Consider the following 46,829-nt stretch of genomic DNA (forward strand, 5'->3'; position numbering starts at 1 on the left):
GGCAGGTCCAGCGCCCAGGCGACCAGGTGCGGGGCGCCCCGGCGCAGCGCGAGTTCGACGAGGTCGCGGCCCTGTTCCGGGGTGAGGGCGCGGTGGCCGAGGCGAGCCATCCGCTCCAGGTCGGCGTGTTCGGCGGCGAGGCCCTCGCCCGCCCAGGCGCCGAAGGAGACCGACAGGGCGGGCAGCCCCAGGGCGTGCCGGTGGTGGGCGAGCTGGTCGAGGAAGGCGTTGGCGGCGGCGTAGTTGGCCTGGCCCGCGTTGCCGACGACCCCGGCTGCGGAGGAGACCAGCAGGAACAGGTCGAGCTGTAGGTCGGCGGTGAGCCGGTGCAGGTGGGCGGCGCCGTCGGCCTTGGGGCGCAGCACCCGCGCGAGGCGTCCGGGGGTCAGCTCGGCGACCACCCCGTCGTCCAGGACGCCGGCGCAGTGCACGACGCCGCGCAGTTCACCGGCGACGGCACCGACGATGCCGGCCAGGGCCGCGGCATCGGCGACGTCGCACGCCGCCACCTCCACCTCGGCACCGAGCGCTGCCAGTTCGGCGGTGACCTCGGCCGCGCGCGGGTCGTCGGCGCCGCGCCGGGACGTCAGCAGCAGGCGGGGCACGCCCCGTTCGGCGAGGAGCCGGGCGATGTGGCGTCCGACGGCGCCGAGGCCTCCGGTGATCAGCACGGTGCCGTCGATGGGTATCCGCACGCCGTCCCGGTCCGCGCCACGGGCGCGCACGAGGCGCGGCACGAGCAAGGTGCCCGTACGCGAGGCGAGTTCGGGCTCGTCCCCGTGAGCGACGGCGGCGATCAGGGCGGCCGCGGGATCGGTGCCGTCGAGGTCGAGCAGCGTCAGCCCGAGGTCCGGATGCTCGGCACGGGCGCTGCGCGCCAGGCCCCACAGCACCGACTGGGCCAGGCCCGGCACCGTGTCCCGCTCCCCGGCCGCGACCGCGCCGCACGTCACCCAGACGGTCCGGGCGGGCGCCTTTTCCTGTGCGAGGAGTGTCTGCAGGTCAGCCAGCGCGGCTTCCGCCATCTCCCGTGCGGCGACGGCCGGTTCGGCGTCCTCGGCCGGTCGTGGCCAGAACCGTACGAGCACTTCACCGCCGGTGTCGCGGCACTGGATGCCCGCGGCTTCGAGGCCGCGCAGGGCCGCACCGACCTCCGGGTCGGACGAGCCGCCGACGACCCTCCAGTCACCGGCCGGTGCCTCGGCGGCCGGTTCGGGCGCCGCCGTCCAGGCCACCTCGTACAGGTGCCGCCCGTTGCCCGAACCGCCGGCGAGGTCCGCCGGGCTCGCGGCCCGCAGCCGTACCCCCTCCAGCCGGCCCGCGGGGAAGCCGTCACCGTCCCACAGCGTCACGTCCAGCGTGAGATCCGTGTCGGCGCCACCGGTGCGCCGCACGGACACGGTGAGCTCGTCGGCACCGGCGTGCGACAGCGCGGCGCGGCCCACGGAGACCGGCAGGAGCACCCGGGCGTCGGAGGCGGCACCTTCCAGGGCCGCGGCGACGTGCAGCGCGGCGTCCAGCAGCGCCGGGTGGACCGGGTAGGGGTCGGCCAGGTCGTGGGCCACGGACGGCAGCGACAGCCGGGCCAGCAGCTCGCCCGCGCCGGTCACCACCGCCTCCCGTACGCCCTGGAAGGCCGGACCGTAGCCGAGGCCGAGCCCGGTCAGCCGCTCGTAGGTGTCCGGGCTCCAGGCGGGCTCCGCCGCCTCCGGCCACACCGGCGTCTGCCCGGCCGCCTCGGTTGCCCCGGCCGCGGAGGCGGTGGCGTGCAGGGTCCAGCCGGTGGCCTCCTGGCCGCGCGGGCGGCTGTGCACGGTGATCTCCGGTGCCGGGCCGGCGGTGACGACCTCGACGGACACCTCGGTCGTGCCGGAGGCGGGCAGGACGAGGGGTGCGAGCAGCAGCAGGTCGGTCACGTCGGCCGGGTCGTCCGGGCGGGCCACGGCGAGGGCGGCGCGGCACAGCTCCAGCAGGGTCGTGCCGGACACCACGGTCCGGCCGAACACGGTGTGGTCGGACAGCCAGTCGGCGGTGGCCGAGGACCACTCGTTGCGAAAGGTCCAGCGGGTCTCGTCGGCCGACTGCAACTGGACGCCGAGCAACGGGTGCGCGGCGCGGTCGAACAGACCGGGGACGCCCGCGGCGGACTCGGGTTCGATCCAGTGGCGCCGGGTGTCCCAGGCGTAGGTCGGCAGGTCCGCCCAGGTGGCGCCGGGGACCAGGCGCCGCCAGTCCATCCGCCGTCCGTGGACGTGCAGTTCGGCGGCGGCGCGGTCCAGGCAGGCGGGTCCGTCCTCGTCGCGGCGCAGGGAGCCGACGGCGACCAGCTCGTGTCCGCGGTCCTCGCCGATCGTGTGCAGGGCGGTGAGCAGGGACGGGTGCGGGCTGAGTTCGACGAAGTGGCGGTAGCCGTCGGCCGCCATGCGCTCCACGGTGGGCGCGAAGCGGACGGGTTCACGCAGGTTGGTGTACCAGTAGTCGGCCTCCAGTTCCTCGGTGACCGGCTCACCGGTGACAGTGGAGTACCAGACGACCGACGTGGGGTACGTGGTCACGCCGTCGAGTTCGTCGAGGATCGTCGCACGGACCGGCTCGACCTGGGCGCTGTGGGAGGCGTAGTCGACGTCGAGGCGGCGGACGAAGACCTGTTCCCGGTCCAGGTCGGCGAGCAGGCCCTCCAGCGGCTCCACGTCACCGGCGATCACGGTCGCCCGGCCGCTGTTCACGGCGGCGACCGAGACCCGGCCACCGAGACCGTCGAGGCGGGTGACGACCTCGGTGTGCGGCAGGCCGACGACGGCCATGGCACCGGTGCCGGACAGCTCGGTCAGGGCGCGGCTGCGCAGGGCGACGACCGCGGCCGCGTCGTTGAGGCTGAGCGCGCCGGCGACGCAGGCCGCGGCCACTTCGCCCTGGCTGTGCACGATCACGGCGTCCGGCCGGACGCCACGGGCCCGCCACACGGCGGCCAGGGACACCATCACCGCGAAGAGCACCGGCTGGACGACGTCCACGCGGTCCAGGGACGGGGCTCCCGCCTCGCCGCGCAGGACCGCCGCCGCGGACCAGACGGTGAACGGTCGCAGGGCGGCGTCGCAGCGGTCGAGTTCGTCGGCGAACACGGCATCGCCTTCGAGCAGGTCCCGTGCCATGCCGGCCCACTGGGCGCCCTGTCCGGGGAAGACGAAGGCGACCTTGCCCGCGGGCAGCGTCCGCCGGGGGCCGGCGGTCAGGCCAGGGTCGGGCCGGCCTTCCGCAAGGGCCCGCAGCGCGGTCAGCAGTTCGTCCCGGTCGGCCGCCCGGACGACGGCACGGTGCTCGAAGTGAGTGCGGTGGTGGGCCAGCGTGGCGGCCACGGCGGGCAGCGCCAACTCCGAGTGCACGACAAGGCGTTCGTTCAGTCGAGCCGCTTGTGCCTGGAGCGCGGGAAGCGTGCGGGCGGAGAGCGGGAAGAGCGTCGGGCCGGGCAGCTCCGCCTCCGCCCCGGTCTGTGCGACGACGTCCTGCGGTGCCTCCTCCAGCACGACGTGGGCGTTGGTGCCGCTGATGCCGAACGCGCTCACCCCCGCCCGCCGCACTCGGTCGCCGCCGCGCGGCCACGGCCGGGCGCTGCCGTGCACGGCCAGCCCGCTGCCCGCCCAGTCGATGTGCTCGGTGAGGGTCTCGGCGTGCAGGGAAGCCGGTATGAGCCCGTGCCCGAGGGCGAGCACCGTCTTGATCACGCCGCCGATGCCCGCGGCGGCCTGGGTGTGACCAATGTTGGACTTCAGCGAGCCGACGCCGAGCGGCCGGTCGGCGGGGCGGCCCGGCCCGAACACGGCGGCCAGTGCGCGGCCCTCGATGGGGTCGCCGAGCCGGGTGCCGGTGCCGTGCGCCTCGACGTAGTCCACCTCGCCGGGTGCAAGTCCCGCGGCGTCGAGGGCAGCGCGCAACACCCGTTCCTGCGCCGGGCCGTTGGGGGCGCTCAGCCCCTGGCTGCGGCCGTCCTGGTTGATGGCCGAGCCCTTGACCACGGCGAGCACCCGGTCGCCGTCGCGTCGTGCGTCGGCGAGCCGCTTGAGCAGCACCACACCGCAGCCCTCGGCCCACACCACACCGTCCGCGTCGGCGGAGAAGGGGCTGCACCGCCCGGACGGCGACAGCCCGCGCAGCCTGCTGAACTCCACGTGCCCGCGCGGGGTCACCAGCAGGCTCGCGCCGCCCGCGAGCGCGAGGTCGCACTCACCTGCCGCCAGCGAGCGGGCCGCCAGGTGCAGGGCGACGAGGGAGGAGGAGCAGGCGGTGTCGACGGTGACCGCCGGGCCCTGCAGACCGAGGGTGTAGGCGATGCGCCCGGAGGCCACGCTCGGCGCCGAGCCCGTTCCGACGTGCCCGTCGAGCCGGGCCAGCGAGGCGGAGGCGAGGTATCCGCTGTCGTACAGGCCGATGTAGACGCCCGTGGAGCTGCCGTGCAGCGTCTCGGGGACGATCCCGGCCCGCTCGATCGCCTCCCAGCTGGTCTGCAGCAGCAGCCGCTGCTGCGGGTCCATGGCGTCGGCTTCGCGGGGCGAGATCCCGAAGAAGGGCGCGTCGAAGCGGTCGATGCCGTCGAGGAAGCCGCCGCGCAGCGTGTACGCCTTGCCGGTGGCCTCGGGATCGGGGTCGTACAGGCCCTGGGTGTCCCAACGGCCCGCCGGTACTTCGGAGATGGCATCCTCGCCGGTGGCAAGCAGCCGCCACAGCCCTTCGGGGTCGTCGGCACCGCCGGGGAAGCGGCAGGCCATGGAGACGATGGCGATGTCGTCCTCCGCCACCCGCGCCGGAGTCCCGGCCGAGGCGGGGTCGGCCTCCGGGGCGGCCGGCTCGCCGAGGACCGCGTCGGCCAGCGCGGCGATCGTGGGATGGTTGAAGACGAGCGACGGCTCCAGGGGCCGGCCGGTCCGTTCGGAGAGTTCGGCGGCCAGCGTCACCAGCTGCCGTGAACCGAGCCCGAATTCCGCGATCGGCCGGTCCGGGTCGACGGCGAGCGGGTCGAGTCCGGCCGCCTCGGCGACGGCCGACCCCAGCCAGGCCCGTACGTCCTCGGCGGTGGCGAGGGGCATGGTGGTGGACTGCTTCTGGTGCTCGTTCGCAGGCATGTGGGCAGGCGTCCTCAAGCAGCGGTGATGCGGGCGGATTCCGCACGACCGCATGCGGCAGCGGCGTACGGCTGGAATCGGGTGACGTACGGCCGCGGAGGGCGGGCGTACGGCCGGTGCGACGGCGGGCCGCCGCCGGCGCGGGCATGCGCCGGCGGCGCAGGGGTCAAGCCGTGACGGGCACGCCGACCACGGAGAGGGTGCCGTCGAGGTACGCCGCCCGGGAGGCGCGGCGCTGGATCTTCCCACTGGACGTCTTCGGGATGGTGCCGGGGTGGACCAGTACCACGTCCCTCACCGACAGGCCGTGAGCCTCGCCGATCGCGCTGCGCACCAGGTCGGTGATCTTCTCGGCCTCGCCGGCCGCCTCGGGCGCCACCTCGGCCACCACGACGACCTGTTCGCCCTCCACGCCGCCGGCGTCCACGGAGAACGCGGCGGTGCAGCCGGGCCGCAGTGCCGGGTGGGACAACTCCGCGGACAGCTCCAGGTCCTGCGGGTAGTGATTGCGCCCGTCGATGACGACGAGGTCCTTCAGGCGGCCGGTGACGAACAGTTCGCCGTCACGCAGGAAGCCGAGGTCGCCCGTGCGCAGGAAGTGGCCCTCGCGGCCGGTGAGCGTGGCGCGGAAGGTCTCGCGGGTGGCCAGGGTGTTGCGCCAGTAGCCCTTGGCCACGCTCGCGCCGGCGACCCAGATCTCACCGACCTCGCCCTCGGGCAGTTCCTCCTGCCGCTCGGGGTCGGCGATCACCACGGTGATCCCCGTCCCGGGCCGGCCGCAGCCCACCGCGGCCGCGCCCGCCTCACCGGCATGCGGGCCGCTTTCGGCGGCCGCCACCAGGGTGGGCGGGGCGTCCACCGCTCCGCCGGTGACCATCAAGGTGGCTTCGGCCAGGCCGTAGCAGGGGTAGAACGCCTCACGGCGGAAGCCGGCCGCGCGGAAGGTCTCGGTGAACCGTCGCAGCGTGGCCGCGCGCACGGGTTCGGCACCGTTGAAGGCGACCTTCCACGCGCTCAGGTCGAGGCTGTCGACCAGGTCGTCGGTGGCGTGCTTCAGGCACAGCTCGTAGGCGAAGTTGGGGCCGCCGCTGGTGTGCGGCCGGTAGCGGCTGATCGCGGTCAGCCAGCGGTCGGGGCGCTGCAGGAAGTGCAGCGGCGAGAAGAGCGTGGCCGTGGCGCCCAGGTACAGCGTGTTCAGGATCGGGCCCATGAGGCCCATGTCGTGGTAGACGGGGAGCCAGCTGAGGATCAGCTCCCCGCCGTGCTCCGCGAGGGCGTCCGGGGTGTGACCCATACGCTCGGTGATGATCCGCTCGTTGTCCAGCAGGTTGCCTTGGGTGACCACCACACCGCGCGGGGCGGAGGTGGACCCCGAGGTGTACTGCAGGAAGGCCACCGAGTCGGCGCTGAGGTCGGGAGCGTGCCAGGAGCCCGCAGCGTCGTCGGGGATGTCCTCCGTGGCGACGCAGGTGACCGCGTCCAGTTCGGGCAGGTGCTCGGTCCAGGTGCGCAGGGCGCCGATGACCTCCCGGCCGCCCAGGATCACCTTGGCGTCGGAATCGGCCATCAGACGCTTCATCCGGGTCAGGGCGCGGTGGTTCTGCGACCGTCCCTGCGGGGGCACGCCCGGCACGGCGACCACGCCGGCGGCGAGGCAGCCCAGAAAGGCGGAGACGAACTCCAGGCCCGGCGGATGGAGCAGCAGGGCGCGCGAGCCGGCCAGGCCGCGGTCCTGAAGCCAGGCGGCGACGGCCCGGGAGCGGTGGGCCAGTTGTCCGTAGGAGATCTCCTGGATGTCCCCGTCGCAGTCGCCGGTGAGGAGGTACCGGTAGGCGGTACGGTCGGGCTGTTGCTGGGCGTGTACGGTCAGTAATTCGACCAGGGAACGAGCCATGATGTCGAGTCCCACCTGTCCGGGTCAGCGGGTGAGGGAACTGGAGTTCGACGGCCGCGTCATGTGCACGCACAGAAGCCGTTTGACCCGGCCCCCTTGCCAGGTCATCCATCTCGCCACCCCCCGGCGGCGAGACGGGCACAGGTCTCCCCGTGTCCCCCCACTCAACTTGCTACCAATGAGTAACATGATAACAAGTCCCACGGGTCGACAGGTCGAACGCATGTAAACGCTGTGTGTCCAAAAGGAGTTGGCTGTCCGCCGGCTCCGCCGGGCCGGCTCGCCCGCCCACGCACCGACGCCCGCCCGACGACCGGAGCCGGCCGAGCACGTCCGCCGTGCCGTCGGCCGGCTGCAAGGCGTCCTGCACCGTGGCGTGGACCATGCCGCGCTTGCGCATCACGGCCCGATGGCCGGACCGGCACGGGAGCCCGACGGATCACTCCGTACAACTCGACCTTGGACTTCGGCCCCATCGGCACCACCACACAGCGGGGGGATGCCGCACCGGAGGGGTTGATGATGCGTGGGCCGCCGCACCGATCCGGTCATCGGGCCTGCCCACCACGTCCCGCGCGTCCAGCGCCACCGGATGGTCCTCACCCAGCCGCGCCCCGGCCCGGTCGGCGACGGAATGCGGGAGCACCATGGCCACGCCGCAGTCCGCTGTCTCGTGCACCTGCCGCACCAGCCGCACGCCAAGGGCCGCCGACAACTCCCCCGGTGCCGTCTCCAGCAGGCGCGAACCGTGCGGGGCCAGCAGGGCGAGCGGGCGGCGCACCAGGGGCGCCTGCGTGCCCCGCTCTGGCAGCGCCTCCTCCACCAGCCGTACGGCCACCTCACCGAGGACGCTGCGCTGCCCGTGGGAAGTGCCACGGCCGCCCATGCCGTGCACGACGTACATCGCGCCACCGTGGCCAGCCCCGGCCATGCTCAGCGCCTGGCAGAGTTCCGTCCGGTCGCGCAGCGGCCTGGGCGGGCGCCCGACAAGCGCAACACGGACGGAGTCGGGGGCGGTCGGCCTGGATCCGCCGACGTCTGAAAGATCCGACCCTGCTCCGACGCCGGCGCCCCCGTTCGCTCATCGCTCGGTGATGTGCTGGTCGCGTCCGGCTTGGTAGACCCGGCCGCTGCCGGAGACGTCGGCGTTCAGCCGGATATCGACCGAGGGTCGCTGGTCCGTGAGCTGCGGGGTCATCTCCGCCAACGGTCGTCGATCTCGGGCCCCATGACCGCCTCCTTGTCAAACAGCCGCCGATAGTGGTCCGAATCCGGCGTCTTCGGCTTGGCAGTGAAGACGCCGCGGACCTCGCGGTCCTCGCAGTCCTCGCGGCCCCCCCTGCTGCTCGTCACAGCGCCGCTGCGACGGCACGCGCGGCGGCGGTGGCGGCCAGGAGGTGCCGTACTCCGGCAACAGACCTCTTACACCTCAGGCGGGGTGCCTCATTGCGGGATTCGGGCGCGCCGGGGCGTCCGGGGGTACCAGGTGTCAGGACGTGGAGGCCGGTTTCTGCGGCTCCAGGGAGTTGCCCGCGGGTATGTGGCCGCAGTCGGACGGGGCCGTCCTGCCCGCGAACCGGTCACTCAGCCAGCCTAGTTCGCCGGACGCCCAGGCCACGGCTGTGGGGACGTGGCTGAGCAGGTTGTACTGCTGGTACTTGATCGACTCGTTGCCGGTGGAGCAGTACTGCCGGGCGAGCGCGCGGACGTCTCCGGCGACCATGACCCCGTCGCCGGATCCGATACCCGCAGGGTTGCTGAAGGTTCCCTCCGTGACGCCCTCGCCGCCCTGGGCGATGAACCCGGGCACGGTCGGGGTGGCGGCCGACCCGAGGTTCATCTTGTTCACCGCCTCGACGAAGGGGAGCACCGAGTTCGGGTCGGCGTACTGCGGCTTCATCATCTTCTTCCACGTCAGCCCGGGGTAGTGGCCCAGTGCGTCGAGGAGCGAACCGTGCTCCTCCAGCCTGTTGTACACCTCCAGGCCATAGCTGCTCAGGTACGGCTTGAGGTCGATCCTGTACGCCCGGCCGGCCCCGATGATCGCCATGGGGATGACACCGGACCACAGGAGGGAGCCGTCGACGTACGTGAGATTGTGGGCCGGGTCGACGAGCAGGCCGCCTTCGGCGAAGCCCACCAGCCGCTCGTTCACATCGGGCGCGTAGCTCGGCGCGAGCGCGGCCGCCCAACCAGTCGCGATGGAACCGCCTGAGTAGCCGAGCAGGCCGACCCGGGTGTCGGCATTCATGCCGGTGTCCGCGGACGACCGGGTCGCGGCCCGGATCGAGTCCAGCGTGTTGGCCGCGTACTCCGGCCCGGCCGCGAAGTCGGCGGTTTGCCCCTCGGTGTCGGGGATGACGACGTTGTAACCCTGCAACAGCAGCGGCACCAGGAAGAGGTTCTCGGAGTTGGCCATGACACCGCCCAGACTGACGTCACCGGCGACGGCCCGGGACGGCCCGTCCGCAGGGTCGAGGGAGTCGTAGTACGACTGATAGGACACAGCCATGCTGCTTTCGCCTCGCAGACTGCGCACCACCGTAGTCACGTTGGCAGTCGGCCGGCCCTGCGCGTCGGCCGTGCGGTAGAGCAGTTGGACCGCCTTCACCGGAGTGGGAATGCCCTCGATGTGGTACGTCAGTGTCCGCTTCTTCAGCACGGTGCCGGGCTCGTACGAGGACAGCGGCTTGCCGCCGTCGTAGGTGTAGAACGGGTCATCCGCCGCAACCTTCGACGGTACGGAAGGAGCGGCCACGGCCGCGGCGGCCGGAGTGGCGGTAACGGCCAGGGCGGCAACCACTGTGGTCGCCAGGTACCGAACGGTGCTCTCTCTCATGACTCCCCCGGGATCGTGAAACAGGCCACGCAGTTGATGCCGATTCAAGTTACCAACAGGTAACACCTCTGTATAGAGTCACGCGAAAGGAGCCCGTCGCTCGGCGCTCAGGTCAGTGCCCGTGGACGGGGTCGTCCGGTCATGACGCGAGGGCGAGGTTGTGCATGTGGGCAACGGCCTGGACCGCGTGATGGAGACCTCGCCACGCTGGCGGCAGTCGCGGAGGATCTTGTAGTTCTCCATCCGGCCGATGGCATGTTCCTGGCGGGCACGGGCCCGAAGTGCGGCTCGAGCCGGGCCCAGGTCCCACGCGCTCTGACTGTCGTGACCTGGTTGAGCGTTGGCTGACCGCTTTGCTTAGGGGTGGTACAGACCTGCTCGCTGAGATTCCCCACCCACCCGTCGCCGTCGCGCATCCCCTCATCCGGTCCTGACGTGCGGCACAATCGCGGTCGACTGGGCGGACAACGGTGAGGGTGGGAACGTGGGGCGTCTTGGCTCGCGAAGCAGGCGTAAGGGCATACCGAACGAGCCGGCGCTGCTGGCTGCGGCTGCCGAGAATCCCGGTGGCAGCGTCGCCGAGATCGACCCGACGTATATCGACGACCCGAACGGCTACGTACCTCCCGAGGCGATCCGCGGCGCGTGGTTGGTGGACAGCAGCGGGAAACTGACAGGTGAGTACCAGGAGAATCCCCGTCACGGGGTGCCACAGGACGACTTCAGCAAGCTCACTGATCCTGATCACTGGCTTGGCTGGCTCGGCGATGATCCCGCGACCGCCGTCCGCAAGGGCATCGAAGAGTCCTTGCGCGCCCAAGTGGCAGACGCAGTGCTTGAGTGGGTCAAGATCCTTGAAACGCCCCGGTTTCTCACGGGTGGGCGTCGACATTCTCAGGACGAACAAGTCATGTTGGTCACCCGAGCGGCACTCGCCGCGCCGTTTGCGTTGTCCGTGCGCACAACGCAGCACGGGCGTTCCATCCTCCTGGGAGTGTTCTCCTGGGCGGCGGTGAACCTCTCACCGCCCGGAGTCCGCAAGGATCGGCACTGGTTTGACCTGGGCGTCGGGCTGGACTGGGCCGGTGAACGGCTTCAAAAGCGGATCTACGAGATTGACGGTGAGGACGGCACCGCCGAGCGATAGAGCGGCAATGCCACGCCGTACCAGCGATCGGAGCGGACACATGACGCCGTAGGCGCCCTTGAGGGGAGGGGCCGTCCGAACCCTCAACTGGCGGGCGAATCCAGCCCATCCGTTCACCGCGCAACCAAGTGGGGAATGCAAGCAGCCCTGGGGATTTCTCTTCACGTTCACAAGGCGGATCACCGCCACGCCGTCGTGACGCGGGAGGTGGTCCCCGGGACCGCCTCGCCAAGGGCGGATGGCCGGCCGGCGACCTGACGGCCGACGCCCCGCCCGGTGCTCACCTCGGGCAGGCCCTCGCACAGATCCTGGCCGCGGCCATGGCCAGCGAGACCTCGGCATCGGCGAGCTCGCCCGGCCGACCCAGGCAAGCCACCCCACGGTCCGGGCAGTCCTTGGTGGAACCCGGCTGCCCGCCTCCCCCACAGTCCTCCTGCTCGGACTCGCGCTGGACCTTCCGCTGTACCCACCGGGCCCTTTCGAGCAGCTCCGGCCCACGGCCGGCAACTGACCGGGCAGCTGCAGCTTCCCCCTCCCGGCTTCATGGACCTGGAGTGAGGGAACGTACTGCCTCCCGGAGCCACCGGCCGCCTGGGCACGTACAGGCGCCGGTCCGCCCTCGGTCCTCGGCCTGAGGGCCGGCAGGTGGATCCCGCTGCGGCCCGCCCCCCTAGAAGGGTTCGGCGGCCCGCAGGAGATCTTGCGGAAGGTAGGGGGACTCGACGCGGATGGCCCAGCCGCGGCGGCGGGCGTGGCAGGCCAGGGCGAGGATGTCCAGGTTCACGGAAGCGGCCGGATCGTCGGCGCGGTCGGCGACTTGGTAGTAGTCGCGGTGGGCTTCGAGCGCGTCGGCCAGGGCCAGGTTGAAGCTTTCCTCGTCGCCCTCCACGAGTTGTGACAGCAGCACGGCCGGCGGCATGGCGAAGCCCCAGTCCGTGGCTTTCTCGGCCTGTTGCAGCGCCCGCTGCGCGGCCGGTTCGGGATCGGTGCCCTTCAGGTAGGCGTGGAGGGCTTCGCGGTACGCGCTGAAGGCGGAACCGTCCGGGCCGGCGAAGGTGGGGCCGGTGAGGACCAGCGGGGCGAGGTCCTCGCGTGCGCCGGTGATGAGGGCGAAGGCGGTGGCCGTCTGCCAGTTGCCGGCTCCGGCCTCCTCGTCCCGCTCGGCCGGGTAGCGCAGCGTGCGGCCGCCGACAGTCACCTCGGCCTCGGTGCCCGGCTCCGCGAGGGCGATACGGAAGAGAGCCGCCCCTGCCTGGGAGGCCAGCCGGAGGTTCTCGAGCAGGGCGTCTGTGACCGCGGAGTCTCCCGCACGCCACTTGAACAGACGCTCCTGATCACCCATGACGTCGCCGAGCCGCCAGACGGCGAGGGGTTCTCCGTCGGCGGCGGTGAACGCCTCCTGGACGTGTTCCTCGTACCTGGCCTCCATCTGCGGGCTTACCGTCCGTGCGCAGGCTGGCCGTTCCACGACCAGCGGGCCCGCGGCGAGCGCGGCGACCGCGTCCGGGCGCCGGTTCCGGCCGAACCCGCCGACCCGGGGGCCTCGGGTCTCGAAGCCGGTGATCAGCGCGTGCGGGAGGTAGTCGGTGCGGACGGCCGGGGCCCAGCCCAGGGTCCGGTACGCGAAAGCGGCGAGGGCGATGGGAACGAGCGGGAGGAGAGTGCTCGGGGAGGCCGCCGGGCCGTGCAGGGCGGAGTGCCTGGCCAGGAGGTCGGCCAGCGCGGCATCGAAGGCTTCCCGGTCCTCGGCGGTCAGGGCGCGCAGCGTGAGCAGCGCCGCACTGTCCGGTCGGTCCAGGAGCGGCTCGCCCGTCTCCTGGGATCGGGTTCGGACGCGGTCCAGGGCCGCGTCGACGGCGGTGAGCTTGGCCTGCGCGCTCGGCGGATACTCCTCGTCGTTGCCGGTGTCGTCCAGCACCACGGCCATCAATCCCGTAGCGAGCTCGCCGACGGGCGTCCCCTGCGCCTTCTCTGCGAACTTCTCCCGGGCGAAGTGGAAGGCCTCGCCATGCCACTTGGCTCTGTCCCTGAGGACCGTCAGGCAGAGCGCATCGATCCACTCCCCGGGCGTGACGCTCTCCTCGGGGGCATCCTCACCGGGGTCGTAGCTCATGCCGAAGTTCACGTAGTCCAGGAAGACCTGGAAGCTGCAGTGCGGGTGGTAGGCGGCGTAGGCGACGGCGCCGACCGCTGCTTCGGATGCGTCCTTGAGAGCGGCCTTGGCCTCCGGGGTGTCGAGGTCGGGTGTCTCGACGGAGAGGGCGCCCAGGTAGTCGAGGAACTCGTCCGCGATCGACTGCCATTCGTAGGTGGCCATCCGGCCGCCCCTCGACATGGACCGCACCTGCCCCCCGATGCGGTTCGTGAAGTCCTCGCGTGCTGCCGACACGACGGCCCCGCCCACCTGGTGACGCTCTATTCGCACTGCCCTGCTCCTTGGTAGATCTCTGCGAAAGCCAGCCTAGGTGGGAGATCTGACAGGCCAGCCACTGCTGTGACCGTGGCCCTGGCCGGACCGCGCCGGGGGGTTTCGTGGCAGGTGCGTCAGCGGCGGTGCGTGCCGTGCCGCCTCTGGAAGCCTCGCGAGCCCGGGGGTGGCCGGAGACTTCGCGCGCGCGTGTTCAGCCGAGGCCTGTACCCCCAGTGGCCGGACAACATCGAGCACCAGCATCACCTCCGGCACGGTGACGTGGACACCGCCCTCACCGACAGCCACCCTCCCGGTTCCGCGCGGTGAACCGAAAAGCCCTGCTCGCCTCGTGTGTGCTCGCTGCCGGTGAGGGCGGCGAAGTCGTAGTGCTCCAGGACGTGCTCAGAACCCGGTGGCCAGCCGGGGCGTGTACGGACGTTCCAGCACCGCGAGCTCGTCGGCGGTCAGCCGGACGTCCAGCGCGGCCGCCGCGTCGTCCAGGTGGCCCGGCGGGTCGCGCCGACGACCGGGCGGTGACCACCGGGTTGCCCAGCACCCAGCCGAGCGCGACCTGCGCCATCGACAGGCCCGGGCCCGCGCGAAGGACTGCACGGAGTCCACGATCGGCCGGTCGACGTCCGCGAAGAGCCGCCTGGCGACCGGATCCCCGGCCGAGCGGGCCATCGCCTGCCCGTACGGGCTGGCCAGCCGCCCGGAGGCGAGCGGGCACCACGTCAGGCTGCCCACCTCCTGGTCGGCGAGCAGCGGGAACATCTCCCTCTCCTCCTCGCGCTGCACCAGGCTGTACTGGTGCTGTATCGACACGAAGGCCGGGCCGCCGTCCCCGCGCCGCGGTGTGCTGCAGCTTGGCGAACTGCCAGGCCCACATCGAGGAGGCGCCGACGTACCGGACCTTCCCGGCCGCCACCACCTCCCGCAGGGCCGCCACGTGTCCTCGACCGGGGTCGCCGGGTCGAAGCGGTGCAGCCTGCAGAGGTCCGGGTAGTCGGTACCGACGCGGGTCAGCGAGCCGTCCACCTGCGCCAGGATTGCCTTGCGGGACAGCCCGGAGCCGCCCGGGCCGTCGCGCATCGGCAGGCCCACCTTCGTCGCGAGGACGACGTCTTCGCGCCGGGTGTTGCCGGACCGCGCGGCCGACCAGCTCCTCCGGGGCACCGTCGCCGTACACGTTGGCGGTGTCCCAGGAGGTGATGCCGAGTTCGACCGCCCGCCGGAAGACCGCCGCTGCGGCCTCCTCGTCAAGCGCCACGGGTTGTGCCCGCGGCCGCTGCCGCCGAAGCCCATGCAGCCGAGCGCGATCCGGCTCACCGCCGGGTCGGTGCCGCCGGGCTTGACGTACTCCGTCGTTCCCCCCACTCACGCCGGGTACGGTTCGGCGGCCCGCGCGTGCTTCAACGCGCCCGCCCACCAGGACAGTTGGTCGAGCATGGTCTTGGCGTAGCCGGACGCCTGCGGGTCGTCCGGGCGGCCGTCCGTCCAGGCGGTGAAGTAGTTCGGGAAGGCCAGGCCGTCCCGGATGGTCACCGCGTGCAGCTCGGTCAGCACGTTTTCCAGGTGCAGCACGGCGTGCCGGCCGCCGGCCGCGCCGCCGTAGCTCACGAAAGCGACCGGCTTGGCCGTCCACTGGGTGAAGTGCCAGTCGATGGCGGCCTTCAGCGAGGCGGGGTAGCTGTGGTTGTACTCCGGCGTGACAATCAGGAAAGCGTCCGCGCCCTCCAGGGCCTCGGTCAGCCCGACCATCCCGGCCGGGCGGGGGTAGTCGGCGCCCGCGAACTTCGGCGAGGCGGCGGGCAGGGCCAGCGGGAGGTCCACCTCGGCCAGGTCGACCACCTCCACCTCGAACCCGCCGTGCGCGACGGCCCGTTCGGCCACCCACGAGGACACCACCGGGCCGAACCGGCCCTCCCGGACGCTACCGACGAGGATCACCAGCTTGTGCGTGTTCTTCTCCATGGCCACCACCATCGGCCCGCCCGCCGGCCGCAACCAGACCGTGCCCAGGCTGGCCCCCGCAGGGCCACCCTCCGTGCTGCCGCCAACCGTTACGCTCGTCGCATGGGCACACCACTGGGGGACTTCATCCGCGCCAAGCGCGACAGCATCCAGCCCGAGACGCTCGGCCTGCCCGACCACGGCCGCCGCCGCTCGCCCGGGCTGCGCCGCTCCGACCTGGCCGTCCGCGCCGGCATCAGCGTCGAGTACCTGACCCGGCTGGAGCAGGGCCGCGACCGCAACCCCTCCCCCGCCGTGGTCCACGCGCTCGCCGACGCCCTCAGCCTCGACCCCGCCGAGCGCGGCCACCTGCGCTACCTCACGAAGATCACCGGCGGCGCCTGCGCCGGCCGCACCCGGCCCGCCCCGCCGCCCCGCGATGTCCGCCCGGCCGTCCACCAGACCCTGCGCCTGCTCGAACCGGGCGTCGCCGCCGTCACCAACCGCCTCGGCGACATCCTCGCCCACACCACCGGCTACGCCGCCGTCCTCGGCGCGGCCGGCCTGCTCGACGTCCCGGCTCCGAACCTCACTCGCTACGTCTTCACCGACCCCCGGTCCCGCACCCTCTTCCCCGACTGGGACGAGGTCGCGGACGAGCAGGCCTTCGATCTCTGGCTCGGCCCCTCGGCCGAGAACTCCGAATGGCTCAGCACCGAACTCGCCCCCGTGGCCGGTCCCGAGTTCACCCGCCGCCTGGGCAACCACCGCGTTCCCCGCCGCGGCCCGCTCCGCCTCCAGCACCCAGCCGGGCCCGAACTCCGCCTGCTGCGCGAGACCTTGGACCTCACCGCCGACGCCCAGCAGCTCCTCGTCCTGCTCCCCGCAGACGAGGACACCGCTGCCCACCTCGACCGGCTCACCCAGCCGACCCCGGCCCGCTTGCGGGCGATCTCCTGAGCATGGCGAATTCGACGATCCGGTCCGTCCAGGGACGGCGTCCAGCCTTGTGTGGTGTCCACGACCAGGCAGGGGACGTCCGGCGAAACCGGGACCCACGACTCGATCCGCTGTTCCCCCTCCGCGATGCGGTGCAGGAGATCGGCGTCCACGTGAACGGCGCGCCAAAGCATTTCGGCGGCTCGGCGGGTGATGCGCACGCCGGCGAGTTCGGGATCGACGGTCCTGGACAGCCGCCTCCGCCCCCACGCTCGTGGCCGACTTGGCCCTGTTCTCCCCCCGAAGCTGCCGCAAAGTGAAAAGTGACTCAGCGTGTCGTCAGGGCCTTGGCTTCTGTGTGAGGTTCAGGAACCTCGCTGCCGGTGAGGGCGGCGAAGCCGTGGTGCGCCTGGGCGACGGCTTCGGGGTACGTCTCGCGCTTGGCGTGCTCCGCGAGAGCCCGGTGAATGCCGGCGACGGAGGGATTCTGTCCCTTGCGCTTGCCAAGTGGGGATGATCAGGTCGGGCTGGATCTGTTCGACCGACTCCCCGTTCGGTCTCCGCCATCGCGGCGAACAATGCGAACAGCAGCTTCCCCGGCCCGGTGGGGTCGTAGATGCCAGGCAGGGGCCCCGGCCGGCATTTCCAGGACCAGGCCGCGGGCGGTGAGGTGGTCGGCGAGCGCGGTCAGTTCGGCGGCGTCGCGGCCGAGCCGCTTCAGCTCGCACACATGACCCGGCAGTGCGGGGTGTACGCCTTGACCTCCCGCGCCGTCCTCAGCGCCACGTCGAAGGCCGGCCGTACGCGGACGCGGGTGCTGATCTTCTTCGTTGAAGATTTTGTCCCTCGGGATGCCGTGCTTGCTGAGCGCGTCGAGTTGGGAGTCGAGTGCCTGCCCGAGGGTCGAGCAACGGGCGTAGCCGATGCGGATGTCCGCGCTGGCAGATCCGGGTCGATGGGTGCCGAGGGCGGGGTGCCGGGCCGCCAGGGGCCCAAGGGGCGCCCGGGGCTGCGGCCGGCCGGGGTTGGCATGCTGCGCCTTCTTCAGTCGGGGGACCATGGTGAAGCGGCGGGTTTGGTACGCGGAGGCGATCGCGCCGCCGCGCGAGGGGCAGGGTGAGCCGGGTGGTGCGTCACACTGCGGACAGGCGCTCTGCTCGACGTCGTCGGCGTCCGACCGCTCGGCCGTAGAGGGCTGCTGAGGGTCCGTCATAGGCCCGGATCTTCGCACCCTGCACGTCTCAGAATGGGGTCCGTCCCGCTTGCGAGTGAGAACGGTTTCTGAGAGTCGATCGAGGGTCGGACGTGGCCCGGCGGTCACTCCTTGATCTTGCTCGCACAAAGGACGGCACCGTTTGCGAGAGGCGTGCAAGGGGTCGCCGTTCCAGGTCGCGGGCGCCAGTCCCCACCGGGAGGCTCTTACTTCAGATCGGAGAGGAGGCCGTCCAGGGCCTCCTTGAGGGCTGCGGCGTTGGCCGGATCGAACCACGTGGTGCGGATCCGCTCGTTGTTCCCATTGGGCGTCTCGTGGTCGGCTGCAAGTTGATGCAGAGGGCGGCTCGCCTCATTCAGTGAGCGGCCGACGTTCTGGAAGAGGCCGCGCACATACTGTTCGGCGTCGTCGGGGGCGATGCCGTGGCCGGTGGCCCACGAGGTGAGCGTGGCGAGGTAGGCGTAGTGGGCGGTGAGGGTGCCGGTCAGTGCGGAGAAGACGTCGAAGGCGTTCTCGTCCGCGACGGAGAGCGCCCCGCCCAGCTCTTCGAAGAGAGCGTCCACCACCGGGTGCGAGGGGCAGGTCACGGTGACGGAGCGACGCTCGCGCACGGCCGGCAGCGGGATGGCGCGGACGATCGGGGCGCCGGTGGCGAGGGTTCGACGCAGGTCGTCGATGGCGACGCCGGCCATCAGGTTGACCACGGTCTTGTCGTCGTCCACCTTCAGCCCGGCGAGCGCCTCGTGGTGGCCCTGGCGGCGCACGGCAATGATCACCAATTCGGAGCGGTCCACCACCTCCTGGTTGTCGGCGCACACCTGGATGTCCTCGAAGCGCTCGGACAGTTCGGCGGCGACGCGGGCTCCCCGGGGAGAGAGGAAGATCTCCGGCGACGCACCGCCCCCGCTGCGCAGGCCCTCGACGAGGGCCTTGCCGATCTCGCCCACTCCTATGATGCCGATTCGCTGCACTGTGTCGTCCTCCATGGTGCGCGGTGGTCGTGGCTCGTGTGGTGCGGCTCTGTACGGTCGCGATGGTTGCGTACGGAGTCGAACGGAGCCGTCGTCACGCCGGTCGCCTTCTTCTCCACAGCGATGTGACCACGAGAACGCCCGCCAGACAGGGAATCGTCCCGGCCCGGCCCAGCTGGGCGGCAATCCGGTCGCGCCGGAGGTGTCCTTGGTCAGCAGCCCGGCCAGTCCGGCGCTGGCGGAGAGCACGAACATCACGGTCGCGACGGGGCAGGCCCACCGCTTGCCTGCCTTGACGGCCCAGGCCGCCGTGAGCCAGCCAAGGACGCCGAGTGCTCCGATGACGGACGACACGACCAGGTACGTGGTGACGGCCGAGTCGACCCGCGCCTGGGACTAGTCGGGATAGCCGGCCCGGATGTGATCGGCCGGCAGATGGGTGGTGCCGCAGTCGACGTACGTGGCGATCGTCGCGAGGACAGTGAGCGCCAGGCCCCACGCACATCGCTGCGAGCGGCCCTCGGGCGGGGTGATTGCGTCATCAGGATGCTTCTCTCGTCAGTCCTCTTCATGTCTCTTCATTGGTCGATCAGGGCGATGCCGTGGTCGCCGTATCGGGCCCCTTGGGCCCCGGTATCGGGGACGGCGGCGTCGATGTTGCCGAGGTCGGTGGCGGTCAGGTGCAGGTCGAGGGCGGCCAGGTTGTCGCGCAGGTGGGTGCGACGGGAGCTGCCGGGGATGGGGATGACGTCGCTGCCGCGGGTGAGGAGCCAGGCGAGGGCGATCTGGGCGGGGGTGGCGTTCTTGGCCTCGGCGAGGTGGGTGATGGCGTCGACGATGGCCAGGTTGGCCTTGAGGTCGTCGCCGTTGTAGCGGGGGGCGGTGGCGCGGAAGTCGCCGGGTTCGTACCGCGTGGTGCTGCCGACGGCCCCGGTGAGCAGGCCCCGCCCGAGAGGGCTGTAGGCGATCAGGGTGGCGCCGAGACTGCGGATCGTGGGCAGGATGTCGGTTTCGACATGGCGTTCCCACAGCGAGTACTCGGTCTGGACGGCGCTGATCGGATGGACGGCATGGGCGCGGCGGAGGGTAGCGGCCGAGACTTCGGACAGGCCGATGTGGCTCACCTTGCCCTGGGCGACCAGGTCGGCCAGGGCGCCCACGGACTCCTCGACGGGGACGGCGGGATCGATACGGGCGAGGTAGTACAGGTCGAGGTGATCGGTGCGCAGCCGGCGCAACGACGCTTCGCAGGCACGCCGCAGATCGTCGGGTGAGCCGGCGGGCACCAGGCCCTCGGCGGTGCGCCGGACTCCGGTCTTGGTGGCCAGCACGGCGCGGTCGCGGTGCGGTGCGAGGGTTCGGCCCAGGAGTTCCTCGTTTGCTCCGTCGCCGTAGAAGTCGCCGGTGTCGAACATGGTGACGCCGTAGTCGAGGGCCTCCAGCACAGTTGCCGCGGCCTCGTGCGGGTCAGTGGAGCCGTATATGCCGGTCATGCTCATGCAGCCGAGGCCAAGTCGGGAGACTGCCGGGCCCTCGGGTCCAAGGGTGCGGTGCACTATTCCTCCGTCACTTTGCCAGGGCCGCACGGAGGAACGCGAGGATCTCCGCCTGGGCGGCCTCGGCCTGTGGTTCCACGCCGGGCAGGGTGAGGAACGCGTGCTTTGCGCCCGGGTATTCGGAGAGCCGCACAGAGGTCCCTGCCTCGCGCAGCCGCTCGGCGTAGCGGCGGCCGTGGTCGGCGACCGCGTCCTGGGTGGGCACCACCACCAGCGCCGGGGCGAGCCCGCTCAGGTCGTCCGCATACAGGGGTGAGACGGCGCCGGCGTCGACTCCCGGCGGGACGGCGAGCCGCTGGAAGAGCCGCAGCAGCGGCAGAGCCCGGGTCGGGCTGTATGCGTACTCGGCGATCGAGGGGTACTCGAACATCGTCCCGGTCACGTCGACTGCGGGGTTGACCAGCACCTGCGCCTTGAGCTCCAGCCCGGCCTCCCTGGCCCGGATGGCCGTCAGCGCGCTGATCAGCGCGCCGCAGCTCTCACCGAAGACGGCCGCGTGCGCCGGGTCGACGCCCCACTGCGAGGCGTGTCGCACCACGTGCCGGAGCACGTCCCAGCCGTCGTCGGCGGCGTTCACGAGTGGGCTGCCGGGGGCGAGGAGGCGGTGCTCGACCGAGACGACGAGGGCGGGCAGCCGCGCGGCGAGGTGGCTGTTGGTCCAGTCGCACTGCACCGCCGTGCCCACGAAGCTGCCTCCGTGGACATGGACCACCAATGGCAGGTCGGTTCGGGCTGCGGCTTCGTCGTCTCCCGTCGGCGCCGGCCGGTAGACCCGGACCCGTAGGTCGCGGCCGGGCAGCGCGATCTCCTGCCAATCGATCGCGGCGCCGGTGTCCGGCTCTCCGAGGATCGCCCGCGCCGCGCTGGAGGCCCGGAAGCGGTTCTCCGCGTCGCGGTAGGCACACAGTTCCTCGGTCGTTATCACCGAGAAGTCCGGCTCCGGCGGTCGTAACGCGGTAGTGAGCTCGCTCATGTCTCCTTCTCCCCTCCCGGCCGGATGCCGGGTGCGTCGTTGTGGCCGGGCAGTGCGTTGCCCTCATTATGCACGCAGTGCGTGCATCAGCAAGTGCATAGGTTAGGCTGGGCCCGGATGAGAGGGGCGAAATGACTGGTCGAAAGCGATGGTCGACCGAGGAGATCCTGGACACGGCGGCGGAACTGCTGCGCACGAGCGACGCCGAGTCGTTCAGCGTGCGCAAACTCGCCGCAGCGCTCGGGACCGACTCCTCCAGCCTCTACCGGCACTTCCGCAACAAGACCGAACTGCTGCGCGCCGCTGCCGACCGGATCCTGCTGGCCGCCATGGACGGCTACCGCCCCGAAGGCGACTGGCAGCAGCGCATCACCGCCCTGGGCCTGCGCCTGCGCGAGGCGTTCGGCGAGCAGCCCCAACTCGCCGTGGTGTGGGGGCACTACGGGTCTGGCGGCACCGGATCCCGATTGGTCATGGAGGAGCTGCTGCAGGCCCTGCGCGCATCCGGCCTGCCCGACGAGGAGGTCCCGGTGCGATACCACCGCATCGTCATCCTCCTAGCCGCGCTGATCTCCTCCGAGGCCGGCATCAGCACCCTCACCCCCAAGGAGTACGAACAGGGCATGGAGCAGTTCCGCGTCGCGGTGCTCGGCGCCGACCCCGAACGCTTCCCCGCCCTGGCCCACTTCGCCCGCGACATCCGCCCCCTCGGAGCAGACCGCCGCGCCGCATTCGAAGAGATCCTCGCCACCCACCTCGCCCACATCGAGACCCAGATCCCCTGACATGCCGGATCACGCGTGCCCTGCGGTCGGGTCACGCCGCTGCCACAGGCCGGGGTGCCGCAGGCCCGGTGCCGCAGGCCCGGTGCCGCAGGCCCGGTGCCGCAGGCCCGGTGGAGGAGCAACGGCCGAGGAAGTTGACGTGGTCGTACCGGAGCGAGGACAGCCGGGCGGTCGTTCAGACCGAGCCTGCCCAGCCGCCCGCCGACTGGGCAGTGGGCACGCCGGGCACGGGACGGGGACCGGTCACCTTGGCCGCCGCCGCGGCTGCGCCCGATTCGAGGTGGGCGTTCATGTCCAGCTCGAACCGGCCGTAGGGGTTCACACTCGAAGTCCGGCGGCAGATCGTCCTCCGGGTTCCGCCACCGGTTCGCCCCCGGCACCCAGATCTCCCGCCGCCGCAGCGCGTCCCGGAGGCTGACCAGCGCACACAGCTCGTCCGGGATGCGCTCCACCCGGCCGCGCTCATCCACCACCGCCTTGCGCCACTCCTCGCCCACCACCCCGCCCAGCGGGATCTTCTCCGCCTCGTCGAAGAACGCTCCCTCCTCGGCGATGGGTTAACGCGGGCGGCCGCCCTGCTGATCGCTTTGCTCTCCAGTCACGGTCAACGGTTTCTCTACAGCGTTAGGCGGTCTGCGGGGCAGGTGTTGCCGGGGCGGCTGCGACGTTGCGGGTCTCGCGCATTATCAGCAGGCCGTTGACCACCATCAGTGTCGCGGTCAGGCCGTGGACGCCGAGCGCGGTGGCCACGGAGCCGTGGTGGGCCAGCACGGTGGCCATGTCGCCGTACGCGGCGAGGGCCTCCACCAGCAGTACCCAGCCCAGCGCCCGGCGGTGGCCCGTCACCAGCAGGATGCCCAGGACCAGGGCCAAGACGACGTCGCGGATTCCCTTGATGATCAGGAAGCCGTCGCCGTCGCCGGACGGCCAGCTCGGCAGGCCGAAGCCCGGCGCCGTCGTCTCCGGGCTCAGGATGAACTCCGTCCCGAACCAGAGGATGAAGAGGATGAAGGCGGCGGCCAGTACGGTATTGATCTTCTTCAGCGACATTGTTCTTTTCCTTGTGAGTCTTCGTCAGCTTGGTGAGCTTCGTTGAGCTTGCTGAGTCGTGTGGGGCCTGATTCAGGCCACGCGGACACGGCTGATCGAGGGGCGTAGCTTGCCGGGATCGCAGTGGTGGGATCGGAGCGGCAGCCGCGTTCCCGAATGTCGGGATTGCAGTGGTCAGCTGCCGCCCGGGGAGTGGGGATTGTGCGCCACCGGCGCGGCGGCGGCCCGCGGGGTCAGTAATCCGAAGCCCTCTCGGGCTCACCCCGACGGGGCGAAAGCCGTTGATACAGGGGCGAACCAGTGCATGTCGGGGCAGCGGTGGTATCAGACGAGGGCGGCGGCGAGCAGGGCGAAGGCGGCGATGATGACGGCGACGCGGACGTAGTGGTAGCGGTCCCAGCGGTTCATCTGCTCCTTCCAGTCGGCGGGCCGGTTCTCGGGGGTCCAGGTCTTGCCCCGGTTGTTGATCGGGACGAGCAGCAGCATCGACATGACCACGCTGACGATCAGCAGTCCGGCGGCGGTGGCGACGAGTCCGGCGCCGTGGTGGTGCCATCCGGCGACGGCCCAGATCGCGCTGAGGACGAGCGAGCCGATGTACCAGAACGGCATCAGGGCGCCGAGCATTCGGCCGCCGTGGGCGCGGCCGAGCTGGCCGCTGTCCTCGGGAAGCGCGTCCAGGATCCGGTTCACGATGAAGGCGACGGAGAACTCCACCCCCACCATCAGGCCGACGACGACGGTGGTGACGACCTCGAGTGCGTTGAGCATGACGATCCCTCCGTGAACTAGCGTTGCTAGCTGATGAGGCAACGCTAGTACTGCTAACGCTCGCTTGTCTAGCGGTGCTAGGATCAATGCATGTCGGTACAGGAACGCAAGCAGCGCGAACGTGCGGAGCGCGAGCGCCTCATCGTGGCGACAGCCCGCGAACTCGCCGAGCAGCAGGGCTGGGACGCAGTCACCACCCGCCGGCTCGCCGAGCGGATCGAATACAGTCAGCCCGTCCTCTACAGCCACTTCCGCGGCAAGCGCGAGATCATCGGCGCCGTAGCCCTTCAGGGCGCCACCGAGATGGCCGCGGCGGTGCGGGCCGCGACCTCCGCCGCGGACGGCCCGCGCGCCCGGGTCGCCGCCCTGGCCCGCGCCTACCTCGACTTCGCCGTACGCAACCCGGCGGTCTACGACGCCTTGTTCCAGCTCGACGGCGGCCTGGCGTACGCGCAGGAGGACACCCCCGAGCCTCTGAAGGACGCCTTCGCCTCCCTGCTGGAGACTCTCGCCGAGGTCGCCGGCGACGGCGTGCCCCCGGGGCTGTTCACCGAGGTGTTCTGGGCGGCCCTGCACGGCCTTGCGACCCTGACCCGTGCGGGCCGCCTGCTGCCCGAGGACGCCGAGCCGAGGGTGGAACTGCTGGTGGACCGGCTCGCCAAGCTCTGAGACACCGACCCGGCGGGCACGCAGCCGGGGCCCTCGGGCCCCGCCACTACCTGCCTGCCTGCCCGTGGCAACGCTCCCGGTCACTCGCGTCCACACGGCGCAGCCGCAGACCGCCGGGCCCCGCACCCAGACGGGACACCCGCCCCGGAGGCTGCGATACTCATTGAACACGACCCGATACGCGCCCTGACGCCGCGTCATTCGCCGGTGCCCTCGTCGTCCTCGTCGAGGTGGACGGTCGCCGGGTCACGCAGTGGGCGCAGGCCCTCGCGGGGCGGGCGAGCGGCGAAGCTGTAGCAGCCCAGGCAGTCGAGGTCGGCGTGCTTCAGCGGGGAGACCCGGGCCACTTCCTCGTCCAGGACGTCATGCTCCCTCTCCTCGGGCGGCAGAGCCCGCAGGTGGTCGACGGCGCCGTCGAGGTAGCGCGTCGTCCAGAGCATGGCGGCATTGAGGACCAGGCCTAGCGCTCCGAGTTGGTCCTCCTGCCCCGTCCTGTATGCCTGCAGGATCCGTCCGCGATTGCCGTGGCAGATGGCGCGGGCGAGCTTGTGCCGTGACTCGTGGACGGTGAGCTGCCGGTTCGTCTGGCGCCGGTAGGTGTCGTCGACCGGGTCGACGACCCGGAGCAGGTGCAGGGTCTTGGCGACCGCCCGTACTCGGCGAACGCCTGCCCCAAGGGCGTGGGCCGCCCCTCGCGGCCGAACATCCGCAGCAGGGCGTACGCGCGGACCTGCCCGGTCACCAGTGAATGACAGCGCCGGGCACGTGCTTGGTGGCGGCGTCGCCGTCGGGACCAGTTCACCGCGTGATCGCGGCGTGTAGGACGGCAGCGGGGGTTCAGGTGCCGACAGACGACATGGCCAGCGTGATGTGCCGGTACCAGCCCACATAGCGGCGGACCTCGTACGGGTCCAGGCCGCACTCGTTCTCCGCGCTCTGGAAGCACTCCTCGATCTTCCAGCGGCATCCGGCGACTCGGACCTGGTCGGTGACGGTGTCCTCCAGTGGTGCGCAGGCCAGGTAGGAGGCGATCTCGTCGGGCTTGCTGAGGCTGCGGCGGGCGATCATCCATCGCTGCCGGGTTCGGCTCGTCGCCGTCGAACTCCCGTACTGCGGGCAGGCGGGCGGCGGCACAGTCGTACACCGCTCGCCATTGGCTCCCGGCCCCGCCGACAGACGCTGCCATGCCTCGGGCGATGCCTGGGCGGGGAGATGGTCGATGCGCGGGCCATGGACGGGCTGGGAAATGGACACGGCGATCACCTGGGAAAGGCCGCGGTCTTCGAGGAAGCACCGGACATCCGGGATCTCAGCACGTCGACCTCACAGCCCGGCGCGAAGGGGTCGAAGCCGTGCTCGATCAGCCAGCGGACCGCCAGCAGGCTTCGCAACGACCACCACGCGTGGATCACGTCGAGGTCGACGGCGGTGCCATAGCCGGCGATGACGTCGTCGAGGTGCTCCTCGTGTCCGAGCGTGAAGGTGGCGAGGTCGTACAGGGCATCACCCTGGCCCGCCTCGGACCAGTCGATGATGCCGGTGACCTCGCCGCCGTCGACAAAGACGTGCGCGATCTGCAGGTCGCCGTGCGTGAACGCCGGAGTCCACGGCCGGAGCGCGGCCTCGGCAACCTGGCGGTTGCGGGTGACCAGGTCAGCCGGCAGGACACCGTTCGTCACGAGCAACTCGCACTCGTCGTCGAGTTCCGTCGCCAGCGCGACGATGCTCCGCCCGGCCCGGCCGGGCCGAACCGGCAACGGCGCTTCATGCAGCTTTCGGATGGCGGCGCCCGCCGCGGCCCACGCCGCCGGCGACCCGGTCGACGGCCCGCCGAGGCGCCCGAGCGTCGTCCCCGGGAGTGCAGCCATCGCGAGCACGGGCGGCCTACACCACAGGACCTCCGGGGTCGGGACCGGCGCCAGGGCCATCGCCTCGACTTCGACGTCGATGCGCGCCTGATCGGCGTCCACCTTCAAGAACACGTCGCCGACGCGCAGGGTCGCGCGTTCGGAATGGGCGACGACGACTTTGACCTCATCCATGGGCGACCAGTATCCCGGGGATGACCGCCGACGTCGCCGGGTTTGTCGCGTGCGATTACGCGGCTCAGAGAGTTCGACTGCAGAAATTTCGGCGAGTTCTGGCAACACCAGAGCCCGGCAGGGACTGAGCCCGGTCTCGGCGTCATCCTCGGTCCTACGAAGTCTGCTTATGACCGATGACGTGCTCAACTACTCTCGTCCTGAGCCCTTCACGGGGCTGGAAATGAGGGAGGACGGTATGGAGCCATTGGAACTCCGTCGCGCAGTTGAGGCAGGATGGGCGACCGCTTCGGAACTGGGCCTCCAGGTCGAAGATGTGGTCGTCATCAACAACTCGGACCGCGTCGTGCTTCACCTGGTCCCGTGCGATGTTCTGGCTCGGGTCGCGCCTTCGGGGCATCTGGCTGGTTCTGAGTTCGAAGTAGAGGTTGCTCGCCGTCTCGCCGACGTCGATGCTCCGGTGGCTGAGCTCGAGCCTCGGGTCGACCCCCGAGTCAATGTGCGTGATACCTTCGCCATCTCGCTCTGGACCTACTACGAACCTGTGGGATCAGAGACCGCGCCGGCCGATTACGCAGGGGTGCTCATGCGCCACCATGCCGCCCTGCGCCAGATCGATCTGGACGCACCGCATTTCACCGATCGAGTTGCTGGGGCGCTGCGAGAGGTGAACGACCGGGAGCAGTCCCCCGAGCTGCTCGATTCTGACCGGGAATTCCTCAGCAACACACTCAGTGGACTGAGCGCCGCGATCAGCATCGAGAAGGCCGGCGACCAGTTGTTGCACGGCGAGCCGCATCCGGGCAACCTCCTCAACACGAGGAGAGGGCCCCTTTTCGTAGACCTCGCCACGTGCTGCCGTGGGCCGGTCGAGTTCGACCTCGCCCATGCGCCGGAAGAAGTGGGAAAGCACTATGCGGGAGCTGACCACGGCCTGATTCACCGGTGCCGCGCCCTGGGCTGGGCGATGTTCTCGGTCTGGCGCTGGCGCCGAGAAGACCAAATGCCCGACCGGGACCACTGGAGAGTGGAAGGGCTCGACCAGGTTCGTGCTGCACTCGATCGCTGCGGGCTGGGCTGAACTCGAGACAGAGGGCTGCCGGGCCCACTTCCGCTGCGCCTGGTGCGCAATCCCGACACGGCGCAGCGGTCGAACTCACTCAACTGGGACGCGTGGGTCCGCACGACGGTAGCCAATGAGAGCAACACCGGTCCCGATTACGGCCAGCTGACCGCTGTGGTCGTCGACGCCTGTGCCAAGGATGATCCGCCCACCTTGGCACGTCTGTTCGCGAGGGTGTGGACGACGGCGGGTCGATATTGGGGCTGGCGTCGAAATCGCATTCCCGCTGTGACTTCTGCCTCGGGAAGGCCGCGGCCGTGATCCGACGCTCGGAGCGGCGCCGGGCCCGGTCGTCGCATACGGCCAGCGACAGTTCGGGGGGGGAAGGCGGGATAGGACGACTGCTCGCGGGCGGCCTGCTCGGCCAGGTCCGGGAACTTCCCCCGGATGGCGGGCAGCCGGAGCATCCGGCAGGTGCCGACCACGGCGGTTTCGGCCGCCTGCTCGCTCATCCGGCGGCGGCTGGTGCCGTTCATGGCATCTGCTCTCCCTTGCTGGCAGCGGTGGTGCCGCGGGTGCGGCCGAGGAGCTGGTCGTAGGGGCCGGTGAGGGAAGCGCGCCGGGTGTCGGGCGGGAGATGAGCCGCCAGCCGCCGCGCGGTCAGGAAGGTCACCGTCGGCTCCCGCCGCCGGGGTTCCGGCTCGGGCAGGGTGGTGTCGGCGTCGTCGGCTTCCCGGGCCTTGCGGGCCTCCAGCACGACGGCGTCCGCGGTCAGCGCCCACGCTCAGGGTGGCGGCGAGCCGCGGGCACCAGGTGCTCGTGCGGGAAACGCCGGCCCAGCAGGAGCACCTCGATCAGGGCCCGGGTGCCGTCGCGGTCGCCCGCCGTCGGCCCGCCCCCGCTGTCGGTGCCGGTGACCGTGGGCCCCTGCATGTCCAAGCTGAACACCTCATCCGTTTGACGCGTCCCGAAAGTTCCCAGCCGTCGGTGAAACGGCCCCTGCCGAGGCAGACGCAAAAGCCTCACCCTGGCCGACCGACAGGATGTGGCTCGATGGAGCGCGCGGCAGGACTTGCATCCCCCGGCAAGCTGGGCGTCAGGCCCATGCGGTCTCGCGCATGGGCTCGGGTCGAGCCAGCGGCATCAAAGCCGATGCCATCCGCACCCGGCTCGACGTGATCGAAGGGTGCCGTGGTTGCCTGTGTGCCTCGGTATCCAGGCAGCCCCGGGAGGCGGTCGGCAACCGGCGAGCGCCCCGCCGCACAACAAGGTCCGGCCCTGTCCGAGAATGATCGTTGACACGGTTGGACGGTCGGACGGTCGGACGGGGGTGCGTTGACGACGGGTACGAAGCGAGCCGGGAGGAAGCGGGCGGGCGATTTGGAATATCCACGCCGCCCGGTGCTGACCGCTTTGTCGGTTCCGGTGGCCGCGCTACTGCCCCTTGTCGGTGGGGTATTGGGGCCGCTGCGCTGGATGCTGGTGCCCTCAATCGTGTTGTGTCTGGTCGGCGTGGTCTGGCTGCTGGTCGCGGTGATGTCGTTGTCTCCTTCCGCCGTGCTGCGGGGGGTGGCCCTGGCGCTGATGTTCGCGCCGATGATCGCCACGCCGCTGTGCGCCATGCAGGCGTCCCAGGCCCTGGTCCTGCAGGCACGGGGCGTGTCCCGGTCAGCCGTTGTCACACGGAACGAGGCCCACCACGGGAAGTCGACCACGTACGACTGCACGGTCCGCTACGACGGTTCTGCCGCTCCCGCCCCCGGTGCCATCTCATGCGGTGCAGACGACCGGGTCGGCGAGCGCGTACAGGTGGTGCGGGATCCCGCGGGGCTGGTCGATCCGGAATTCGACTGGCAGGTGCGTGCCGCCCGGGCCGATATCGCGTTTGCCGTCATGTCGGAGATCGTCTTGATCCTCTCCTCAGTCTTGGCCGTCGCAGTCGGCGCGGTCATTCACATCGTCGCCCGCCGGCGTGCGGCCACCAGCTACCACACCAGCGGAGACGCTCAGACCGCCCAGCTCAGGCGCTCGTCGGCCGGTTGAAGTTCCAGTCACATGACAACGGCCCAAGATCCTCACACACGGCGGAAGCAAAGCTGGATGTCAGAAGCATCTTTGCGCGAGGCCCTCGGCAGAGATGTCCGGCGCTCGGAACGCATGGCCATCGGCGCACCCTGACAGACGCTTGTGCAGGACCATTGGCGGAGGACGGCGGTAACGATCACGAAGGGCGCGGTGTGCGACTGGTGATCGATACTACGTCCATGCACGTGGTGATAAGCCATGCGCCGGCGGCGGCCGCCAGACCCCGACAGCAAAAGACATGCAAGTAGAGCGGGACCGGCGCGAGGTCGCCGATCCAGGCTCGTCGAGAGCCGACCGAGAAATGGTGAATCGCTGGGCAACCGTGTTCCCGCTTCGTCCCTCTCACAGGTTGCGATCGGTGAGCTGATACAGCGGCTGCAAGCCGAGAAACAGCAAGACCATCCGAAACGGGGAGACAGACAATGGGCGTTCTCAACCGACGTGCTGCGCGTACAGCCGTCGTCACAGCAGCCGGTATAGCGGCACTCGGACTGAGTGCGGTGACGGCCTCCGCAAAGATCAGTTACGACTTCAAGGTGAGCCCACACACCGTGAAAACCGGCGCGCGCATCCACGTGAAGGGCGACGCCTCGAACGACGACGACAGGTTTCAGAAGTTCTGCGTGCAGCAACGACAGAGCACCACATCCTGGCGCACGCTCAAGTGCGCCCACGGAGAGATCGGCCTCGGCGGCGCGGTCGACATCTGGGTGCAGGCCAAACACCGCGGCACGCTGCAGTTCCGCGGAGCGCTCTACGAAACGAGCTGGACCTCGAACAAGCTCCACCTGCAGATGGTCACTCCCACCGAGACCGTCAGGGCACGCTGACCGCGAGGAGCCCACACCAGAGGGCACCGAGGGCTATCCGAGGCCTCGGCAGCCCCGCGTTGCGATTCTGGCGACGACACGGTCACCCCGAGGAGTGGCTGTTGCGATCCTCGAGTCGCGCAGGCCCGCAGCGCCTCGAGGAAGGTCTTCCTGCCGTGCATACCGCTCCCCCGCTCTCGCTGCTGGACGCTGACGATCCGACAGTAAGAGCCCGTACGCCAGGGTCGGGACGAATCCGGGAAAGATCGCCAGCGATGACGCACCGGCCCCGCGCCCGGCGTGGGCGGAGGGGCCGGGGTGCGGGCCGGAGGTCAGCGGGCCCGGGTGACGGTGACGGCAACGTCCGGGCAGCCGCTCAGGACTTCAGCGAGCGCAGCCTGGTTCGCCGGCATCGACGCTCAAGCCCCAGCGGGTCTTGTCCGCCACCCAGTCGGTGACATAGGTGCAGCGGTATCCGGCGGCAGCCACATGGACTGGTCCTGGTCCATCTTGGACCGGTTCGAGGGAGCCGAGACCACGATTCACGCCCGGTCGTCGCCCAGGTCGTTGGCGTAGGCCTCGCACTCCTTCGCCGTCCACCCATACGCGACGGAGGCCCAGGCCTCGGCCAGCACAACCAGGTGGTCGATGTCCAGCCCCTTCGGGCCGTCGGTTGTAAACGGGCCAGGCGACGTGTTCGTGCAGCTCCAGGGACAGACCTGTGATCGCAGGCCGCCACCCTCAGAAGGGTGGTGCCTCGCTGCTTGGAGTCGGGCACCGGAGCGCGGCTGGCCCTTTGGCGTGCATGAGGACGAACTCCACGAGAGCGGTGGTCAGTTCCTGCGAGTTCGGCCGTCTTTGTACATGGTGAAGTAGTCGGAATGGCCCAGGTCGAGTTTGAACACCATGCCGTACTGGCTGCGGATGGCAGCGACCGTGCCGGATTCCGGTTCCCTCAGACATCGGGCCACAGGCGGATCGCTCGCCCGGCACTTGTCCGGTTCCGTGACCATCAGGTAGGAGCGGTTCCGGTCGCGTACGGGGTCCCAGGACAGGGTGTGGGAGGCGCTGGACAGCTGGGGTGCTTCTGGCTCTTGCTCTTGCCCTCCGTGCTGCCGGTAGTAGTGGATGATCTGCCCGTCAGAGCTGTGGTTGAAGGGGACGCCGGATCCGGGCCGGTCGCCGGCTGCGAGGATGCCGTCGAGGACTGACACGAAGTGTTTCCGGTCGGCACCGTAGTAGGCGGTCACCGACAGAGAGCATTTGATCTTGTACTGGTCGTCGCCGTTGGAATCGATCCACTGCCTTGCTGTCCCGCCGAAGCATTCATCGCGCACGTCGACCAGGCCGAGGGTGAGCGGGTTCTGCTCGGCGTATGCCCGCACGACGTCCCGGAGATGCTTCTCCTCTGCCTGCCGGGCTCTGACTGCTTCGCTGCTCCCAGCAAGCTTGCGAACGGTCTTCGGGCTTGTGGCTCGGTCCTGGGACGAGCAGGCGGAGGCCGCCAGTACCAGGACGGCGAGGAATGAACACCACATCGTCTCGGTTCGCGGATGATGCCGCACCACCGGTGCTCCTTCCCCCATGTCCGGTCGACAGCACTGTCCCCCTCTGGGCCTGGGAGCGCATGAGTATGAGTACTCAAATGGCTCTGGGACAGCCCGTATGCGGGCTGCCCCAGAGCAGTCGTCCCCTCAGAGGCCCGTGCCTGCCATGGTGCGCTCAAGGGAGTTTGCGTACAGACGCGCTCCGCCAGCCGGAATGGGCTGAACTCTGGGCTGGGCTGGGCTGGGCTGGGCCGGCCTGTGCTGAACTACGTCCTCATCCTCCGACCAACGGGGAGAAAGACTCCTCATGCGGCTGACGGGTCAAGTGGACCTTGTTCTGCCTGGGTTAGGCCAGTCGCGAATGCGGACAGCAGCGTGTCTGCCCGGACCTCCAGTTCGGGCGTCAGAGGTCCGTCAACGATCACAGAGACCTCATCTCCCCCGACCGAGCGAGCCAGCCGAACCTCGACCTCTTGCTTCTCGCCGACCAAGGGATATGAGTACCAGCCGTCGGCCTGCTCGTCGTCGGTCGCCTCGACGGCCAGTGCCAGCGTCTCCCAATCGGTGGCATTGAAGCCGTAACCCACGTAGCGCGACAGCAACTCCAGGAAGGACCGCAGGTTGCGCTCCCAGATCCATCCACCGACTTCCATCATGACTCCCTCTCCGCACTCAGGAGGACAGCCTGTCAGAGCCGCGTCCTCAGTGATCAGCCAGCCGCGGCAGGAGGCGGAAACGCGATGACACGTCGGAGCGCACACGGTTCTGGAGGCAGTGATGGAGTTGTCCGAGCATGTGGTTGAACAGCTGCCGCACGGCTTGGGCATGTCAGTCTCCAGCCTCGCGCCGACGCCGGTAGTGCGCGTCAGCTCCGGGCGAGTGGCTGAGAGTCGCGAAGGCCCAAAGATATCCCGCGTGGTTGAGCTGGTTGTCCTTCACAAACCGGCGCCCGACGTACTCCTCTGCCCGAAGCTCGGGTGATGGGGGCCGCGCCCGTCTATGCCTTCAGCCCACCGGCGCTCGACCACCTCACCGCCACCGCCCCCTACTTCTGCCGCCGGCTGACCCGCGGCCTGCGCCGCGAACCCTTCGAAGCCGACCCCGAGGCCGCCATCGTGCGCACCCTCACCCGCCACGCCTTGCAGGCCCTCGGCCACCCACCCGTGGTGCGCCCCGCCCCCTTGCGGACTGGCTGAGCGTGCTCTTCGGCGTCGACGGTGAAGGCGCCCACGCGGCAACCTGTACGACTGCCCTCACAGCTCATGGCGTCCGGAACCCAGAGGGCCTGTCCGCGGCGGAGGCCGCGCCCTTCGGTTGCGCGGGCGTCACCGCCTTCAACGCCCTGCGGCACTCCGGTGCCGGGCCGGGTGACCTGGTCGACGCCCTCGGGATCGGCGGTCTGGGGCATCTGGCGGTGCAGTTCGCCGGGGCCATGGGGTTCGAGACGGTGGCGCTCGGCCGGGGCGAGCAGAAGCGGAAGCTCACCGACGAGCCGGGCGCGCGGCATTACATCGACACCGAGCGGGAGGACCCCGGAGCCGCGCTCGCGGAGTTGGGCGGGGCGCGGCTGGTCCTGTCCACGGCCTCCAGCAGCAAGCCGCTCGCGGAGCTGGTGGACGGGCTCGCCCCGCACGGGCGGCTCGCCGTCGTCGGCTTCGACGGATCTCCCCTCCAACTGCCCCTGGCCAAGCTCGTCATGGGGGCACGCAGTATCACCGGTCATCTGACCGGCAGCCCCGCCGACACCGAACAGGCCATGCGCTTCGCGGTCGCCACCGGCGTCCGCCCCAAGGTGCAGAGAGGGAGCTGTAAATGCTCCAGCATGGCGGCCACGACGTCGTCGTGGCCGGTGCCGGGATCGCCGGCCTTGCCGCGGCCGCCGCCCTGGTCGCGGCCGGCCGCGACACGGTGTGCCTGGAGGCTCGCGAGCGCATCGGGGGGCGTCCGCTCAGCACGCCTGCTCCACCCGGGGCCTTCGACCTGGGGGCCACCTGGTTCTGGGACGGAGAGCTGTGCGTCGCGGGTCTCGCCGCGCGGCTCGGCATCGACACCTTCATGCAGCATCTGTCAGGGGACACCCTGGTACAGGACGCCACCGGTGTGCGACGGCTGCACGGCAACCTGATCGACGCCCCTGCCCGCCGCTTCGCACCGGGGGCCGAAGCCCTCGCCCGCGCGCTCGCGGCCGAACTTCCCGCGGACGTCGTACGACTGGAGAGTCCCGTCAGCGCGGTCCACCGCCGCGGCACCCGCGGACTCGACGCCCGTACGCCGGGCGCGGTGCTGCACGCCGAGCACGTCGTGGTGGCCGTACCTCCCGCACTCGTCCTCGCGCGCATCGACTTCGGCTCGGACCTGTCGCCGGAACTGGTCCGCCTCGCCCGGGCGACCCCGGTCGCCAAGGTCGCCGCCCGCTGCCCTGCCGCCTTGTGGCGGGATGCGGGGCTCGCGGGGGCGGCGGTCAGCAGAACCGGCCCGCTGCAGGAACTGCACGACATGTCGGGTCCCGGCGGGTAGCCCGCCGCGCTGTTCGGCTTCGCCGCGGCCCGGGCCGTCGGCCCCGACTTCGAGCAGGCGGTGACCGCCCAGCCGGCCCGCCTTTTCGGCCCTGCCGCCGCCGAACCCGAGACACCACTCATACAGGACTGGAGCGGCGAGCGGTGGACCGCGCCGCCCGCCGTCCACCGCCTGACCGACTCCTCCCTGTTCGGGCACCCCCTCTACCAACGGCCCGCGCTGGACGACAGGCTGCACTGGGCCTCGACCGAGACGGCCACCCGGTACGCCGGGCACATCGAAGGCGCCCTCGCCGCCGCCGAGCGAGCGGTGACCACGTCCCTGACCACAAAGGAGGCGAACTCGTGCTCCCGATAAGCGCGTTGCTGCGCGAGTACGACCGCGCTCGTGCCTACACCGACGACCTGTGGAAGGACCTCACGCCGGACGAGGTGACCTGGCGCCCGCATGAGGACTCCAGCGCCATCGGCTGGCACCTGGGCCACCAGGCCCACGTCGCCCACTTCATGGTCCGCAACCTCACCGCGGCCGAGCCCAGCCCGGACCCGGAGCTGGACGCCCTGATGGACTCGGCGAACCCGGAGAAGTTCCGCGGCACGCTGCCCACCGTCAAGCCGGCTCACCGAGTTCCGCGAGACCGTCGCCGAACGCGTCCACGCCCGCATCGGCGACATCGCCGCCGACCGGGTCGGTGCTCCCACCCAACTCACCATCGTCGCCAGCCACTTGCTCACCGCGCTCATCAACCACGAGTACCAGCACGACCAGTGGATCAGCGAGGTCCGCGCGGACAACCTCGGCCACGCACTGCCGCCCGACCCCGACAGCGAGCACCTGCGCCGTATCGACGGCTATCTCGTCGTGGACGTCCTGTAGCCGTAGGGAGAGACTCACCCGTGACAAGTACCGCCCCGGACATCACTGCCGGTATGTCCCCGCGGCCCGAGGCACAGCGCCGCGTCCTCGCCGTCCTGGTCAGCAGCCGGATCCTCAGCGGGGCGGGGCTCGCGGCCGGCGTCACCGTCGGAGCCCTGCTCGCGCAGGACATGCTCGGCTCCACCGACCTCGCGGGCCTGCCCAGCGCCCTGTTCACCGCCGGCTCGGCACTCGCCGCCGTCGCGGTGGGCCGTATCTCGCAGGCCCGGGGCCGCAGACCAGGCCTGGCCGCGGGATACCTGACCGGCGCCGTCGGCAGCGCGGGCGTCATCGCCGCCGCCGTCGCCCACAACCCCGTACTGCTCTTCACCGCCCTGTTCGTCTACGGCGCCGGTACCGCCACCAACCTTCAGGCTCGGTACGCCGGAGCCGACCTCGCCGCTCCTGCCCACCGCGCCCGTGCCGTCTCCACCGTTCTGGTCGCCACCACCCTCGGTGGCGTCGTCGGCCCCAACCTCGCCGCACCCACCGGTGATCTCGCCGGCCACCTCGGCATACCCATCCTGGCCGGGCCGTTCCTGCTCGCCGGCGTCGCCTACGCGCTGGCCGCTCTCGTACTCGCCGTCCGGCTGCGCCCCGACCCCCTGCTGCTCGCCCGCAGCCTCGATCTCCAGCAGCCGAGGGCGGTCACCACGGCGAATGCACGCGAGCCAGGGCTGATACCGGGCGCGCTGACGATGACCCTCACCCAGCTCGTCATGGTGGCGATCATGACGATGACCCCCGTGCACATGCACGACCATGGCCACGGCACCGCCGCCTCCGGCCTCGTCATCGCCATCCACGTCGGCGCCATGTACCTGCCCTCACCGCTGACCGGCTGGCTCGTCGACCGCCACGGTCCCAAAGCAGTCGCCGTAGCCTCTGGCCTCACCCTCCTTGCCGCCGGCATCACGGCCGCTGCCGCGCCTGCTGACTCCGTCGCCCTGCTCGCCCTGGCCCTCGCCCTGCTGGGGCTGGGCTGGAACCTCGGCCTCGTCTCCGGAACCGCGATGATCAACGATGCCGTGCCGCTGGCCACCCGCGCCAAGACCCAGGGCATGGTCGATGTCGCCATCGCCATCGCCGGCGCCACCGGCGGCCTGAGCTCCGGCATCGTCGTGGCCGCCGCCGGCTATCCCGTCCTCGCCCTCATCGGCGGCGTCCTCGCCCTCGCCGTCCTCCCTGCTATCGCCGTCAGCGCGAGCAGTCGGTGACCCGGCCCGTGGGCGTCGGTGTGTCTCATGAGACTCGTGTCAGCGTGGAGAAACCGCACGTCTCCCTTCACCAGCGCCGGGCTGGGCCGAACAAGCCGGGTTCTTCAGGCAGACCTGCTCATCGGAGACAGGACAGCCCACCTCCGGCTGCACAGGGGGCAATGGAGGTCTGCAGCGACTGCTCCGCCATCGAAGGTATCGAGCAAAAATCGAAGACCGCGAGCCAAGTCACTCCGGATCCCTTGTGTGTGACGGAGCTGTGGCTGAGCGCCCAGGTGGGCACCGTGCGCCAGGTGGGTGCTCAAAGCCTCAGAGACGCCATGAGGACTCTCCGGACACTCTGGCCCTTCTGAGTACGAGACTGAGTAGGACGACGGTGCCGTCGGCCTGGGTGGCGATGTTCGGATGGCTTCATGATGCCGACTCGTTCCGCCGCTTCCGCGGCATCCGCTTTCCGCCGCCGGTTCAGGGTCCTGGGGCTGTCCGTTGCCGGGACCGTTGTGGTGTTCCTGCTCGTGGGCTGCACCGCTGTAGTGGGTGGTCCAGTCCGTTCCGAGGCGCAGTTTCTGCAGCACGTACGCGACACGCAGGCCGCCGGCGAGGACACAGTTCGCTTCCTGGGCTCGGATCCGGACTCCGTGATCCTGGGAAAGTCCAGGGCCAGCGCATCCTGCGTGGACGACCTCGGTGTCGACCGCGGTGACACCTACCGGGACCAGCCGTCCGTCTCCTGGGCCCCGGATGTCAAGGGCGGCGACGCCGGGTATCGCGCGGTGGTCGCCGGCCTTCGCAGGCGGTGGTCCGAGCGAGGATGGAAGGTGACGACGCAGCCGGGGACCGACCCGGTCACCGGCAAAGCGACCGGCCTGCAGGAGATCCACACCACCGACGACCACGGCGTCGCGCTAACGCTGAGCCCCGGCCGACGTACCGGCGAGGGACTGGTCGTCGCCGACGGCGGCTGCGTCCGCCACGACGGCTACTGGGACACAAACGACTGGAGCCGCGTCTGATGGGCCCGACCGCTCCGGCGACGTGTACGTCGTCCGTCTTCTCGCCGAACTGAGCAACGTACTTGGCGAGCAGTGCCAACTGGGGCGCTGATTCGCTCCACCAGCCGGCAGGCTGCACATCCAGCGGTCCCGACCATGTGATGCGCCCCGGGCGATGACGCTGTCCAGTCCCCCACGTGAACCGCCGGACCGGGCCTGTCAGGCCGATCGGTACCCCTGCCGGCTCGCATCCCGGAGAGGCGCTCGGCGCGAACCCATCGCGCACATCGCACATCCCTTCACGAGAGCCGTGGCCCGGCAGGTTCCGCTTCAACCTCTTTCAGGATTACGGGAACCCGTCCCCTTCGGTCCGCGTAGGGGTGGAGGCGGACGCAGCCGGTGATCCGGGCGAGGATCGCGCTGATCTGCTCGTGCCAGATCACCACGCCGTAGGTGTCGTTGAGGCTCGGCTCCAGGTCCGGGTGCGGGTGCGGGTGCGGGTAGCGGGGTGCTGCGCCGTGCCAGGCCGCGATGTACAGCGCGAGCGTGCCGCCCTGGACGGGCCGGGGCCGGGGCCGGGGGCTGAAGAGGCTGGTGTCGGCCACGACGTCCTGCATGTGCCGGGGCTGCAGCCGACCCACCAGGTCCTGCTGACCGGGGCCTTCCAGCCGGAAGAGGCCGACGGTGCCGGAGGCCTGGATCATTGCGAAGGCGAGCGGGTCGCTGAGGTCGACGTGGTCGGGGTTGTCGAGATCGAGCTGGCGGCCGGTGGTGCGGCGGATCTCTGTGCACGTGGGCCATCGCCGACCGCATGCGCACGCCCAGCACGTCGAGCTTGAGCAACCCCGAGGTCCTCGACGTCCTCCTTGTCGGCCTGCACCATCGGGTAGCCGGCCGGGGTCGGTTGCACGGGCAGCCGGTCCAGCAGGGGCGCAATTGGAGATGTTCACGTCGCAGGGGTGCATGGCGTAGCGCGCGGCAGCGCATCCAGACCTTCAGCGAGTTCCCACAGCGGCCCGAACGAGGGCCGTCTCGCTCGCGGTGTGACCCGCCGTCATCAACCCTGCTCGGCGGCCGCCGACCAGGCCGGGCAGCACGGCCGGCGCCGCGTCGTCGCTGAGCATGAGCGGAGGCAAACGGTACCCGGGGGCGAGCCGGTACCCACCGCACGGTGCGCCCTTGGACGCCGAGCCGGTCGGCGAGTTCGGCCACCGTCCGGGTGCCGCCTGACTGTAACCACTCCAGGAGTGTCAGGCACGCGGCCGGTGGGTCGAGGCATGTTCGCAGCCCAACGCGAATACAGGACCGATTCTGTCCACTATTTCTCCTAGCCTGCGACGTACACGCCTCCAGCACAGCCAAGGAGATCCCCATGGACTTCGTCTCGATCCGCATCATCACCAGCGACGTAGCGCGCCTCGTCGAGTTCTACGAGCGAGCCACAGGGGCGCGGGCGACGTGGGCCACCGAGGACTTCGCCGAACTCAAGACCGGGGGCGCCACCCTCGCGATTGCCGGCACCCGCACCGTCCCGCTGTTCGCCCCTGGCTCTGCCCGCCCGGCGGACAACCACAGCGTGATCACCGAGTTCCTCGTCGACGACGTGGACCGCGTTCACCAGAACCTGACCGACTTCGTCACCGACTTCGTCAACAAGCCCACCACGATGCCCTGGGGCAACCGGTCGCTGCTGTTCCGTGACCCCGACGGCAACCTCGTCAACTTCTTCACCCCCGTCACCCCAGCGGCCATCGAAAAGTTCGCACGCTGACGCCACGCACAGCCGCTCACGCGGGAGCCCCTGAGATCCCGGGGCTCCCGATGAACTCATCCGCCGAGTCCAGGAGCGTCACCAGGAGGCGACATCGGAACGCACCGCTGACCCTCGAACGACGTCTGCGCCTGCGTCTGCCCATCGACGCCGGACGTCCGATCGCGCACGTTGCTGCGGCAGCCGGGATCTCCCGCCGCTGCCTGGCCCAGTGATGCGTCCGCTGGCGCGCACGGCGAGAACGGACTACTCGACCACTCCTCGTGGAACCAACGTCCTGAGACACCACAGCTCCATCTATGCTGGTCCGCAGCAGCACAGGGGGAGGGGACGGCGGATGGACTGGATCTGGTGGGTTCTCATCGTCTTTTGGACGGGTGGCTTCGCGTGGGCAGCTGACAACGTCCGCACCGCACTGCGTAATCGGCATGAGCGCAAGTTGCAGTTGCTGGAAGCGGCGAGACAGGAACGTTTGGCCGTCGAAGCAGCGAACAAGTCTCCTGAGCCAGTGTGCGGATGCACGCACCACCTCGCCAAACACGACAAGCAGGGCCAGTGCCACGAGCGCGTCGAGGTGCCAGTGGCCTGGGATGAGAACAAGAAGCCGCTGCGTTACGAGGCTGGTCAGTGCAACTGCCAGCAGTATGTGGGACCGCAACCTCTGTCGCAGGTGTTCGCGGAAGAGCTGACAGATCTAGCCTGACCAGGATGATGGCCACTCTCCCGAAGGCATCAGCGGACGGACCACCACACCCACGGCACAGCCGCGGCCCCGCGTGGCCGGCGCCAAGCAGGACGAGCGGACCGCCTTCTGGGACGCCTACGGCCCGCGCAACACCTCCTTGCCCGGCGCCTGGCGCTCGCCCGTTTACAAGGCGCGCCATCTGGGTGCGATCCGCCTGGAGCGGCACCGGCTGGGAAACGCGGACGGCGTTCGGGAGAGTTACGTCTCGCCGGGTAAGACCCTCAGAGCATGGGTCTCACTCGCCCTTGAGGTGCTCCGTAGGTAGCTGGACGGCGCGCTGGAAGCAGCGGCCACGCGGCGGGGACCCTCCGCTGGTAGCTGGCCGGAGAGGAATGCCGTCGTCCCGCCTGGCCCCGCAGGACCGTCCGCACCGGGCCTGCCGCCTCACGGCCTTCCAGGTTTGGCAGCTTGGCAGCTCCTGCGAGCAGGTTGCTCATCGGCTGCCCGCGTCGTCGGCCCGCCCACGCGGTTACGGCTTTGCGTTGGGAGTTCCCTGTCAGGTCTCCGGCACGGTGGTGGCGATGAGGGTGGGGCGGCATCCTTCGTGCGGGCCCACGACGCCGGGCACGAAGCCGCTCGGTACGTGCGCGGCCGAGGTGGAAATCCGCTTCGCCCTGGCCGTCATAGAGGAAGCTTGTGCCCTCCTCAGAACCTCAGCGGCATGCCGCTGAGGCAGCCCATGAACGTCATGTCATGACATCCACGCTGTTTGCTGAAGCGTCGTCTTCAGCGTGCCGCTTCAGGGCGCCTTCGCCCACCCGGACGGTCCATCTCGCGCCATTCCGCGCACAGTCCAGGCAGGTTCGTGGCGCGGAAGTACGCGGTTCCAGAGGCGAGCAGCACTGGCACAAGTCCGCAGAGGCCACCGCCGCTCCAGCGATCAGTCCGCCGAGAGGGATACAGGCCGGGGCCAGCGAGTCACCGAGCGCGTTGACCCGGCCCAGCATCTGGCGTGGCACCCGTTCGAAGAGCATCGCCCCCAGCACCGGGTGAGCGAGCGCCGCGAACTGCTCAGGCGCACCGATCCGCAGGACGTCCTCAGGAGGCGGCAGTTGGGAAGGCTGATCTCGCAAACCGAAAGTGTCTAAATCCTTTGACGCTTTCGCAAGGGCTGTGCTCTACTCCCTGCCATGACGATTCTGACGAAGCTTCAGCCTGCCCCCGTCATCGACGAGACAGCCCGGCTGCTGACCGAGCACTACGTTTTCCCCGAGATAGCCGAGCAGCTCGCCGGCCTGCTGCGACGACGCCTCGCCGAGGGAGCCTATGACGTCGACGGTGCCGAGGAGCTCGCCCGTCTGGTCACCGCAGATCTGCAGTCCGTCAACGGCGACCGACACCTGAGACTGAAGCACCACGCCGACCCGGTGTCCCCGGAGCAGGGGGCGGCCACCCGGGACGCCATGCGCCGGGACTTCGACACCTCGCTGGGCGGTGCGCCCCGGGTGGAGTTGCTCGACGGTGGGGTCGCCGTGGTGGAGCTGGCACCGATGCTGTTTCCGCTGGAGTGGGCCGCCGAACCGCTGAGCGCCGCGCTCACCCTGGCCTCCCGCGCCCAGGCGCTGATCGTGGACCTTCGCTCCAACCGGGGCGGCGACCCGGACACGGTCGCCTTCGTGTGCAGCTACCTACTCGACGAGCGCACCCACCTCAACACCATGTACTGGCACGGCGGCGACCGCAGCGAGCAGTCCTGGAGCCTGCCGCACGTTCCTGGCGCGCGCTTCGGTGGCAGCAAGCCGTTGTATGTACTGTCCAGCGACAGCACCTTCTCTGCCGCTGAGGAGTTGGCCTACGACCTCCAACAGCTCGGCCGCGCCGTAGTCGTCGGTGAGCGCACCCGCGGCGGCGCACATCCGTGCAAGGGCTGGACCGTGCACCCACACCTGGAAGCCACCGTCCCTGTTGGCCGCGCCGTCAACCCCGTCTCCAGCACGAACTGGGAGGGCACCGGTGTGCAGCCGGACATCCCTTGCGCCGCTGCCGCCTCCCTCGACCACGCGCACGCGCTGGCCCTCGCCCGACTGGCAGGCTGACCCAGTCCAGCTCACCGACAGCACGCACGCAGTGCCTCCCATATCCACTTCGGCGGCGGATTTCGGTGGCGGAGGCCCCAGTCTCCGGCGGCCCTCGGCGTGCTCACACCCCGTAATTGACCTCTGTCTCAGCTGATCTGGCCCGATTCGCTCATCGGCTCAGGCGACCGATCTGTTGGCACCACTCATGTCATGCAAGACCTCGAGCCGCAGACGATGAAACCCCGGGATCTCGGTGACCAGCACGCGCCACTAGGTTCTGTCCGGCGAATCATGTGACCTTTTGCCTAGTCGCTCGTTGGTTCGATCGTGGGTCGGGGGGATCTGACGAATCGCGAGTGGGCGTTACTGGAGCCGCATCTGCCTCCTCTGGGTGGCCGGGGCAGCCGGTGGAACGATCACCGCACCGTGATCAACGGAATCCCGTTCCGGATCCGCACCGGTGTCCCGTGGCGTGACCTGCCGGAACGCTACGGCTCGTGGAAAACCGTCTACGAACGGCATCGGCGCTGGTCGGCGGACGGCACTTGGGAACGGATCCTGCAGTCGGTCCAGGCCGACGCCGACCTGGTGGGGCGGATCGACTGGTCGATGGTCGGCGTCGACTCGACGTCCTGCCGGGCCCATCAGCACGCGGCCGGCGCGCGCAAGGCCAGGCCGCGGGTCCCGAAATAAGGTCGACGCCCCGGCACCACCGCCCCGACGAGGGACTTGGACGGTCCCGGGGCAGCCTGACCTGCAAAATTCACCTCGCCGGCGAAGGCGGCTGCCGCCCCCTGGCTCTCCTGACAACGCCGGGCCAGTGGGGCGACGCCCCGCAGATGGTCGAGGTCCTAGACCGGATCCGGGTCCCCCGGCCGCTGGGCGGGCGACCCCGAACCCGGCCGGATCACGTCAGCGGTGACAAGGCATACAGCTCCCGCCGGAACCGCCGCTACCTGCGAAGACGCCACATCCGGCACACGATGCCGGAGCCGAAGGACCAGCGGGCCAACCGGCGGCGCAGAGGCCGGGAGGGCGGCAGGCCCGCCGGCTTCGACCGCGACCGCTACCGGCGCCGCAACGAGGTCGAGCGGACGATCAACCGACTCAAGAACTCCCGCGCAGTCGCGACCCGTTACGACAAGCGGGCCTACGTCTTTCACGGCACCGTGACTGTAGCCGCGGTCCGGCTCTGGCTTCGCTCGTGACCCGTCGGACAGTCCTTAGGGCGTGAGTCGGGCCGTCAGGCCGTCGAGGACGCGCTCGAGCCCGTAGGTGAAGTTGTCATCGCGGATCCGCTGCGGGTGTACGTCCCGCTGTGCGGAGCTTCCCGCGCGCAGCCGCGGGTACTCCTGTGTGGCCTCGTCGAAGGCCGGTCGCAGGGCCGCCACCCATTCTTGCTCGGTCTTGCCGCTGCGGGCGATCAGCGAGAGGTACGCGGCCTCGGCGGTCGCGATCCCGATGACGTACGCCATGAGTGTGCTCATGGCCTGGTCCCTCTCGTCCGCGGGGAAGCCCGCCGCCTCGAACTGCGCGAGCAGCGCCGACGACATCCGCATAGCGTTCGGGCCGATGTGGACGAGGCCGACCTGGCCCAGTTCGGGGGCGATCCACGGGTGGCGCAGGGTCATCGCCCGCAGTTCGGTGGCGGTGTGCGTGACGGCCGCGCGCCACCGGGCGCCGTCGGCGGCTGTTGGTACATCCGGTTCGCCGTAGACGTCGTCCACGACCAGCTCGATCAGCTCGTCCTTGTTGGCCACGTGCCGGTACAGGGAGGTGGCCGCCGTGCCCAGGCGCGTGCCGAGCTTGCGCATGCTGAGCTCCTCGACGCCCTCCGCGTCCAGCAGGCGGATCGCTTCGGCGACGATCTGCTCGCGGGTCAGGTGTTCCCGCTGCCGGGGGCGCGGCCGGGTCCACACCGAGGCGGTCGGTTTCTCGTCGGCTGGCATGCGGCCCCTCGTCTCTGCTCGTCCCACGTCCATCGCCCCACACAGTAGCGCACACTGTACGCATCTTGCGTACAGTGTTACGTGATGCGTACAGTGTTCGCATCGAGGACGCCGTACGCAACGGGTGGGAGCTGGCATGTCGAAGAACGTGAGTTGGGACGCGCAGGGCAACTCGGAGGCCAAGGGCGACTGGGGGACCAGGGACTCGGCGGGCAAGAAGCTGGACCTCGTCCACTGGCAGAACCGCCTCGACGCACTGCGCGCCAAGCACCACGTCCCGGCCGCGTCCCTCGCGGTCCTCGTGGACGGGACCGTCCACGAGCTGGCCAGCGGCGTGCTCCACCGCGGCACGGGCGTGACGGCGACGACCGACTCGGTCTACCAGATGGGCTCGATCGCCAAGATCTACACTGCCACCCTGATCATGCGGCTCGTCGAATCGGGCCGACTGGACCTGGACGCACCGGTCGTGGACGTGCTGCCGGAGTTCTCGGTCGCCGACCCCCAGACGACCAGGACGATCACCACACGCCAGTTGCTCAGCCACACAAGCGGTCTCACCTGTGACTTCACCTACGACAGCGGGCGCGGCGACGACTGCCTCGCCAAGTACGTCGAGGCCGCCAAGGACGTGGCGCTCGACTGCCCGCCCGGCACCGCGATCTCCTACAGCAGCATCGGATACAACGTGCTCGGCCGGATCATCGAGGTGGTCACGGGCCAGGTCTGGGACGAGGCCCTCAAGGACCTGCTCCTCACCCCGCTCGGCCTCACGCACACGATGACACTGCCCGAGGAGGCGCTGCGGTTCCGTGCAGCGATGGGACACCTCGGCGAGCCGGGCCAGGACCCGGACCCGGCGCCGTCCTGGGACCTGATGCCACGCTCGGCCGGCCCCTACGGCAGGGTCATCGCCACGGCCGGGGACCTCGCGCGCCTCACGCGGATGCACCTCGCGGGCGGGGTGGCGGAGGACGGCACGCGCGTGCTGTCCGAGAAGAGTGTCGCGCTGATGCAGCGCCGCGTGGTCGACTGCCCCGACAAGTGGACCGTCAGCGCCGACGGTTGGGGCCTGGGCTGGACCCTGTACGACTGGAACGGCGTCCAGGGATACGGGCACGACGGCGCCTCCATCGGGCAGTACGGCTATCTGCGCGTGGTGCCGACGGCGGGCGTCGCAGTCGCGCTGCTCACCAACGGTGGCGGCGCGCGCGAACTGTACGCGGCGCTCTACCGGGAACTCCTCGCCGAGCTGGCCGGAGTGACGATGCCGGCGCCCTTCGCCCCGCCGGCCACACCGCCCGTGGTCGACTGGGCGCCGCTCGTCGGCACGTACCGGCGCGAGGGCGTGGTCATCACCGTGACCGAGCGGGACGGGGCGGGCCACGCGGTGTACGAGTTCGTCGACGGCATGAAGGACTTCTCCGAGCCCCTGGACATAGACCTGATACCGGTGACGGAGACGGTCTTCGCGGGTACCGGGGTGGGCGCGGCGTTCAGCGAGGACTACATGCCCGTGGTCTTCTCCACCCTGGAGGACGGCACAGCCTGCGTCTACGTCGGTATGCGCTGCGGCCCCAAGGTCGCCTAGGGCCTTCCGACCCTGATCCGCCGGACAGGCCCTACAGGCTGTCCCGCATTGGCGTGCCGCTCCGGACGTAGAGTGTGAGGTGCTCGGCGCCGTTGGCGGGACTACGAGGGAGTGCGTCGTTGGACCGGAACCCCACCTGTTGCTTCTGCTGGCTCGTCGTCGATCTTGAGCAGGACCAGGATGCGAATGAGCTCCGGCTTGGTCCTGCGCACTCCAGCAACGTGCGGCAGCTTGTGTACTCCCACTCAAGCTGTCTGCGCGAGCGCGTCCACCAGAACATGGACCTGTGGTGGGAGCTGTGACGATGGGAGTCAGCCCACGCCTGTGACCGTGCTGGGATGATCTTGGTGGGGCCGGAGTGATCACGGCGTCGCAGCCGTCCTGGATAGCCCCGTTTACCGGGTTGAGCCTGCGCAGCTTCAGCAAGTTGGTCACAACTGTTCGCAGGCAAGAGACCGATGCCGTTCAGCGCGGTCGGCCGTGGGGCCTACCACTGGAGGACCGGGTCTCGTTGGTAGCGGCGTACTGGCGAACCAATCTGACGCTCCGGCAGCTGGCTCCGTTGTTTGGGATCTCGAAGTCTGCGGTCGGCAGGAACATCGATCGTATGGGGCCCCTCCTCGCGTTGCGGACCCGCAAACGGTCCCGGAGGGACACCGTGCTCATCGTCGACGGCACCTTGGTTCCGACGCGTGATCACGCGGTCGTCGAGCAGTCGAAGAATTATCGGTACTCCACCAACCACCAGGTCATCATCGACGCCGATACCCGGCTGGTCGTCGTGGCTGGCCAGCCCCTGCCGGGCAACCGCAACGACTGCAAGGCGTGGGAACCGTCCGGGGCGAAGTCCGCCGTCGGCAACACCATGGTGATCGCCGACGGCGGGTACCGCGGTACTGGACTGGTGATCCCGCACCGTCGCGAACGCGGCCAGGAAGAACTTCCGACCTGGAAGGAGGAGCACAACCCGCTCGCACCGCAAGGTCCGCGCCCGGGTGGAGCACGCCTTCGCCCGCATGAAGAGCTGGAAGATCCGTCGCGACTGCCGCTTGAAAGGGAACGGCGTGCATCACGCCATGCTTGGCATCGCCCGCCTCCACAACCTCGCCCTCGCGGGATAGTCAGGCCGAACGTGGGCTCCGCAACCCTGACTGCCAGCGCCAGTTGATCATTGCGGGACAAGCCTTAGCTTGACTCTGTCGGGGATCTTGGAGTTTCCCGGTGCGGCAGCATGGTCGACGGGGATGATCGGGGAGTTCCGCCGACCGTTGCAGCTGTCGA

The 46,829-nt window shown here is 70.2% G+C and carries 37 protein-coding genes and 13 pseudogenes; 21 read left to right on the plus strand and 29 right to left on the minus strand.

The window, feature by feature from the left end; translation table 11 throughout:
* The 5 genes and pseudogenes from ABT288_RS30775 to ABT288_RS30795 all read right to left on the minus strand — a co-directional run.
* Window positions 1-5,117, minus strand: a 5,117-nt coding sequence (locus ABT288_RS30775; protein WP_351614561.1) for an SDR family NAD(P)-dependent oxidoreductase, incomplete at its 3' end; no start/stop codon positions are given.
* Between the two features lie 166 nt (window positions 5,118-5,283).
* Window positions 5,284-7,011, minus strand: a complete 1,728-nt coding sequence (locus ABT288_RS30780) for a fatty acyl-AMP ligase (protein ID WP_351614564.1) — start codon at window positions 7,009-7,011, stop codon at window positions 5,284-5,286.
* A 439-nt stretch (window positions 7,012-7,450) separates the two neighbouring features.
* Window positions 7,451-7,915: a hypothetical protein gene (locus ABT288_RS30785; protein ID WP_351614567.1), complete on the minus strand. Its 465-nt coding sequence runs from the start codon at window positions 7,913-7,915 to the stop codon at window positions 7,451-7,453.
* 585 nt (window positions 7,916-8,500) lie between these two features.
* The gene (locus ABT288_RS30790; protein ID WP_351614570.1) at window positions 8,501-9,850 is read right to left on the minus strand and encodes a lipase family protein; all 1,350 of its coding nucleotides are present in this window, start codon (window positions 9,848-9,850) and stop codon (window positions 8,501-8,503) included.
* A 139-nt stretch (window positions 9,851-9,989) separates the two neighbouring features.
* Window positions 9,990-10,129 (minus strand): annotated as a pseudogene (locus ABT288_RS30795) (IS5/IS1182 family transposase); the annotation flags it as partial.
* Window positions 10,130-10,334: 205 nt separating this feature from the next.
* Here ABT288_RS30795 and ABT288_RS30800 point away from each other — a divergent pair.
* Window positions 10,335-10,997: a hypothetical protein gene (locus tag ABT288_RS30800; protein ID WP_351614572.1), complete on the plus strand. Its 663-nt coding sequence runs from the start codon at window positions 10,335-10,337 to the stop codon at window positions 10,995-10,997.
* A 670-nt stretch (window positions 10,998-11,667) separates the two neighbouring features.
* Here ABT288_RS30800 and ABT288_RS30805 read toward each other — a convergent pair.
* The 3 genes and pseudogenes from ABT288_RS30805 to ABT288_RS30815 all read right to left on the minus strand — a co-directional run bounded on the left by ABT288_RS30805 (window position 11,668) and on the right by ABT288_RS30815 (window position 15,381).
* A complete protein-coding gene (locus ABT288_RS30805; protein WP_351614649.1) occupies window positions 11,668-13,401 on the minus strand; it encodes an immunity 49 family protein in 1,734 nt (577 codons plus the stop codon).
* 408 nt (window positions 13,402-13,809) lie between these two features.
* Window positions 13,810-14,836: pseudogene (locus tag ABT288_RS30810) on the minus strand (aldo/keto reductase).
* Window positions 14,785-15,381 (minus strand): NADPH-dependent FMN reductase, encoded by a 597-nt coding sequence (locus tag ABT288_RS30815; protein WP_351614575.1) that lies wholly within the window; start codon window positions 15,379-15,381, stop codon window positions 14,785-14,787. The pseudogene ABT288_RS30810 and the gene ABT288_RS30815 overlap by 52 nt, the downstream one beginning before the upstream one ends.
* Window positions 15,382-15,483: 102 nt before the next feature.
* Between ABT288_RS30815 and ABT288_RS30820 the strand changes: the two genes are divergently transcribed.
* Window positions 15,484-16,320: a helix-turn-helix domain-containing protein gene (locus ABT288_RS30820; RefSeq protein WP_351614577.1), complete on the plus strand. Its 837-nt coding sequence runs from the start codon at window positions 15,484-15,486 to the stop codon at window positions 16,318-16,320.
* A gap of 496 nt (window positions 16,321-16,816) precedes the next feature.
* Here the strand turns inward: ABT288_RS30820 and ABT288_RS30825 are convergent, their stop codons facing one another.
* From ABT288_RS30825 to ABT288_RS30840, 4 genes are all read right to left on the minus strand, one after another.
* Window positions 16,817-17,512, minus strand: a complete 696-nt coding sequence (locus ABT288_RS30825) for a recombinase family protein (RefSeq protein ID WP_351614580.1) — start codon at window positions 17,510-17,512, stop codon at window positions 16,817-16,819.
* A gap of 206 nt (window positions 17,513-17,718) precedes the next feature.
* The gene (locus tag ABT288_RS30830; RefSeq protein ID WP_351614583.1) at window positions 17,719-18,498 is read right to left on the minus strand and encodes an NAD(P)-binding domain-containing protein; all 780 of its coding nucleotides are present in this window, start codon (window positions 18,496-18,498) and stop codon (window positions 17,719-17,721) included.
* 563 nt (window positions 18,499-19,061) lie between these two features.
* Window positions 19,062-20,039 carry an aldo/keto reductase gene (locus tag ABT288_RS30835; protein ID WP_351614586.1) on the minus strand — a complete coding sequence of 326 codons (978 nt, stop codon included), beginning with the start codon at window positions 20,037-20,039 and terminating at the stop codon, window positions 19,062-19,064.
* Between the two features lie 10 nt (window positions 20,040-20,049).
* The gene (locus ABT288_RS30840) at window positions 20,050-21,012 is read right to left on the minus strand and encodes an alpha/beta hydrolase (protein WP_351614590.1); all 963 of its coding nucleotides are present in this window, start codon (window positions 21,010-21,012) and stop codon (window positions 20,050-20,052) included.
* Window positions 21,013-21,143: 131 nt separating this feature from the next.
* Between ABT288_RS30840 and ABT288_RS30845 the strand changes: the two genes are divergently transcribed.
* Complete coding sequence (locus ABT288_RS30845) at window positions 21,144-21,797, plus strand: TetR/AcrR family transcriptional regulator (protein WP_351614593.1); 654 nt, start codon at window positions 21,144-21,146, stop codon at window positions 21,795-21,797.
* Window positions 21,798-21,972: 175 nt separating this feature from the next.
* On the opposite strand, the gene ABT288_RS30850 is transcribed toward ABT288_RS30845, so the two are convergent.
* The 3 genes from ABT288_RS30850 to ABT288_RS30860 all read right to left on the minus strand — a co-directional run bounded on the left by ABT288_RS30850 (window position 21,973) and on the right by ABT288_RS30860 (window position 23,618).
* A complete protein-coding gene (locus ABT288_RS30850) occupies window positions 21,973-22,119 on the minus strand; it encodes a hypothetical protein (protein ID WP_351614596.1) in 147 nt (48 codons plus the stop codon).
* Window positions 22,120-22,421: 302 nt separating this feature from the next.
* Window positions 22,422-22,847 carry a DUF4267 domain-containing protein gene (locus ABT288_RS30855; protein ID WP_351614599.1) on the minus strand — a complete coding sequence of 142 codons (426 nt, stop codon included), beginning with the start codon at window positions 22,845-22,847 and terminating at the stop codon, window positions 22,422-22,424.
* Between the two features lie 324 nt (window positions 22,848-23,171).
* Entirely contained in the window at window positions 23,172-23,618 is a 447-nt protein-coding gene (locus tag ABT288_RS30860; RefSeq protein ID WP_351614602.1) for an anthrone oxygenase family protein, read from the minus strand.
* Window positions 23,619-23,708: 90 nt separating this feature from the next.
* Between ABT288_RS30860 and ABT288_RS30865 the strand changes: the two genes are divergently transcribed.
* Entirely contained in the window at window positions 23,709-24,287 is a 579-nt protein-coding gene (locus ABT288_RS30865; protein WP_351614605.1) for a TetR/AcrR family transcriptional regulator, read from the plus strand.
* Between the two features lie 197 nt (window positions 24,288-24,484).
* On the opposite strand, the pseudogene ABT288_RS30870 reads toward ABT288_RS30865, so the two are convergent.
* The 3 genes and pseudogenes from ABT288_RS30870 to ABT288_RS30880 form a co-directional block, all read right to left on the minus strand.
* Window positions 24,485-25,035 (minus strand): annotated as a pseudogene (locus ABT288_RS30870) (Tn3 family transposase); the annotation flags it as partial.
* Between the two features lie 107 nt (window positions 25,036-25,142).
* Window positions 25,143-25,268: pseudogene (locus ABT288_RS50320) on the minus strand (IS701 family transposase); the annotation flags it as partial.
* 278 nt (window positions 25,269-25,546) lie between these two features.
* On the minus strand, window positions 25,547-26,329 hold the full coding sequence (locus tag ABT288_RS30880) for a phosphotransferase family protein (protein WP_351614609.1): 783 nt from the start codon (window positions 26,327-26,329) through the stop codon (window positions 25,547-25,549).
* Between the two features lie 238 nt (window positions 26,330-26,567).
* On the opposite strand from ABT288_RS30880, the gene ABT288_RS30885 reads away from it, so the two are divergent.
* Entirely contained in the window at window positions 26,568-27,410 is an 843-nt protein-coding gene (locus ABT288_RS30885) for a phosphotransferase (protein ID WP_351614652.1), read from the plus strand.
* A 209-nt stretch (window positions 27,411-27,619) separates the two neighbouring features.
* On the opposite strand, the pseudogene ABT288_RS50325 reads toward ABT288_RS30885, so the two are convergent.
* The 3 genes and pseudogenes from ABT288_RS50325 to ABT288_RS30895 all read right to left on the minus strand — a co-directional run.
* Window positions 27,620-27,928, minus strand: a pseudogene (locus ABT288_RS50325) (ATP-binding protein); the annotation flags it as partial.
* Window positions 27,925-28,149, minus strand: a complete 225-nt coding sequence (locus ABT288_RS30890; protein ID WP_351614611.1) for a hypothetical protein — start codon at window positions 28,147-28,149, stop codon at window positions 27,925-27,927. The gene ABT288_RS30890 and the pseudogene ABT288_RS50325, both read right to left, overlap by 4 nt.
* Before the next feature lie 14 nt (window positions 28,150-28,163).
* A complete protein-coding gene (locus ABT288_RS30895) occupies window positions 28,164-28,331 on the minus strand; it encodes a hypothetical protein (RefSeq protein ID WP_351614614.1) in 168 nt (55 codons plus the stop codon).
* 462 nt (window positions 28,332-28,793) lie between these two features.
* Here ABT288_RS30895 and ABT288_RS30900 point away from each other — a divergent pair, with 462 nt between their 5' ends.
* Together ABT288_RS30900 and ABT288_RS30905 are read left to right on the plus strand one after the other, a co-directional pair.
* Window positions 28,794-29,435, plus strand: a complete 642-nt coding sequence (locus ABT288_RS30900; RefSeq protein ID WP_351614616.1) for a hypothetical protein — start codon at window positions 28,794-28,796, stop codon at window positions 29,433-29,435.
* Between the two features lie 464 nt (window positions 29,436-29,899).
* The gene (locus ABT288_RS30905; RefSeq protein WP_351614619.1) at window positions 29,900-30,307 is read left to right on the plus strand and encodes a hypothetical protein; all 408 of its coding nucleotides are present in this window, start codon (window positions 29,900-29,902) and stop codon (window positions 30,305-30,307) included.
* 812 nt (window positions 30,308-31,119) lie between these two features.
* Here the strand turns inward: ABT288_RS30905 and ABT288_RS30915 are convergent.
* From ABT288_RS30915 to ABT288_RS30925, 3 genes and pseudogenes are all read right to left on the minus strand, one after another.
* Window positions 31,120-31,671 (minus strand): hypothetical protein, encoded by a 552-nt coding sequence (locus ABT288_RS30915; RefSeq protein ID WP_351614622.1) that lies wholly within the window; start codon window positions 31,669-31,671, stop codon window positions 31,120-31,122.
* 467 nt (window positions 31,672-32,138) lie between these two features.
* Window positions 32,139-32,489, minus strand: coding sequence for a hypothetical protein (locus ABT288_RS30920; protein ID WP_351614624.1), 351 nt, complete (start codon window positions 32,487-32,489; stop codon window positions 32,139-32,141).
* A gap of 46 nt (window positions 32,490-32,535) precedes the next feature.
* Window positions 32,536-32,827, minus strand: a pseudogene (locus tag ABT288_RS30925) (IS110 family transposase); the annotation flags it as partial.
* Between ABT288_RS30925 and ABT288_RS30930 the strand changes: the two are divergent.
* The 7 genes and pseudogenes from ABT288_RS30930 (at window position 32,814) to ABT288_RS30960 (ending at window position 37,495) form a co-directional block, all read left to right on the plus strand.
* On the plus strand, window positions 32,814-33,029 hold the full coding sequence (locus ABT288_RS30930; protein ID WP_351614657.1) for a hypothetical protein: 216 nt from the start codon (window positions 32,814-32,816) through the stop codon (window positions 33,027-33,029). The pseudogene ABT288_RS30925 and the gene ABT288_RS30930 sit on opposite strands and share 14 nt — an antisense overlap.
* 2 nt (window positions 33,030-33,031) lie before the next feature.
* A pseudogene (locus ABT288_RS50330) lies at window positions 33,032-33,589 on the plus strand (zinc-binding dehydrogenase); the annotation flags it as partial.
* A gap of 56 nt (window positions 33,590-33,645) precedes the next feature.
* A pseudogene (locus ABT288_RS30940) lies at window positions 33,646-34,707 on the plus strand (FAD-dependent oxidoreductase).
* Between the two features lie 74 nt (window positions 34,708-34,781).
* A pseudogene (locus ABT288_RS30945) lies at window positions 34,782-34,859 on the plus strand (DinB family protein); the annotation flags it as partial.
* Window positions 34,860-35,076: 217 nt separating this feature from the next.
* Window positions 35,077-35,226 (plus strand): hypothetical protein, encoded by a 150-nt coding sequence (locus ABT288_RS30950; protein WP_351614660.1) that lies wholly within the window; start codon window positions 35,077-35,079, stop codon window positions 35,224-35,226.
* A 20-nt stretch (window positions 35,227-35,246) separates the two neighbouring features.
* The gene (locus ABT288_RS30955) at window positions 35,247-36,482 is read left to right on the plus strand and encodes an MFS transporter (protein ID WP_351614655.1); all 1,236 of its coding nucleotides are present in this window, start codon (window positions 35,247-35,249) and stop codon (window positions 36,480-36,482) included.
* Window positions 36,483-37,156: 674 nt separating this feature from the next.
* A complete protein-coding gene (locus ABT288_RS30960) occupies window positions 37,157-37,495 on the plus strand; it encodes a hypothetical protein (protein ID WP_351614627.1) in 339 nt (112 codons plus the stop codon).
* 341 nt (window positions 37,496-37,836) lie between these two features.
* Here ABT288_RS30960 and ABT288_RS30965 read toward each other — a convergent pair.
* Both ABT288_RS30965 and ABT288_RS30970 read right to left on the minus strand, forming a co-directional pair.
* Window positions 37,837-38,507 (minus strand): annotated as a pseudogene (locus tag ABT288_RS30965) (DNA polymerase III subunit alpha); the annotation flags it as partial.
* Window positions 38,500-38,753, minus strand: a pseudogene (locus ABT288_RS30970) (transcriptional regulator); the annotation flags it as partial. The pseudogenes ABT288_RS30970 and ABT288_RS30965, both read right to left, overlap by 8 nt.
* A gap of 93 nt (window positions 38,754-38,846) precedes the next feature.
* Between ABT288_RS30970 and ABT288_RS30975 the strand changes: the two are divergent.
* The 3 genes from ABT288_RS30975 (at window position 38,847) to ABT288_RS30985 (ending at window position 40,255) form a co-directional block, all read left to right on the plus strand.
* Entirely contained in the window at window positions 38,847-39,245 is a 399-nt protein-coding gene (locus tag ABT288_RS30975) for a VOC family protein (RefSeq protein WP_351614630.1), read from the plus strand.
* A 337-nt stretch (window positions 39,246-39,582) separates the two neighbouring features.
* A complete protein-coding gene (locus ABT288_RS30980; RefSeq protein ID WP_351614632.1) occupies window positions 39,583-39,948 on the plus strand; it encodes a hypothetical protein in 366 nt (121 codons plus the stop codon).
* 73 nt (window positions 39,949-40,021) lie between these two features.
* Window positions 40,022-40,255 carry a hypothetical protein gene (locus tag ABT288_RS30985; RefSeq protein ID WP_351614633.1) on the plus strand — a complete coding sequence of 78 codons (234 nt, stop codon included), beginning with the start codon at window positions 40,022-40,024 and terminating at the stop codon, window positions 40,253-40,255.
* A gap of 231 nt (window positions 40,256-40,486) precedes the next feature.
* Here ABT288_RS30985 and ABT288_RS30990 read toward each other — a convergent pair whose 3' ends face one another.
* Window positions 40,487-40,615, minus strand: a complete 129-nt coding sequence (locus ABT288_RS30990) for a hypothetical protein (RefSeq protein ID WP_351614636.1) — start codon at window positions 40,613-40,615, stop codon at window positions 40,487-40,489.
* 101 nt (window positions 40,616-40,716) lie between these two features.
* Window positions 40,717-41,024, minus strand: a pseudogene (locus ABT288_RS30995) (MFS transporter); the annotation flags it as partial.
* 96 nt (window positions 41,025-41,120) lie between these two features.
* Here ABT288_RS30995 and ABT288_RS31000 point away from each other — a divergent pair.
* Window positions 41,121-42,026, plus strand: a complete 906-nt coding sequence (locus tag ABT288_RS31000) for a S41 family peptidase (RefSeq protein ID WP_351614638.1) — start codon at window positions 41,121-41,123, stop codon at window positions 42,024-42,026.
* Between the two features lie 309 nt (window positions 42,027-42,335).
* Window positions 42,336-43,216 (plus strand): IS5 family transposase gene (locus tag ABT288_RS31005; RefSeq protein ID WP_351614641.1). Its coding sequence is split into 2 segments (ribosomal slippage): window positions 42,336-42,699 and window positions 42,699-43,216, totalling 882 coding nucleotides; the frame shifts between segments, so codons are not numbered across the junction.
* A gap of 15 nt (window positions 43,217-43,231) precedes the next feature.
* On the opposite strand, the gene ABT288_RS31010 is transcribed toward ABT288_RS31005, so the two are convergent.
* Window positions 43,232-43,957 (minus strand): TetR/AcrR family transcriptional regulator, encoded by a 726-nt coding sequence (locus ABT288_RS31010; protein ID WP_351614644.1) that lies wholly within the window; start codon window positions 43,955-43,957, stop codon window positions 43,232-43,234.
* Window positions 43,958-44,093: 136 nt separating this feature from the next.
* Here ABT288_RS31010 and ABT288_RS31015 point away from each other — a divergent pair, with 136 nt between their 5' ends.
* Together ABT288_RS31015 and ABT288_RS31020 are read left to right on the plus strand one after the other, a co-directional pair.
* A complete protein-coding gene (locus tag ABT288_RS31015; protein WP_351614646.1) occupies window positions 44,094-45,548 on the plus strand; it encodes a serine hydrolase domain-containing protein in 1,455 nt (484 codons plus the stop codon).
* Between the two features lie 358 nt (window positions 45,549-45,906).
* A pseudogene (locus ABT288_RS31020) lies at window positions 45,907-46,669 on the plus strand (transposase).
* The last annotated feature ends 160 nt before the right edge of the window (window positions 46,670-46,829 follow it).

Source organism: Streptomyces sp. NPDC001093, assembly GCF_040298985.1.
In the GTDB taxonomy this organism is placed as follows: domain Bacteria; phylum Actinomycetota; class Actinomycetes; order Streptomycetales; family Streptomycetaceae; genus Streptomyces.

Coding starts and splice junctions, on each gene's coding strand:
- ABT288_RS30780 (WP_351614564.1), bottom strand. CDS start 7,011: ATGGCTCGTTCCCTGGTCGAATTACTGACCGTACACGCCCAGCAACAG.
- ABT288_RS30785 (WP_351614567.1), bottom strand. CDS start 7,915: ATGTACGTCGTGCACGGCATGGGCGGCCGTGGCACTTCCCACGGGCAG.
- ABT288_RS30790 (WP_351614570.1), bottom strand. CDS start 9,850: ATGAGAGAGAGCACCGTTCGGTACCTGGCGACCACAGTGGTTGCCGCC.
- ABT288_RS30815 (WP_351614575.1), bottom strand. CDS start 15,381: ATGGAGAAGAACACGCACAAGCTGGTGATCCTCGTCGGTAGCGTCCGG.
- ABT288_RS30820 (WP_351614577.1), top strand. CDS start 15,484: ATGGGCACACCACTGGGGGACTTCATCCGCGCCAAGCGCGACAGCATC.
- ABT288_RS30825 (WP_351614580.1), bottom strand. CDS start 17,512: ATGACGGACCCTCAGCAGCCCTCTACGGCCGAGCGGTCGGACGCCGAC.
- ABT288_RS30830 (WP_351614583.1), bottom strand. CDS start 18,498: ATGGAGGACGACACAGTGCAGCGAATCGGCATCATAGGAGTGGGCGAG.
- ABT288_RS30840 (WP_351614590.1), bottom strand. CDS start 21,012: ATGAGCGAGCTCACTACCGCGTTACGACCGCCGGAGCCGGACTTCTCG.
- ABT288_RS30845 (WP_351614593.1), top strand. CDS start 21,144: ATGACTGGTCGAAAGCGATGGTCGACCGAGGAGATCCTGGACACGGCG.
- ABT288_RS30855 (WP_351614599.1), bottom strand. CDS start 22,847: ATGTCGCTGAAGAAGATCAATACCGTACTGGCCGCCGCCTTCATCCTC.
- ABT288_RS30860 (WP_351614602.1), bottom strand. CDS start 23,618: ATGCTCAACGCACTCGAGGTCGTCACCACCGTCGTCGTCGGCCTGATG.
- ABT288_RS30865 (WP_351614605.1), top strand. CDS start 23,709: ATGTCGGTACAGGAACGCAAGCAGCGCGAACGTGCGGAGCGCGAGCGC.
- ABT288_RS30880 (WP_351614609.1), bottom strand. CDS start 26,329: ATGGATGAGGTCAAAGTCGTCGTCGCCCATTCCGAACGCGCGACCCTG.
- ABT288_RS30885 (WP_351614652.1), top strand. CDS start 26,568: ATGGAGCCATTGGAACTCCGTCGCGCAGTTGAGGCAGGATGGGCGACC.
- ABT288_RS30905 (WP_351614619.1), top strand. CDS start 29,900: ATGGGCGTTCTCAACCGACGTGCTGCGCGTACAGCCGTCGTCACAGCA.
- ABT288_RS30920 (WP_351614624.1), bottom strand. CDS start 32,489: ATGATGGAAGTCGGTGGATGGATCTGGGAGCGCAACCTGCGGTCCTTC.
- ABT288_RS30930 (WP_351614657.1), top strand. CDS start 32,814: ATGGGGGCCGCGCCCGTCTATGCCTTCAGCCCACCGGCGCTCGACCAC.
- ABT288_RS30975 (WP_351614630.1), top strand. CDS start 38,847: ATGGACTTCGTCTCGATCCGCATCATCACCAGCGACGTAGCGCGCCTC.
- ABT288_RS30980 (WP_351614632.1), top strand. CDS start 39,583: ATGGACTGGATCTGGTGGGTTCTCATCGTCTTTTGGACGGGTGGCTTC.
- ABT288_RS30990 (WP_351614636.1), bottom strand. CDS start 40,615: ATGACGGCCAGGGCGAAGCGGATTTCCACCTCGGCCGCGCACGTACCG.
- ABT288_RS31000 (WP_351614638.1), top strand. CDS start 41,121: ATGACGATTCTGACGAAGCTTCAGCCTGCCCCCGTCATCGACGAGACA.
- ABT288_RS31010 (WP_351614644.1), bottom strand. CDS start 43,957: ATGCCAGCCGACGAGAAACCGACCGCCTCGGTGTGGACCCGGCCGCGC.
- ABT288_RS31015 (WP_351614646.1), top strand. CDS start 44,094: ATGTCGAAGAACGTGAGTTGGGACGCGCAGGGCAACTCGGAGGCCAAG.